Here is a 56,549-nt window from a genome sequence, read left to right on the forward strand (position 1 = left end):
AAGGTTCTCGGTGCCGCCGGGGCGATATTGAAATTTAAGGGGTTTTCCCAACTTTTCCAGGATCTCGGTGCCGACGAACTGAGCCATCACCTGCCCGCTTGCGAACTTTCGAATTGAATGGCCTCGGGCCGCCAATCCAATTGCCTCACCCATCCCGGTCTGACTGATGACGGCGGTCTTGCCAGCATCATTCAGCACATAGCAATCGACGTCGAACCCGAACTCGTCCTTGAAATTTCCTTTGTGCGTAGCTTGCAGCGTCTCATCGTGCGAATCGGCACCCTTCGCCTTAGACGCCCGCATCTTCGGCACCTCGCCGTTGAGCGCCATTGGAATCGTCCCCTCATCCCCCTTCTTCTTAGCCATCTTTGAGACCCCCTGTGGATTGTGGCTCCAACAGCCTAGCAAGACTGCTGCCAGCGGGGATGTAGGCCAACCCAGGGAGTTCTTGTAGGAAATCTCCTACAGGCCCTCCCCTCCCCCGAAGTTCCGCCGCGATGGTGCGGTGCGGGATCAAGAGTGGCTAGGCCATCCGCTTGATCGGCACGACATTCGTTCCTGTGCCGAGAACATCAAGTTGGTCCGCCCACTGACGTAGCGCCGCAGCCCGCTCAACCGCGTAGTCGTTTCGATCGTAGATTTCCGCCATGCCGGGCAGCTTGTGATTGATGGCCCGTTCGGCAACTTCGTAGCGCACCCCAAGCGAGGCGAGTCCGCTGCGCATCGTGCGGCGAAGGTCGTGCGGCTTGAAGGAGCCTCGGGGGATCCCGGCGGCGTCGAGAGCACGCCAGAGCCAGGCGCGATAGGTTTGGTACGGAATCGGTCGGTCTTCACCCCGCGCCGCGGGAAACACATACGCGGAGCTTGGAGTGTTGGCGGCGATCTTCCTAAGCAGGTCCAGCACTTGGCTGGGTAGCACAATCACGTAGCCGGATCCCGTCTTGGTGCGTTCCGCAGGAATCGACCATGAGCCCCGCTCCAAGTCGAATTCGGCCCACGCGGCTTCACATAGCTCGCCAGGGCGAACTCCTGTGATCAGGTGCAGGCGAAGCGCCCATCCCTTCACGTCATCGGGGATGGCCCGCAGGAATTTCGCCAGCACTTCCCCTTCCAGGGCGACACCCTCACGGCGCTCCTCTGCCTTTGCGATAGAGCTTCGCTTGATACCCAGCGCAGGATTGTCCGGACGTATCGCCTGCCCTCGCGCATGCTCGAAGACTGCTCGCGCAGCGGCGTGGAGCGTTCGCATGGCGCCGGTTCCCCTTGAAGACGAGGCTCGGAGCATGGCTACGACGTCGGCCACGGAGACATCGACCGCGAGCATCGCCCCTAGACGAGGAACGATCCAGTTCGTCAGGTACATCTTATAGAGCTTGCGAGTGGAAGCCGCGGCTACCGACAACACCTTCGCTTCATAGTCGGCCACCAGCTGGCGCACCGTCCAGGCGGCCATGCCGGCATGCTTCTCCCGCCGTTTTTCGGCAGCGACATCCACGCCCTTACTCACTCGAACCCGCGCTTCGCGGGCTTCCTGGCGTGCCTTCTTGAGCGAGTAGTCCGGGTAACGCCCCAAGGTCACCTCGCGCCTGCGACCACCAACGCGGTAGCGCAGCACCCAGACGGCGGCCCCGGCAGAGGACAAGGTGAAGGTCAGCCCATCTCCATCGCTCTTGGCCACTGGCTTGCCCGCTGCGAGCCAGGCACGCAGCTGCACTTCGGAAAGATTCTTTGCCTGCTTCGCCATCGGTAGCGCCTCCTGGGTAGCTACGCTTCCTAGCTACCCACCTAGCTACCCATTTTGGCCCGGATGCTATTGGACATCAATGAACAGAAGCGGACAGGAATCCCAATAAATTCCGCTATTTCCCGCCATGTCCCGGACGACATCGGACGTCCACGAGCACCAAATCAGCTACTTCATGAACTATTGATGGCGGGCCGGGAAGCCGCAGAACAGCGGCTTCCTAGGCGTCCCTCTCCTCCTCGGCGGCAGGCCGAAGGAAACGCCACAAGCACTGAAACACGGCGCCGAGCGACATCTGGCCGCCACCGCGGCTGTAGGAAATTTCCTACAGCACGCGGCGCAAATCTCAGACAGACGAATGTGACGCGCGTCGCTACGCTTCCCTCATCGAAAGGGGAACCGCATGCGACCGGAAGCACAACAGCGTCTCAAGGAACTGCGCGAACTGCACGAAGTGGAAACCTACCTCGAACGTGCACGGACGCATCTCGGGCGAGAGCCGGGAGATCCGGAGCTGGTGGCCTTCGTGCGGCTCGCCGAGGAAGTCGTCACGCAGGAGCGCAAGCGGCTCGGCATCGCCCCATCACCGAACGTCGGCAATTGACCGGCGAGCACGGAACGTCGCTCCAGAACTTCGCGAAGCCGCAGCCGGACTTCAGTAGTCGTAGCCGTCGATGAGCAGGAAATCGTCCGGATTGCGCACGCAGTCGTAGGTGACGACGTGGCGCGGGCCGGTTTCGACGACTTCGAAATCGGTCACTCGCGGTGACGGGGTGCCGTCGACGAAGACGTGCTCGTCGATGCCCAGTGCTGCCCATTTCGCCGTGGTGTAGCGGTCGCTCTCGCCGGTCAGCGCGATGTTGCCGCCGTCGGCGAGCACGATGCCGTAGCGCTGCATGGTCCGCAGCAAGACCCTCGCAGCGGCGTTGTAGCGGCCGAGATCGAAGTCCGCGCGCAGGCGCATGCGCACGCCGTACGGCACGCTCGCGTCCGGTCCGCTGGTCCTCAGCGTGCCGTGCGAAGCCGGGTGCACGTAGCGATCGTCGGCGATCCGCGCATTCGGCAGCACGAAGCGGATGGCGTGGCCGATGTCACCCTCGACCGGAATCGCCGCGGCGACCTCGTCGGCGTTGAACAGCAGAGGCGCGATCGGAAAACCGGCGGCATCGGCGCTCGTGCATTGCTCGCCGCGGCCGTTGCGCGGGTAGCGCCGCGTCAGATCCCAGCGCAGCGCGCATATCGTCTGCAGGCTGGTGCCGGCGACGTTCGCCGCATAGGCCTCGTACAAGGCATCGCCCTGCTGCACGAGCAGGTGGCAGTCGGCGTTCTCGTGATCGCAGGCGTAGCCGGGCGAGCCTTCGATCGCCCCGCCGGCGGGAACGGGAAACGCAAAGCCCGGAGCGTCGCAGTCCGGCGCGTAGTAGTCGTCCGCGTCGGGCCAGGCGACCACGGATACCGTCGGCGAGGCGGCGTCCGCCTGCAGCACGTACATCGAGAAATCGATCTGGAAGTCGTCGCCCGCACCCCAGCCGCCGAGTCCCTGCAGGGTGGAAACCATCGAGGCCGAGTTCGCCGCCAGCGGCGCACGGCTGACGTCCTGGTTCCAGACCGCGCCGGGCGGGAAACGCGGCAGCGGCGCGGCGGCCGCCAGCAGCGGCAGCGCACTCGCGAAGATCGACAGCCAGTGAGATCGACGCATACCGCCTCCTCCGCGCATCGTCGATGGTGCGCGGCGCGATTTCCCAGATGCGCGTCGCGGCCCTGCGAAAGCGCCTACCAGACCAGATCGGCCGGCACGCCGTCGTCCTCGGTGGCGTGCGGGTCGCAGAGCAGGACCAGCGCTTCCGGATCGACCGTCTGCGCCGCAAGCCCGGTCTCGCGCGTGACGAGCAGGTAGCGTCCGGCGAACTGCGCCACCGCCAGCTCGCCGCCGTTGAGGCGCGGCAGCTGGTCGGCCGTCACGTAGATGCGCCGGATCTTGTTCGCGTGAGGAAAATGGCGCGGAATTTCCGCGTCGGCGACGTTGAGGGATTTGCCGTTCAGCAGTTCGGCGAGCTTCTGCTTGCGCTCGCGCTTCTCCCGCGCGCGCTGCTCGGCTTCGCGCTGCGCGCGCTCGCGCCCCTCGCGTTCGTTCCTGTCGCGCAGCGCGTACGCCTTGGCGAGGTCGATCTCGCCGCCCTCGCGTCGCGGCGAACGCTGCTGTTGCTGCGAGCGCTGCTGTTGTGGGCGTTGCTGCGGCCGCTGCGCCTGCTGCGGCTTTTTCTGAGGTTGCGGCTTGTTCTGCGGCTTCGCGACGAAGCCCGCTTTCAACAACTGATCGCGCAAGGATTCGGACATGACTGGGACACCCACCACGAAACACACGCCATTTCGACGGACGAAGAGCTTACACGAGCCGCGAAAACGGAAAAGCCCGCCCCCTCACGCCCGCCGTCGCCCCCAATCATCCGCCTTTAGCTCTTGCTGAAAAGTGCGGCCAGGGATGGCCGCGTCGGACCGCACCGCCGTACCGACCGTCACGAACCACGCTCGCTTCGCACAAGCGGCGATCACGGACGATCGCACTAATAATGCGGCGGCGGCGGCTCATCCCGCGCATCCTGCGTCAGCGATCCGCGCATCGCGACGAGTTCGCTGCGCAGCCGATCCATCGCCAGGCGCATTTCCAGCAGCTGCTGCTCGTGCGCAGCGACCGTATCGTTGAGCACGTTCATCGTGTCGTCGACGAAGGCGAGCCGCACTTCGAGCTCGGTCAGGCGGTCTTCGAGCGTGCCGGTCATCCGGCGCGCCCCGGCAGGCGTTCGATCAGATGGCGGCCGTGGCGGGCGCCGATCGCGCCCTGCGCTTCGCGCTGCGCGAGCGCCAGATCGGCCGCGGCCATCTCGCGCACGAGCTCGGCGAAACTCGTCTTCGGCGTCCAGCCCAGGCGTTCGCGCGCGAAGCTCGAATCGCCGAGCAGCGTGTCCACTTCCGCCGGGCGGTAATACTGCGGATGAATGCGCACGATCACGTCGCCGGGCGCGATCTTCGCGTCCGGCGTGCTCACGGCCGAGACGACCGCGTGCTCGTCGGCGCCGGCGCCGCGGAATTCCAGTTCAATGCCCATCTCGCGTGCCGCGAGCGTGACGAAATCGCGCACCGAATGCTGGATGCCGGTCGCGATCACGTAGTCCGCGGGCTGGTCCTGCTGCAGGATCAGCCATTGCGCCTCGACGAAATCGCGCGCATGGCCCCAGTCGCGCCGCGCGTCGAGATTGCCGAGGTAGAGGCAATGCTGCAGGCCGGTGGCGACGCGCGCCAGGCCGCGCGTGATCTTGCGCGTGACGAAGGTCTCGCCGCGGATCGGCGACTCATGATTGAACAGGATGCCGTTGCAGCCGTAGATGCCGTACGCCTCGCGGTAGTTCACGGTGATCCAGTACGCGTACAGCTTCGCCACGCCGTAGGGCGAGCGCGGATGGAACGGCGTCGATTCGCGCTGCGGCGTCTCGCGCACCAGGCCATACAGCTCCGACGTGGACGCCTGATAGAAACGGCAGCGGTCGCCGAGGCCGAGGCTGCGCATCGCCTCGAGCAGGCGCAGCGTGCCCAGGCCGTCCGCGTTCGCGGTGTACTCCGGCTCCTCGAACGAGACGGCGACGTGGCTCTGCGCGGCGAGGTTGTAGATCTCGTCGGGCTTCACCTGCTGGACCACGCGCAGCAGGCTCAGCGAATCGGTCAGATCGCCGTAGTGAAGGTGAACGCCGGGCTGCGTCTCGTCCAGCTCGTGATAGAGGTGATCGATGCGCTCGGTGTTGAACGACGACGCGCGCCGCTTCAGGCCGTGCACCTCGTATCCCTTCGCCAGCATCAGTTCGGCGAGATAGGCGCCGTCCTGGCCGGTGATGCCGGTGATCAATGCTCGCTTTCTTTCCATCGGTCCTGTGCTTCGGCCGGCCGTCGCGAAAACGGGCATGGTAGCGGAAAAGATCGCCCCGATGCGCCGCCGGCGGCCGGTGCAGCCCGGAAGCCGGGCTAGCTCGCGCCGTCGAATCCGTTGGCGAAGATCGGATCGCCGGGCATCAGGCCGAGCGGCCCCGGATAGGCGTAGTCGGGGAACACGCTGGCGAGGTCGTCGTTGCCCAGATGATCCTGCACGATCTCGCTGAGCACGCGCCGCGAGTCGGTGGTCGTGGCGACGTCCTCGTTCTGGAACAGCTGACCGTCGCCGAGGCCGCCGAAGCTGCCGAACAGGCGCCCGCCCTGCACCCGCCCGCCGAGCACGAGCATCGGGTTGCCGCTGCCGTGATCGGTGCCGCGGTTGTCGTTCTCACGCACGCGGCGGCCGAATTCGCTCTGCACGACGACGACCATGCGCCCGGCCATCTGGCTGCCGGCGAGATCGGCGTAGAGCGCCGACAGCACCTGCGAAAGCCCGTCCACGCGCGCGGCGTACTGGTTGTTGTTGAGATTGGCCTGGTCGCCGGCGCCCTGGTTCTCGTGCGTGTCCCAGCCGCCGTAGTCCAGCGTGGCGACCTGCAGTCCGAGACCGCGCTTGGCGATGTTTGCGATCAGCTTGGCCTGGTTCGCCAGACCGGCGGCGACGCCGCTGCTCGGGTAGTTCGCCCCCGGCGACGGCGTGTAGGTGGCCAGGCTCAGCGAGTCGATCAGTTCGACGGTGGTCGCCGCGCCGGAGCCGGCGAGCTCCAGCGCGCCCGAGCCGGCGTACATCTGGTTCAGCGTCATCATCGTCGACAGCTTGTACAGCGGCTGGCCGTCGACCTGCGTGCCGCTGTTGCCGTTGGGATGGAAGCTGGACGGATCGTCCAGCGTCATCGTGTCGCGCCGGCCGAGCAGGCTGTCCGGCGGCGCGGCGCCGGCGGCCAGCGCCGGGATCCGCGCGGTGTCGGGCACCTGCCCGGCCGATTCCAGGTGACGCGCGAGCCAGCCGCTGCTCGTGCGCAAATCGCCGGGCGTGCCGAGATCGACATAGTCCTGCGCATCGAAATGGCTGCGCGAGATGTGCTCGAGCGGAAAGCCGACGCCGTGCACGACCGCGAGCCTGCGCTGCTGGTAGAGCTCGTGCAGCCCGGTAGCGGCGAAATGCAGGCCGAAGTTGCCCGACAGCGGCAATGCGGCGGTCGGGCCGCTGGTGCGGATGTGAATCGTCGGCCGCTTCGCCTCGTAGGGCGCGCGATCGGGACCGCCGATCGGCGGCACCAGGTTGAGGCCGTCCATGCCGCCGCGCAGGAACACGAAGACGAGAAAACGGTCGCCGACCCACTCCGCGCGCGCAGGCCGGCTGCGCAGCGCGAGCTGCATTCCGCCCAGCGCGGTGAGACAGAGCGTGGAGCCCTTGAGGAAGCCGCGTCGCGTGAGATTGCCCATGACGTCCTCGCTCAGCGCAGCATCGCTTGTGGACTGAACAGGATGCAGTCGACCATCCCGCGCAGCCGGTTGTACCAGTAGTTCGGGCCGGAATTGGTGCCGATGCCCTGCGTGTTGCCGGCCGGTCCGGCGCCGATGCCGACGTCGGCCGGAAACATCGTCAGGGTGTCGGTGTTGCGGCACAGGAAGTCGCGCACCTGCGTGTGCAGCGCGGTGCCGATCCAGCCGTTGGCCGAATCCGGCGCCCAGCCGAAGCAGCGCGTCAGCCAGAAGTCGGCGAGCTTGTTCGGCGTGTGCTGGGCCACGTTGCTGCCGAATTCGGCCAGCGTCGTCGCCAGCACAGGTGCCAGCGGCGTCTGTTCGTTGCCGGTGCCTTCGTCGAGGGTCCAGTCGATCGTGCGCCACGCGTGCACGAAGGCGGTGCTGCCCATCCAGTAGTCCGAGGCATCGGGGAATCCGTTCGGCGGCCGCCAGTCGAACGGACGATGTCCGGTGCGGCGGAAGCGGTCCATGAAGGTGTCGCTGGCCGGCGAGCCGTTGGCGACGTTGCGCCGTACGGTGAAATCGACGCTGACCGCGCGCAAGGCGGAAACGACCGTCTCGAACGGCCGCTTGACCTTGTTGCCGAAGTTCGCGATGTCGCTGAAGCAGCCGGGAATCGTCGGATCGCCGTCCTGGCTGCCGTACAGCAGGATCGCGCGCACCACCTGCTTGAGCTGGTCGGCCGCGTTGCGCGCGGTGAAGAACACGTGCGCGGCGTTGTCGATCACCTCCTGCGGCGGATTCTCGCCGAGGAAGCGCCGCGCGAGCTTGGTCGCGATGTGGCGGCCGGTGCCCGGATGCATCGCGATGCGATCGAGGAAAGCCGCGATCTCCGTCGCCGGCGGCGTGTTCGCCGCCTGGAACAGGCCCACCACGGTCTTCTGGCCGATGTCGTGCCAGCCGTTGATGAAGGCCGGCAGGCCGTTGTTGGTGGTGCCGTTGCCGCCGTTGCCGAAACTCCAGCCGGTCAGTGCGCGCGCGAGCTCGTAGACGTCGGCGTCGACGTAGCCGACCGGCATGCCCGCGCCGTCCTCGCCGGCCGGGATCGACGGCACCTCGTGCTGCTGCAATTCGGGCCCGAGGTAGTTCAGCGCCCCGAGCGTGTGCAGCTCGAGAATCTCGCGCGCGTAGTTCTCGTTGAAACTGGGCGCGCGATTGATGTAGTTGTCGAGGAAATACAGCATCGCCGGCGACTCGAACGTCTTCTGCAGCAAGGTGCGGAAGTTGCCCAGCGAATGCTTGCGGATGACCTCGCGATCCCAGTGTTCCCAGGTCGGAGCGGCGTAGCGGTCGTAGCCGTACAGGCTGAAATGGTCGTGCCAGAAGTCGGCGAGCTGCTCGACCAGCTGCCAGCGCGAATAGAACGCACGCACGAACACGGCGCGCTCGCCTTCGCGGATCGGCAGGTCGCGCACGTACGGTCCGCCGGACGGGTTGCCGTTGACCTCGTAGTCGGTCCAGCTCTGGTCGAAGCTCTTGCCGAGCGTGACGTAGTCCGGGTGGGCCAGGCGCGCGTCGACGTCAGCGTCGGTCACGTTGCCGTTGCCGTCGCGGCTCGGAGCGAGCTGCTCGTCGACGAAGGCGGTCAGGCGGTCGACGTCGCCGGCGCCGAGCGAATTGAAGTGCTCGATGCTGTAGAGCGAGCCCTTGCGCGGCCCGAAGCCGAGCCGGCCCAGCACGTAGGCGGCGAATGGCGGAGTCAATGCGTTCGACGACAATCCGGCGAGCGAGGGAGGCGAATGCCCTGCCCCTGCGCCGGCCAACCCTGCGAGAAAACCACGCCGCGTGGCGGACGAACCGCCCTGAGCCTGTACCGCCATGACACGCCCTGCATTCCCCTGTAGGACGCATCCTAGCGATCTGCGGTGACAGGACTGTGCTGTGCTCCGCTTTTCGTTCAGCTCGCCGGCGCGAAGACGGCGGCCTTAGGCGGCCGGCGCCTTCACGCTGCGCCCCCGGCCGATGCCGTAGTAGGCCAGCCCGGCCTCCTCGACCGCCTTCGGCTCGAAGATGTTGCGGCCGTCGAACACGACCGGCTGCTTGAGCTGGCTGCGGATGCGCTCGAAGTCCGGGCTGCGGAACGCCTTCCACTCGGTCACGATCACCAGCGCGTCGGCCCCTTCGAGCGCGGCGTACTGGCCGCACAGGACCAGGTCGTCGCGTTCGCCGTACAGGCGCGCCGTCTCGGCGCCGGCTTCCGGGTCGTAGGCGCGGACCTTGGCGCCGGCCTGCCACAGCTGCTCGAGCAGGGTCCGGCTCGGCGCTTCGCGCATGTCGTCGGTGTTCGGCTTGAACGCCAGCCCCCACAGCGCGATCGTGCGGCCGGAGAGGTCGGCGCCGAAGTGCCGCTCGACGAGGGCGAACAGCTTGCGCTTCTGCGCCGCGTTGACCGCCTCGACCGCGGCGAGCAGGCGCGGCTCGTGGCCGTGCTGCCGAGCCGTGTACTCCAGCGCCTTGACGTCCTTCGGAAAGCACGAGCCGCCGTAGCCGGCGCCGGGATAGATGAAGTGGTAGCCGATGCGCGGATCGGAGCCGATGCCGCGGCGTACGAGCTCGACGTCGGCGCCGACCTGTTCGGCGATGTTCGCGATCTCGTTCATGAAGCTGATCTTGGTCGCCAGCATCGCGTTCGCGGCGTACTTGGTCAGCTCGGCCGAGCGCACGTCCATCAGCACGATGCGCTCGTGGTTGCGGTTGAACGGCGCGTACAGCGCCTTGAGCATCTCCACCGCGCGCGCGCTGTCGGCGCCGATGATGATGCGGTCCGGGCGCAGGCAGTCCTGCACCGCGTCGCCTTCCTTGAGGAATTCCGGATTGGAGACGACGTCGAACGTGACCTCGCTGCCGCGCGCGACCAGCTCGGCGGTGATCGTCGCGCGCACCGAATCGGCCGTACCGACCGGCACCGTCGACTTGTTGACGACGACGGCATAGCGGTTGAGCGTGCGGCCGACCGTGCGCGCCACCGCCAGCACGTGCGAAAGGTCGGCGCTGCCGTCCTCGTCGGGAGGCGTACCGACCGCGATGAAGATCAGCTGCGCATGCGCGACGGCCTCGGCGGCGTCGGTGGTGAACCTCAGATGCCCGCTGGCGCGGTTGGCGCGCACGAGCGGCTCCAGGCCGGGCTCGTAGATCGGGATCTCGCCGCGCTCGAGGCGGGCGATCTTTTCCGCATCGATGTCGACGCAGACCACATCGTTGCCCACCTCGGCGAGGCAGGTGCCGGTGACCAGGCCGACGTAGCCGGTTCCGAAGATCGTCACGCGCATGCCAATTCCCTACTTTTGGAAACCACACCAAAAACAAAGGCGCGCCGGTTCGCGGCGCGCCTTCGTGGACCGCATCGCAGCGGCTTACTTCTTGTCGCCAGCCTTCGCAGCCGGCTTGGCGGCGGGCTTGGCCGCGGCGGCCGGCTTGTCCGACGGCTTTTCGATGTCGAGCAGCTCGACTTCGAAGATCAGCGTCGCGTTCGGACCGATCTGGCCCGGCGCGTTCTCGCCGTAGGCCAGGTCCGACGGCACGAACAGCTTGTACTTCGAGCCGACCGGCATCAGCTGCAGACCTTCGCTCCAGCCCTTGATCACGCCGTTCAGCGGGAACGTGGCCGGCTGGCCGCGATCGTAGGAGCTGTCGAACTTCTCGCCGTTGATCTTGGTGCCGAGGTAGTTGACCTTGACCGTGTCGGTCGCCTTCGGCTTCGGACCGGTACCTTCCTTCTCGGCGATGTACTGCAGGCCCGAGGCGGTCGTCTTCACGCCGGCCTTGCCCTTGTTCGCGGCCAGGAAGTCCACGCCTTCCTTCTTGTTCTTGTCGGCGACGACCTTCTGCTCGGCTACGCGCTTGGCCTGCATCTGCTGCATGAAGGCCTGGCGCACCTGCAGCGCCTCCTCCTGGGTCAGCGAGGTCTTCTCGCCCTTCAGCGTGGCTTCCAGCGCCTGCTCGACGACCTTGATGTCGATGTCGTCCTTGATCTGCACCAGGCCGCGGCCGATGTCCATGCCGACCATCGTGCTGACCTTGTTCTTGTCGATCGCGACCGGCGGCGTGGCCGCGGCGGCGCCCGACTTGGCCGGTGCGATGGCCGGTGCCGTCTTGGCCGGCTCGGCGGCGATCGCGCTGCCGACGGCGAAACTGGCCACCAGCGCGGCCACAAGGGACTTCTGCACGAAACGCGTCATGTTCACTCCTGGAAGAATTCGAGGTGGGGCCGGTCTGCAACACCCGGCGGCAGAGCCATGCGGCTGCCGGCCGCCAATCGGGGCCGCGTATTGTGGACGCGGCACCGGACGTTGGCAAACGGCGCGCCGGGCATGGGACCGGTCGCTTGGAGAGCGCCGTCACCACAAGGTTCCCGTGCGATCGACGCAGGCTCGACGTCCGTTCAGCCGGCCATTCCGGGCGGCCCGAAGCGTCCTGTTGACAAGGCTATTTTTAGTGTTATAGTTAACTACAACACTACTTCATCAATCGCCTCACGGGAGGCAGCCATGCCGAATCGATCGATCCAACTCCTCGTCCTTGCCACCGCCCTGTTCGGCACGGCCGCGACCGTGATGGTCGTTTCCGGCCTGACCACCGGCGCCACGACCCAGCCCGATGCCCAGACCGCGCTCGAAGCTCCGGTCCTGCTGCCCACGGTGGTCGTGCGCCCGGAAGCGGAAATCCCGACCCTGGGTGAAATCACCGTCAGCCCGAGCCGCGCCGAGCGGATCGCCGCCGGCCTCGAGGTCGCCGACGACGAAGACGCGCTCGACGCCGTCGCCGAACGCGTGCGCGCCTCCTCGCGCGCGCTGCTGCCCGGCAGCGGCTTCGGCATGCCCTACTATTCCTTCGGCAAGCCTCTGCAACGCGTGAACAAGGAATGACGGGAATGAGCATCGCCTGGAACGACTCGACGCCGATCTATCGCCAGCTGCGCGACCGCGTGGTGGCGATGATTCTGGACGGCGTGCTCAAGCAGGGCGATCCGCTGCCGTCGGTGCGCCAGGTCGCCGGCGATTTCCAGATCAATCCGATCACGGTGTCGAAGGCCTATCAGGAACTGGTGGACGAGAACCTGGTGGAGAAACGAAGGGGGCTGGGCATGTACGTGACCGATGGCGCGCGGGAAGCGCTGCTGAAATCCGAGCGCGAGCGCTTCCTGCGCGAGGAGTGGCCGGCGCTGCACGCGCGCCTGGTGCGCCTCGGCCTGGATCTCGGACAGCTCATGGAGCAGGCCAGGCAGGAGGAGTCGAAATGAACGCGCCGAACGGCATTCCCGGCAATGCGCCGGTGGTCAGGGCACGCGGCATGACCAAGCGCTTCGGCGCGACCAAGGCGCTCGACGGCGTGGACTTCGACGTCGAGGCCGGCCGCATCGTCGGGCTGATCGGCCCGAACGGCGCCGGCAAGACCACCGCGCTGAAGGCGATCCTCGGCCTCACCGATTTCGACGGCGAACTGTCCGTGCTGGGCTTCGATCCACGTCGCCAGCGCACCCAGCTGATGGAGCAGGTGTGCTTCATCGCCGACGTCGCCGTGCTGCCGCGCTGGCTGCGCGTGCGCGAGGCGGTCGAGTTCGTCGGCGGCGTGCATCCGCGCTTCTCGCGCGAGAAATGCCAGGCCTTCCTCGCACACACCAAGATCGAACCCGGCATGCGCGTGCGCGAGCTGTCCAAGGGCATGATCGTGCAGCTGCATCTGGCGCTGGTCATGGCGATCGACGCCCGCCTGCTGGTGCTCGACGAGCCGACGCTGGGGCTCGACATCCTCTATCGCAAGTCGTTCTACGAGAGCCTGCTCGGCGACTACTTCGACGAGAACAAGACGATCATCGTGACCACGCACCAGGTCGAGGAGATCGAGCACATCCTGACCGACCTGGTCTTCATCCGCGACGGCCGCATCGCGCTCGCCGCGACGATGGAGGAAGTCGGCGAGCGCTACGCCGAGGTCATGGTCAATCCGGACAGGACCGAAGCCGCCCGGGCACTGAAACCGATCAACGAGCGGCAGATCTTCGGCAAATCCATTTTCCTGTTCGACGGAGTCGAGCGTTCGCGCCTGGCCGAACTCGGCGAGCTGCACAAGCCGAGCGTCGCCGACCTGTTCGTCGCGACCATGAAAGGAACCTACGCATGAACCACCTGCCGCTGCTGATCAAGCGCGAATACTGGGAACACCGCGGCGGTTTCCTGTGGACGCCGGTCTGGATCGTGACCGCGGTCCTGGTCATCACCGCGATGGGCATCATCAGCGCCGAAGTGTTCGCCACCAAGGCTCAGGTGCACATCGGCTTCTCGCTCGACGAACTGCGCGGAAGCATCAGCGCCAACGACCTCGCGCAGGCCGGCAACGGCCTGGACCTGGCACAGCTGTCGATCGCCGGCATCGCCAGCATCGGCCTGTTCTTCGTCACGTTCTTCTATCTGCTCGGCGCGCTCTACGACGACCGCCGCGACCGCAGCGTGCTGTTCTGGAAATCGCTGCCGGTATCGGACGCGGCGACCGTCGCCTCCAAGGCGCTGGCGGCGCTGCTGCTGATGCCGGTGATCATGCTCGCGGTGGCGACTCTCGCCTACCTCGTGTTCCTGGTGCTGGTATGCGGCTGGGCGGCGCTGCACGGGGTGAATCCGCTGCCGGCGGTGATGGCCTCGCATCCGCTCGGCCTGTTCCTGCGCCTGGCCGCCACCCTGCCGGTGCAGGCGCTGTGGGCGCTGCCGGCGGTCGGCTGGCTGCTGTTCTGGTCCGCCTTCGCGCGCAGCAAGCCGTTCCTGTGGGCCGTACTGATACCGGCGGTCGCGGTCGCGGCGAATCGCTGGCTGCGCATGATCAGCGGCGTGGACCTGTTCGGCGACCTCAACGTCGGCGCGATCCTCGGTCGCCTGCTCTTCAGCATCTTTCCCGGCAGCTGGCTCGGTGCGGACGGCGTGTTCGTCGGCGCCACGCGCATCTCGCTGAGCATCAACGACGACCACGTCGTCGGCAGCTTCGATCCCAGCCGCATCTACGGCCTGCTGGCGACCTCGAACCTGTGGATCGGCGTGATCGGCGGCCTCGTCCTGCTCGCCGGCGCGGTCTGGCTGCGCGGACGCCGCATCGAAACCAGCGTCTGATTTCCGCGACCTCCGGTCGCAACGGGAGACCACCATGCTCCGCCACGTGCTCGCCGCGAGCCTGCTCGCGCTGTCCGGCTGCGCCTCGCTTTCCTCCCCTTCTTCGTCGCCGCGTCTGCGCGGCGAGGCGCTGGACCGCGAGGTCGAGCGCCTGATGATCGCCGGCCACGTACCGGGCCTGGCCCTGGCCGTGATCGAGAACGGGCGCATCGTGCACCTGCGTGCCTACGGCAAGCGCGATCTCGAACGCGACCTGCCGCTGACCGTCGACACGACGATGTACGCCGCGTCGATCACCAAGGCGCTGTTCGCCTACGCGGTGATGACCCTGGTTGACGAAGGGCGCCTGGATCTCGACCGCAGCATCGCGCAGTACCTGCCCAAGCCGCTGCCGCAGTACCCGAAATACGCCGACCTGGCCGGCGACGAGCGCTGGCGCGCAATCACGCCGCGCATGCTGCTCGGCCACACGGCCGGCTTTGCGAACTTCCGCTTCTTCACGCGGGACGGAAGCTACGATCCGAACGGCAAGCTCAAGATCGAATTCGAGCCCGGCAGCCGCTACGCCTACTCCGGGGAAGGCATCAACCTGATGCAGTTCGTGATCGACAACGGCCTGCAGATCGACACCGGCGAGCTGATCCAGTCCCGCGTGTTCGACCGCTTCGGCATGCGCGGCAGCGGCCTAGTCTGGCGCGAGGCCTTCGCGGCGAATCTCGCCATCGGCTATGACGAGGCCGGCAAGCCGCTCGGCCACAAGCAGCGCGGCAGCGTGCGCGCCGCCGGATCGATGGACACGACGCTGGAAGACTACGCCGGCTTTCTCGCCGCCCTCGCCCGCTGCGAAGGCCTGAGCGCCAAGAGCTGCGGCGAGATGAAGCGCGCGCAGATCGCGATCCATTCCGTGCAGCAGTTCCCGACGCTGTCGGAAGACACCACCACCGACAACGACTCGATCCACCTCGCCGGCGGCCTGGGCGTGGTCGCCTACGACTCGCCGCAAGGCCGCGCCTGGTTCAAGGGCGGCCACGACGACGGCACCCGCAACCTCGCCTTCTGCCTCGACGACAAGCGCGATTGCGTGCTGATCCTGAGCAACAGCTCCAACGGCGACGGCCTGTTCAAGTACCTCGCCGACACGACGCTGGGGCCGACCTGCCTGCCGTGGTTCTGGGTCGGCTACGTGCCCTACGACCATCCGCAATGGCGCCAGGCGCAGGCGCGCCGGCAGTCGCATCCGCCGTGCGCGCCGCTGCCGCGGTAATCCTGGTCAGCGCGCTACGCTGCCGCGAATGCGGTACTTGCCCGGACCATCCGCCTGCACGCTGGACTGGCGCAGGTCGAAGGAACCGTCGAGCCAGTAGCGCAGCAGATCCTTGCCGTCGCGGCGGACGACCACCGCCGCGGTGGTGCCGGTGTAGATCACGTCGCCCTCGCGCAGCTCCGCGGCGGTCAGCCGCTCGGTGATGCGGCGGCCGTCGTTGAACGCCTTCTCCAGCGCGGTACGCACCGGTGCGCCGTCGTCCGGCACGCCGGCGACCAGTTCCGCCTTCGACGTATCGAACTCCCGACGCAGCGCTGCCTCTCCGCGGATCGCCGACATCACCTGGTAGCGGTTGGCTGCCGACGGCTTGAGCTCGGTACGACGCAGGTCCAGATCGCCGTCGAGCCAGTACAGCACGGCCTTCAGGCCTTCGCGCCGCACGACGCCGCGCACCGGCTCGTCGACGTAGATCACATCGCCCGACTGCAGCGAGGAAACCGCCAGCGAACCCTCCGCGGGGCGGCCCTCGATGAGCGACTGGCGCATGCGGTCGCGGATCGCCTCGGCGTCGACGACGGGCTTCGGCGGCGCCGCGGCGGCAACCCGCTTCGGCGCCGACGGCGCGGCGGCGGGCTGCGGCTGGGACGGCCGGACGTCGGCCGGCTTGCGCACCGGCGTCGCGGCGACTGCCGGCGGCGGCACCTGCTCGGCCGGCCTGGCCGCGGCTACCGGCTTCGGCTCGGGCGCCTTCGCCGGAACCGCCGCTGCGACGGGGGCCGGGCGTGCGGGCGCCTTTTCGGGTTCGGGCTTGGCCGGCTTGGGCGGCTCGGGCTTGTCTTCGACGCGGGCGAGCACGCTTTCGTAGAAACCTTCGCGAAGCACCACGTCACCCTTGCCGAGCTTGGCGGCGATCGACTTGTGCCATTCCTTCGGCGCCGTGACGACGACGCGCTTTCCCTGCGCGGCGGCCTGCCGCACGAGTTCGGCGAGGCGCGCGTCGCCCTTGCCGCTGGAGAAGTCGGCGCCGCTGATGTCGATGCTCTGCTGGGCGGACGCGCTGGCGGCGAACAGCGCCGCCGCGAGGATCAGCTTCCTGGACATTTTGAAACTCCTGCAATTGTGGATTCTGCGCCATGGTCGGGCGCGACGGCGCGAGTCTGTGCGGGGGCGCGGGTCGCGGCATGTGCCGTTCGGCACGAGGGGGGCGGAAGCGCGCGGGTCACGCGGTATCGCTGAACTTCGCACGCCGAAGCGATCTCATCCCGCCGTCATTCGAAGCGATGTTCGGCCTTCTTCGTGAAGCGCCAACGCGAGCAGCCATCCCTGGCGCGCTCCCCAGTCGGCTCCTGCCTCCTCCTCGCAGCGCCGGAGGGCGCCGCTCGACCTCGGCGTTCGTCGCTGCAGACGCCGCCCGACGGCGTCGTCTGAACGCAGCGGCGCTCGCTGCGCGAGCGGACGCTGTTGCTAGGCTCGGCCTTCCTGGCCTCGCCAAGCAACCCGGCCTCGAGCTCCTGCCCTCGGCGTTCGTCGCTGCAGACGCCGCCCGACGGCGGCGTCTGAACGCAGCGGCGCTCGCTGCGCGAGCGGACGCTGTTGCTAGGCTCGGCCTTCCTGACCTCGCCAAGCAACCCGGCCTCGGGCTCCTGCTCTCGGCGTTCGTCGCTGCAGACGACGCCCGACGGCGTCGTCTGAACGCAGCGACTCACCCCCCGGCTGAGCCGCCGTGGATGCCGCCCTTGGTCAGCGCGGCGGGATCGAGCAGGGCCTGCAGCTGCTTGCGCGGCAGGCCGGTTTCCTCGATCGCCACATCGAGGATCGCGCGGCCTTCCTTGTAGGCCTTCTTCGCGATCGCGGCGCCCTTGTCGTAGCCGATCACCGAGTTCAGCGCGGTGACTAGGATCGGGTTCTTGTCGAGTGCTTCCTTGATCTTGTCCTGGCGCACCTTGAAGCCGGCGATCGCCTTGTCGGCGAGGGCGATGGAGACGTTGGCGAGAATCTCGATCGACTGCAGCAGGTTGTAGGCGATGACCGGCAGTTGCACGTTGAGCTGGAACAGGCCGCTCTGCCCGCCGATCGTGATCGTCAGGTCGTTGCCGATGACCTGCGCCGCGACCATCGCGACCGCCTCCGGAATCACCGGATTGACCTTGCCCGGCATGATCGAGGAACCGGGCTGCAACGCCGGCAGTTCGATCTCGCCGAGGCCGGCGAGCGGGCCGGAATTCATCAGGCGCAGGTCGTTGGCGATCTTGGTCAGCGCCACGGCGAGCGTCTTCAGCTGGCCGGACAGCTCCACCGCGGCGTCCTGCGCGCCGATGCCCTCGAAGTAGTTGTCGGCCGACTCGAACTTCACGCCGGTCATGCGGCCGAGTTCGCGCGCGACCGCCGGGCCGAGTTTCGGATCGGCGTTGATGCCGGTGCCGACGGCGGTGCCGCCCAGCGGCAGCTTGCGCGTGCGCTTGAGCGCGTCGTTGATGCGCTCGATCGATGAACGGATCTGCGCCGACCACGCACCGACTTCCTGGCCGAAGGTGATCGGCATCGCGTCCATCAGGTGCGTGCGGCCAGTCTTGGCGATCTTGTTCAGCTCGCGCGCGCGGCGGTCGAGCGTCTTCTTCAGGTGCACCAGCGCCGGCAGCAGCTTCTCGCTGGCGGTCAGGGTCGCGCTGACCTGGATCGCCGTCGGGATGACGTCGTTGGACGACTGTCCGTTGTTGACGTCGTCGTTCGGGTGCACCTTGGTGCCGGCCGCCGCGGCGACGTGCGCGATGACCTCGTTCGCGTTCATGTTCGACGACGTGCCGGAGCCCGTCTGGAACACGTCGATCGGGAAGTGCGCGTCGAACTCGCCCGCGGCGACGCGCTCGGCGGCCTTGCGGATCGCCTTCGCGGCGCCCTTCTTCAGATGGCCGAGGTCCGCGTTCGCCTGCGCCGCCGCCGACTTGATCAGGCCCAGGGCGCGGATGAACTCGCGCGGCATCGTCAGTCCGGAGATCGGGAAATTGTCGACCGCACGCTGGGTCTGCGCGCCGTACAGTGCCTTCGCCGGCACCTTCAGCTCGCCCATGCTGTCGCGCTCGATGCGGTAGTCGCTCATGCTTCACCTGTGGGGAATAGGAACGCCGATTATAGCGGCGGTCCCCGCGCCGCCGGAGCCGGCCCGCGCAGATGCTAGAATGGCCGGCCGTTCCTCGTGCATCCCTCGATGCTGCAGAACCTGCTCTACGTCTTTGCGGCCCTGCTGCTGGTGCTGCTCAACGGATTCTTCGTCGCCGCCGAATTCGCGCTGGTCAAGCTGCGCCAGACGCAGGCCGCGACGATCGCCGACGCCCACGGCTGGCGCGGCCGCATCCTGCTCAGCGTCCACGAGCATCTGGACGCCTATCTGTCCGCCTGCCAGCTCGGCATCACGCTGTCCTCGCTCGGCCTGGGCTGGATCGGTGAACCGGCGTTCGCGCACCTGCTCGAGCCGCTGTTCGTCCAGTTCGGCGTCGGTCCCGACACGACCAAGATCGCCGCGCTGGTGATCGCCTTCACGCTGATTTCCTACCTGCACATCGTGCTCGGCGAGCTGGCGCCCAAGTCGCTCGCGATCCGCCGCCCGGAAGCGACCTCGCTGTGGACCGCGGCGCCGCTGTACGCGTTCTACTGGCTGATGTATCCGGCGATCTGGCTGCTCAACGCCAGCGCGAACTGGATGCTGCGCCAGGGCGGCATCGAGCCGGTCGCGCACGACGAGGCGCACCACTATTCACGCGACGAGCTGAAGCTGATCGTCGATGCCCAGCGCGAGACCCGCTCGGGCGAGGAATACTCGATGATGAAGCACGCGCTCGACCTGCCGGAACTGGTCGTCGGCGACGTGCTGCGCACGCGCGACCAGCTGGCCAGCCTGCGCGAAGGCATGGACCGCGACGCCGTGCTGGCCGAATTCGGGCGCACGCGCTACAGCCGCTACCCGTGGTTCGACGCCGCCGGCGAACACGTGCTCGGCGTCCTGCACATGAAGGACCTGCTGCATGCGATGGCCGAGCGCGGCTCCGTCGACGACATGAAGCCGCTGCTGCGGCCGCCGATCCTGCTGCCGCTGCACACGCCGGTGCTCGACGTGCTCAAGCGCTTCCGCGCCGGCGACACCCATCTCGCCCTCGGCGTGGAGGAATCGGGCCGCGTGGCCGGCTTCTTCACGCTGGAGGACATCCTCGAGGTGCTGGTCGGCGACATCGAGGACGAGCACGCACGCGCCAGCGTCGTGTCGCGCAGCGGGCCGGAAGGCGAGCTGACGATCTCCGGCGGCACGCCGATCTACCGGCTGGAGCGCCTGCTCGACCGCGACATCGATGCGCCGGCCGACGTCAATTCCGTCGGCGGACTGATCATCCACCGGCTCGAGCGCCTGCCGGTCGAAGGCGAGACGCTTTCCTTCGACGGCTTCGACCTGACCGTGCGCACCATGCAGGGCGCACGCGCCAAGACCATCGTCGTGCATCCGCACGCCCCATCTTCCGAGGAACCCCGATGAGCTCCGCCCTGCTCGCGCTGTCGCCGCTCGACGGCCGCTACGCCGCCAAGACCGAAGCGCTGCGGCCGATCTTCAGCGAGTTCGGCCTGATGCACCGCCGCGTGCAGGTCGAGCTGCACTGGCTGCTCGCGCTGGCCGACGAACCGCTGGTGCCCGAAGTGCCGCCGCTGTCCGCCGCCGCGCGCGCCACGCTGCTCGCGATCGGCGAGCGCTTCGGCGAGGAGGACGGCGAGCGCATCAAGGCGATCGAGCGCACCACCAACCACGACGTCAAGGCAGTCGAATACTTCATCAAGGAAAAGATCGCCGGCGACGCCGAACTCGCGGCGGTGAAGGAATTCATCCACTTCGCCTGCACCAGCGAGGACATCAACAATCTGGCCTACGCGCTGATGCTGCGCGACGTGCGCGACGGCGTGCTGCTGCCGGCGCTGGACGCGGTGACCGCCAAGCTGCGCGCGATGGCGCACCAGCACGCGGCGCTGCCGATGCTGTCGCGCACGCACGGCCAGACCGCCTCGCCGACCACGCTCGGCAAGGAGCTGGCGAACGTCGTCGCGCGGCTGGAGCGCCAGCGCCGCCAGATCGCCGCGGTCGAGATCGGCGGCAAGATCAACGGCGCGGTCGGCAACTACAACGCGCACGTCGTCAGCTACCCGGCGGTCGACTGGCCGGCGTTCTCGCGGCGTTTCGTCGAAAGCCTCCATCTGGCCTGGAATCCGTACACGACGCAGATCGAGCCGCACGACGGCGTCGCCGAAATCGGCGACGCGGTGCGCCGCGCGAACACGATCCTGATCGACCTCGCGCGCGACGTCTGGGGCTATATCTCGCTCGGCTACTTCCGCCAGACCCTGAAGGCCGGCGAAGTCGGTTCCTCGACCATGCCGCACAAGGTCAACCCGATCGACTTCGAGAACGCCGAAGGCAATTTCGGCCTCGCCAATGCGCTGTTCGAGCACTTCAGCGCCAAGCTGCCGATCAGCCGCTGGCAGCGCGACCTGACCGACTCGACCGTGCTGCGCGCGCTCGGCACCGCCTTCGGCCACACGCAGATCGCACTCGATTCGCTGCTGCGCGGCCTGAACAAGCTCAACGCCGCGCCGGACCGGCTCGCCGCCGACCTCGACGCGAGCTGGGAAGTGCTCGCCGAAGCGGTGCAGACCGTCATGCGCCGCCATGGCCTGCCCGAACCGTACGAGCAGCTCAAGGCCCTCACCCGCGGCCAGGGCATCACGCAGGCTTCGCTGAGCGCCTTCGTCGCCGGGCTCGACCTTCCGGCCGACGCGAAGCAGCGCCTGCTCGCGCTGACGCCGGCCGGCTACACGGGCCTGGCCGAAGCGCTCGCACGCGCCGTGTGAGGCGGCCGATGCTTCGGCTTCGCGCGCTGCCTGCTTTCGCCTTCGCCGGCACCGTCCACGCGAAATCGCCCTCGTCCACGCCGCTACCGGCGTGCAGGCCCGGCGCGGACTGGAACGAACCCGCGCCGCCGCGGCGGATCTACGCGAACGTCTGGTACGTCGGCACCTGCGGCCTGACTTCGCTGCTGCTGACCGGCGACGACGGGCACGTCCTGCTCGACGGCGCGATCGCACAGACCTCTTCCACCGATCAAGGGAACTGACCATGCCACGACACATTCTGAACGCTGCCGTCCTGTCCGCCACCGCATTCCTGTGCGCCGGTGCGAATCGTGCCGTCGCGGACGAGGCGCCGTCGCTGTTCGTCAACACACACAGCGGCACCGTCGACTGCGAAGGACACGACGTCAACGTGACTTCCTCCAACGCGAAGCTGAGCTTCACCGGCCGCTGCAAGGGCATCTATTTCGTCGGCACGGACACCACCGCGACGATCGAATCGGCCGAACTCGTCCAGTCGTCGGGCAACGGCATGCACGTGACGGTGAAGGGCAAGGTCGCCGACGCCTACCTCATCGGCAGCCGCGGCGAGTTCGCCTTCGACGAACTCGGCACCCTGCATCTGAACGGCGACGAGCTGCGCGTCGGCGCGAAGACGATCGGCACGATGGCCGTCGTCGGCAGCCGCAACACCGTGCACTGGTCGTCCGGCAAGCCGCGCATCGACGACATGGGCAGCGGCAACGTGCTGCAACCCAAGCCCTGATCCATCCTCTCCGACGCGATCCTGCCCGCATGACGTCTCCGAAGGCCACCTCTGCTTCCATCGAAGTCCGGGCCGGACGCTCCGCGCCGCTCGGCATGCCGCCGGCGCGCTTCCTGCGCGACTACTGGCAGAAGCGGCCGCTGCTGGTGCGCGGCGCGTTCGACGGCCTGCGCAATCCGGTGGCGCCGGAGGACCTGGCCGGCCTGGCCTGCGAGGAGCTGGCGCTGTCGCGCATCGTCGTGCACGACCCGCGGCGCGATCGCTGGACCCTGCGCAACGGGCCGTTCGCCGAGCGCGACTTCGCTTCCCTGCCGAAGACGCACTGGACCCTGCTGGTGCAGGACGTCGACAAGTGGGACGCCGATGTCGCCGCGCTGCTGCCGCCGTTCTCGTTCCTGCCGAGCTGGCGCGTCGACGACGTGATGATCAGCTATGCCGAGGACGGCGGTTCGGTCGGCGCCCACGTCGACCAGTACGACGTGTTCCTGCTGCAGGGGCTGGGCCGCCGCCGCTGGCAGATCAGCGTCGATCCGTCCGCGCCGGCGGAATTGCGCGACGACGCCGAGCTGAGGTTGCTGCGCCGTTTCGAGCCGACGCACGAATGGATCCTCGAGCCCGGCGACCTGCTCTACCTGCCGCCCGGCGTGCCGCATCACGGCGTCGCGCTCGGCGCGTGCATGACCTATTCGATCGGCATGCGCGCGCCATCGCAGGCGGAACTGCTGGTCGACTTCGCCGAGACGCTGGCGGAAGGCCTGCCCGAGAATGCGCGCCTGTCCGATCCGGACCTCGCCCCCGCGCGCGGCGACGGCGAGATCGACGACGCGGCGATCGCGCGCGTGACCGCGGCGATGCCGTGGCTGTGGATCGACGCCGACTCGAAAAAGGAAAAGCGCACCGGCGGCGACGACGGCGGTTCGGGAACAGTCGATGCGTCGTTGCTCCGTACGTGGTTCGGCCGCTTCATCACGCGCTATCGCAGCGCGCAGACGGCCGCACCGAATCCGCGCGCGCTGAGCGACGCCGTCTTCGCGCGGGCGATCGGGCGCAACGCGCGCGTGCGCCGCAATCCATGGTCGCGCTGCGCATGGACGCGTACCGGGCGTGGCGCACGGCTGTTCGTCGCCGGCGAGGCACACGACTGCTCGATCGCCTTCGCCCGGCTGATCTGCGCGCGGGCGGAGTTTGCCTGCGCCGACGTGCCGGGTACCGCGGTCGACCGGGCGGCGCTGCGCGCGCTGGTCGACGCCGGCCATCTCGCCTTCCTGCGTGCCGGGCGCGGAGAACGGCCGTGATCGCCGAACCGGACTTCCGCGTCGAGCCGGCGTCCTGGCTCGGCGACGACCAGGCGGACCTGCGCCACGTGCGCGAGCAGGTCTTCATCGTCGAGCAGCAATGCCCGGAAGAAGAGGAATGGGACGCGCTCGACGAGAAGTCGCATCACGTCCTGGCGCGCGACCGCGACGGCCGCCCGATCGGCACCGGACGGCTGACGCCGGAGCGCAAGATCGGCCGCATGGCCGTGCTGGCGCCGTGGCGCGGCCGCGGCGTGGGCGATGCGATCCTGCGCGTGCTGCTGGAGCAGGCGCGCGCGCTGCGCCTTCCGGCGGTCGAGATGCACGCGCAGACGCACGCGATCCCGTTCTACGCGCGCCTGGGCTTCGCCGCCTACGGCGAGGAGTTCCTCGAATGCGGCATCGCGCACCGCCGGATGCGGCTCGAACTCGAACCGCTGCCGGCGCCCGTGCCGCGACCGCTGCCGCCCCGGCCCGAGGCGCGCGAACTCGCCGCCGGCGACCGCGTGCAGATGCTGGCCGCGCTTGCCGCGCTGCTCGGCGACGCCGAGCACGAGCTGGCGATCCTGACGCGCGACCTGGACGCCGACCTGTTCGCCACGCCCGCCTCGCTCGAGGCGCTCAAGCGCATCGCGCTGTCGGGACGGCGCGCGCGCATCCGCATCCTGGTGCAGGACCCGCGCGCAGCGCGCACCGAAGCGCTGCCGCTGATCGCCCTGGCGCAGCGGCTGCCGAGCGCGTTCGCGCTGCGCACGCCGGTCGAGGACCTCGACCGCCAGCTCGCCTCGGCCTTCGTGCTGAACGACCGCCGCGGCTACCTGTTCCGCCCCCTCGCCACCCGTTTCGACGCCGAAGGCTCGACCTACGCACCCGGCCGCCACGCGCAGCTGCTGGCGTCGTTCGAGCAGATCTGGGAACGTTCCGAGCCTGCCGTCGAGCTGCGCGCGCTGGGAATCTGAATCGATGCCCCCAATTCCTCTGCGTGCAGCGCAACAAAGTTTCGTTAAACGGTTATAATTCCGCTGTTCTGCCGACCCTCCCGGGAGCGGCTGCGACCAGCCTGTTGCAAGGCGCGCATCCGGCGCGCTTTTTTCGTCTGTAGGGTGTCAGCGTGAGCGCCAATCAGCCCAGTCTTCTCCAGCAGTTCCAGGCCACTTCCCCGATTTCCGGCGGCAACGCCGCCTTCGTCGAAGATCTCTACGAGCAATACCTCGCCGATCCGGGTGCCGTCGCACCGGAATGGCGCGATTTCTTCGCCGCCCTGAAAGGGACCGGCGACGTGCCGCATTCGGCCGCGATCGCGCGGATCGAGCAGGCGCAGAAGCTCAACGGGCACGCCCGCCCAGCCTCCGCCCCGGTCGGCGACGCGCAGTCGCACAAGCAGGCCGCGGTGCTCAAGCTGGTCACCGCCTACCGCTCGCGCGGCCATCTCGCGGCCAAGCTCGACCCGCTGGACATGGAGCACGCGTTCACCGCGGCCGACCTGCAGGCGATCGGCCTGCTGCCGCGCCCGTCGGCGCCGGACCTCGATCCCTCGTTCCACGGCCTGGAGCCGGCCGACCTGGAGACCGAGTTCAGCACCGGCTCGCTGGCCGGGCCGCAGAAGCTCAAGCTGCGCGAGCTGGTGGCCCTGCTGAAGGCGACCTACGCCGGCAGCATCGGCGCCGAGTTCATGCACATCTCCGACGTCGAGCAGCGCCAGTGGGTGCACGAGCAGCTCGAACGCGCCGGCGGCCGCTACGGCCTCAGCGTCGAGGACAAGAAGCGCGTGCTCGAGAAGCTGGTCCAGGCGGACGGCCTGGAGCGCTACCTGCACACCAAGTACGTCGGCCAGAAGCGCTTCTCGCTCGAGGGCGGCGACAGCCTGATCCCGCTGCTCGACGAGCTGATCCGCCGCGGCGGCAACGACGGAATGAAGGACATGGTGGTCGGCATGGCCCATCGCGGCCGCCTCAACGTGCTGGTCAACACGCTCGGCAAGTCGCCGCAGAAGCTGTTCGCCGAGTTCGAGGGCAAGTTCGACCATCCCGACGACCCGGCCCACTCCGGCGACGTGAAGTACCACATGGGCTTCAGCGCCAACATCAGGACGGACGGCCGCACCGTGCACGTCGCGCTCGCGTTCAATCCCTCGCACCTGGAGATCGTCAACCCGGTGGTCGCCGGCTCGGTGCGCGCGCGCCAGACGCATCGCAGCGACCTCAACCGCGAGCACGTGGTGCCGGTGCTGATCCACGGCGACGCCGCCTTCGCCGGCCAGGGCGTCAACATGGAACTGCTGAACATGTCGCAGGCGCGCGGCTTCGCCGTCGGCGGCGCGATCCACGTGGTGGTCAACAACCAGGTCGGCTTCACCACGTCCAACCCGAACGACGCGCGCTCGACGCTGTACTGCACCGACGTCGCCAAGATGGTCAATGCGCCGGTGTTCCACGTGAACGGCGACGATCCGGAAGCGGTGCTGTTCGTCTCCCGCCTGGCCTTCGACTTCCGCCAGAAGTTCAAGCGCGATGTGGTGATCGACCTGGTCTGCTATCGCCGCCACGGCCACAACGAGGCGGACGAGCCGGCCGCGACTCAGCCGCTGATGTACCAGCTGATCCGCGCCCGCCCGCCGGCGCGCGAGCTGTACGCGCAGAAGCTGACCGCCGAGGGCGTCATCGGCGAGACCGACGCTAAGGCGCTGATCGAGGGCTATCGCGCCAGGCTCGAAGCCGGCACGCCGATCGCCGAACTCGACCCCGACTACACCGACCAGTTCGCGGTCGACTGGACGCGCCACCTCGGCGCCACGCTCGACCAGCCGGTCGAGACCGGCGCGAGCCGCGCGAAACTCGACGAGCTCAATCGCAAGCTCCTGACGATTCCGTCCGGCGTCGCCCTGCACTCGCGCGTCGCCAAGATCTACGAGGACCGCAACAAGATGGCCGCCGGCGAGCAGCCGATGGACTGGGGCTTCGCCGAGAACCTGGCCTATGCGGCGCTGATCGACGATGGGTTCGACCTGCGCCTGGTCGGCCAGGACTCCGGCCGCGGCACGTTCTTCCACCGCCACGCGGTGCTGCACGACCAGAACAGCGGCGGCGACTACGTGCCGCTGGCGACGGTGCGCGACGGCGCCAGCGTGACGGTGGTCGACTCGCTGCTCAGCGAAGAAGCCGTGATGGGATTCGAATACGGCTACTCGACCTCCGAACCGCGCACGCTGGTGCTGTGGGAAGGCCAGTTCGGCGACTTCGCCAACGGCGCGCAGGTGGTCATCGACCAGTTCATCTCGTCCGGCGAGGCGAAGTGGGACCGCCTGTCCGGTCTCGTCCTGCTGCTGCCGCACGGCTACGAAGGACAGGGCCCGGAGCATTCCTCCGCGCGCCTGGAGCGCTATCTGCAGCTGTGCGCGCTGGAGAACATGCAGGTCTGCGTGCCGACCACGCCGGCGCAGATGTTCCACATGCTGCGCCGCCAGATGCTGCGCGACGTGCGCAAGCCGCTGATCGTGATGACGCCGAAGTCGCTGCTGCGCCACAAGCTGGCGGTGTCGACGCTGGACGAACTCGCCGACGGCCGCTTCCAGCTGGTGCTGCCCGACACGACCGCGAAGAACGCGAAGAAGGTGCGCCGCGTCGTGCTGTGTTCGGGCAAGGTCTACTACGACCTGGTCGAGGACGCGGCCAAGCGCAAGGTCGAGGACGTCGCCATCGTGCGCGTCGAGCAGCTGTACCCGTTCCCGCGCGCGGAAGTGGCCGCCGAACTGGCCAGGTACGCCGCGGCGAAGGAGATCATCTGGTGCCAGGAGGAGCCGATGAACCAGGGCGCCTGGTACCAGATCAAGCATCATCTGCAGGCGCTGGCGGGACCGAAGCAGTCGCTCTCCTACGCCGGTCGCGCGCGCTCGCCGGCGCCGGCCTGTGGTCATCTTTCCACTCACCTCGTCGAACAGGCCGCCCTGGTCGAGCAGGCGCTGGTCGCGCCGGCCGGCAACGACAACGTCTCGGAGTAGTCCATGTCCATCGAAGTCAAGGTTCCCGTCCTTCCCGAATCCGTCTCCGACGCGACCATCGCGACCTGGCACAAGAAGCCGGGCGACGCGGTCAAGCGCGACGAGAACCTGGTCGACCTCGAGACCGACAAGGTCGTGCTCGAAGTGCCCGCGCCGGCCGACGGCGTGCTGAAGGAAATCAAGTTCGACACCGGCGCGACGGTGACCAGCCAGCAGGTGCTGGCGATCCTCGAGGAAGGCGCCGCCGCCGCGGCTCCGGCCGCGCAGGCCGCCGAACCGGCGAAGGCCGAAGCACCGAAGGCCGCTGCGGCCCCGGCCGCCGCCCCGGCTGCCGCGAAGACGTCCGACCTCTCCCCGGCCGGCCAGCGCGTGGCGACCGAGAACCGGATCGATGCAGCGAACGTCGCCGGCACCGGCCGCGACGGCCGCGTGACCAAGGAAGACCTGATCAACTTCATGCGCAACGACGGCGCGGCCAAGCCGGCCGCCGCGGCGCCCGCGGCCGCCAGGCCTGCCGCCTCCGGCGACCGCGCCGAGGAGCGCGTGCCGATGACGCGCATGCGCGCGAAGATCGCCGAGCGCCTGATGCTGTCGAAGAACTCGATCGCGATGCTGACCTCGTTCAACGAGATCAACCTGTCCAAGGTCGCCGCGATGCGCAAGGAGCTGGGCGAATCGTTCGAGAAGGCCAACGGCATCAAGCTCGGCTTCATGAGCTTCTTCGTCAAGGCCGCGGTCGAGGCGCTCAAGCGCCACCCGATCGTCAACAGCTCGGTCGACGGCAACGACATCGTCTACCACGGCTATCAGGACGTCTCGGTCGCCGTGTCCACCGACAAGGGCCTGGTCACGCCGGTGCTGCGCGACGCGCAGAACATGAGCTTCGCCGACGTCGAGAAGGCGATCGCCGGGTTCGCCAAGAAGGCGCGCGAAGGCGGCCTGACGCTCGACGACCTCGCCGGCGGCACCTTCACGATCACCAACGGCGGCACCTTCGGCTCGCTGTTCTCCACGCCGATCGTCAACCCGCCGCAGAGCGCCATCCTCGGCATGCACACGATCAAGGAACGCGCGATCGTCGAGAACGGCCAGGTCGTCGCCGCGCCGATGATGTACGTCGCGATCAGCTACGACCACCGCATCATCGACGGCAAGGATGCGGTGCTGTTCCTGGTCGACATCAAGAACCAGCTGGAGAATCCGCAGCGCATGCTGCTCGGGATGTGAGAAAGCGAGGGCCGAGGGCCTAGGGCTGAGGGCTGGAAGAGCGGCGCGCGCTTTGCTTTTCGGCTCTCAGCCCTGGACCCTCGGCCCTCCTTAGATCACCCCTCCAATATTCGAAGGACCCTTCCCATGGACCAATTCGACGTCATCGTCATCGGCGGCGGCCCCGCCGGCTACCACGCCGCGATTCGCGCCGCGCAGCTCGGCCTGAAGACCGCCTGCGTCGACGCCTGGACCGGCGCCGACGGCAAGGCCGCGCTCGGCGGCACCTGCCTCAATGTCGGCTGCATCCCGTCGAAGGCGCTGCTCGATTCCTCCAAGCAGTTCTGGAACCTGACGCAGCACTTCGACGTGCACGGCATCACGACCAAGGACGCGGCGATCGACGTCAAGACGATGATCGGTCGCAAGGACAAGATCGTGAAGCAGTTCACCGGCGGCGTCGCGATGCTGTTCAAGGGCAACAAGATCACCTCGTTCCTCGGCACCGGCAAGCTGCTGCAGGGACGCCAGGTCGAGATCACCGCGCCGGACGGCGGCAAGCAGACGATCGCCGGCACCAATGTCGTCATCGCCACCGGCTCGGCGCCGATCGAGCTGCCGTTCGCCAAGTTCGACGGCAAGCACATCGTCGACAACGCGGGCGCGCTCGCCTTCGACGCGGTGCCCAAGCGCCTGGGCGTGATCGGCGCCGGCGTGATCGGCCTCGAACTCGGCAGCGTCTGGCGTCGCCTGGGCTCGGAAGTGACGATCATCGAGGCACTGCCGGATTTCCTCGGCGCCGCCGACGCGGACGTCGCCAAGGTCGCGCTGAAGGAACTGAACAAGCAGGGCCTGAAGATCGAGCTCGGCGCCAAGCTGTCGAAGGCCGAGATCAAGAAGAACGAGGTCCACCTCACCTACGCCGGCAAGGACGGCGAGAAGCAGCTGGTGGTCGACAAGCTGCTGGTCGCGGTCGGCCGTCGTGCCTACACCGACGGCCTGCTCGGCGACGGCACCGGCGTGAAGCTCGACGAGCGCGGCCGCGTCGTCGTCGACGAGCATTGCTGGACCGGCGCCGAGGGCGTGTGGGCGGTCGGCGACTGCGTGCGCGGCCCGATGCTCGCGCACAAGGGCTTCGAGGAAGGCATCATGGTCGCCGAGCTGATCGCCGGCAAGGCCGGCCACGTCAACCTCGACACGATCCCGTGGGTCATCTACACCGAGCCGGAAATCGCCTGGGTCGGCCAGACCGAAAAGCAGCTCAAGGACGCCGGCATCCCGTACAAGACCGGCAGCTTCCCGTTCGCGGCGATCGGCCGCGCGGTCGCGATGAACGAGCCGGCCGGCATGGTCAAGATGATCGCCCACGCCGAAACCGACCGCATTCTCGGCGTGCATCTGGTCGGCGCGAACGTGTCCGAGCTGGTCGCCGAGTGCGTCGTCGCGATGGAGTTCAAGGGCTCGTCCGAGGACCTCGCGCGCATCGTGCACGCGCATCCGACGCTCAGCGAAGCCGTGCACGAGGCGGCGCTGGCGGTGGACAAGCGCGCGATCCACAAGATGAACTGATGCGGTCGTGAGACCCGCGGAGCGACGCCCATGCGTCGCTCCGCTCGAGCGCCGGCGCACGACGGAACCTCTGCCATGCGCATCTGGAGCCTCCACCCGCAATACCTCGACGCCAAGGGCCTGGTCGCGCTGTGGCGCGAAACCCTGCTCGCGCAGGCCGTGCTGCTCGGACGCACCAGGGGCTACACGCGCCATCCGCAGCTCGATCGCTTCCGCACGGCCGGATCGCCCTCTGCCATGGTCGCCGACTATCTGCGCGTGGTCGCCGCGGAGGCGGCGCGGCGCGGCTATCACTTCGACGTCTCGCGCATCGCCGAGGCGACCTCCGACGCGCGCCTGCCGGTGACGTCCGGCCAGATGCAGTGCGAGTGGCAGCATCTGCTGGCCAAGCTCGCGCTGCGCGACCCGCCGCGTCACGCGCAGCAGAAGTCGATCCGCACGCCTTTGCCGCACCCGCTGTTTGACGTCGTCCCCGGCGATGTGGAACCTTGGGAAAAGGCGTCTCCCCTCCCCGTCTCCGCCGGCCTCCGCCGCACGGCGAAGAAATCCTCCGAGAATCCGCAATGACGATCGCTCCGTTCAAGGCCTTCCGCATCCGCAACGAAGACGGCGTGCATCGCGCCGGCATCGAGGAGATGCGCATCGACGAACTTTCCGCGAGCGAAGTCCTGGTCAAGGTCGCGTACTCGTCGGTCAACTACAAGGACGCGCTGGCCGGCAGCGGCAAGGGCAAGATCCTGCGCCAGTACCCGCTCAACGGCGGCATCGACCTGGCCGGCTACGTGGCGGCATCGACCGATCCGAAGTTCAAGGAAGGCGACCAGGTGCTGTGCACCGGCTGCGGCCTGTCGGAGGTTCGCGACGGCGGCTACGCCGAGTACGCGCGGCTGGAGTCGAAATGGACGATTCCGCTGCCGGCGGGACTGACGCTGCGCGAATCGATGGCGCTCGGCACGGCCGGCTTCACCGCCGCGCTCGCGCTGTTCCAGATGGTGCGCAACGGCCAGGTGCCGTCGATGGGGCCGATCGTCGTCACCGGCGCGACCGGCGGCGTCGGCTCGCTCGCCGTCGACATCCTGACCCGCGCCGGCTTCGAGGCGCATGCGATCACCGGCAAGGTCGAGCAGTTCGACTACCTGATCGGGCTCGGCGCGAAGCAGTGCATCGCGCGGACCGGGCTGTACTGGGGCCAGCGCCCGCTCGAGAGCGCACACTGGGCCGGCGCGATCGACAACGTCGGCGGCGACCTGCTGGCGGGACTGACGCGCGTGATCAAGCCGTACGGCAGCATCGCGATCTGCGGCAACGCCGCGGGCATCGAACTGGCGACGACGGTGATGCCGTTCATCATCCGCGGACTGAGCATCCTCGGCGTCGCCTCCGCCGGCACCGCGCGCGACATCCGCGATCGGATCTGGGCGCATCTGGCCGGCGAGTGGAAGCCGGCGCAGCTCGACGCGATCGCCCATTCTGAGATCGAACTCGCTGATCTACCGGGTGTTTTCGATAAGATGCTGAGCGGTGGATCGCTCGGCCGCAGCATCGTCCGGATCGGTTGACCGCGTCTCTGGCGACACCGCTCGCCTCTGTCTAGAATGCCGCCCTCACCCAGGGGGAACACGTTCACATGTCCAAAGTGCTGATCGTCGACGATTCGCCTTCGCAACTGGTCGGAATGAAGCGCACGGTCGAGAAGCTCGGCCACCAGGTCGTCACCGCCGAAGACGGCGCGGCGGGTGTCGAGGCGGCCAAGCGCGAATTGCCGGACCTGATCCTGATGGACGTCGTCATGCCGAACCTCAACGGCTTCCAGGCGACGCGCACGATCGCCAAGGACCCCAAGACCAGCCACATCCCGATCATCCTGGTCACCACCAAGGACCAGGACACCGATCGCGTCTGGGGCATGCGCCAGGGCGCCAAGGCCTACGTGACCAAGCCGATCGACGACGCCGAGCTGACGCGCGTGATCAAGGACTATCTGCCGGCGGCGTGAGCGCCGCCCAGGCCGGGTAGGCCCCGGTCGTTCGCCTTCCGCGATTCCCCTGATCGCCGACGGCCGACGCTCCGGGCAGATCCCGCAAGCTTCCGTTTCCGGGCACGACCGTGCGGCCGCCCCTGACCGCACCACGGCGATGCCGGCCGGGGGCTAGCCTCGCGGGTCGTACTCGAAATAGGCTTTCGCCAGCGCTTCGTACAGCTCGCGCTGCTCGGCCGTGTCGGCTTTCGGCACGCGCACGTCGAGCGTGACGATCTGGTCGCCCGGCGTCTTGCCCGGCCAGCCGCGGCCGCGCAGGCGCATCTTGCGGCCGCCGTCGGAACCTGCGGGAACGCGCAGCTCGACGTTGCCGCCGAGCGTCGGCACGGTGACCGTCGCGCCGAGCGCGGCTTCCCATGGCGCGATGGGCAGGTTGACCAGCACGTTGCGCCCATCGAGCTTGAAGCGCGGATCGTCGCGCAGGCCCACTTCGAGAATTAGGTCGCCGGCCTTGCCGCCGTGCATGCCGGGATAACCCTGCCCGGCGAGACGGATCTGCTGCCCCGGCGCGATGCCGGCGGGGATCCTCACTTCCAGCGTGCGCTCGCCGCTGCCGTCGCGCAGCGAGATGCGCTCGCGTCCGCCGTGATAAGCCGTGCCGAGGTCGACCGCGATCTGCGCGTGCAGGTCGCGCCCGGGCCGCGGCCCGGTGCGTCCGGCCGCGCTGCGGCCGCCGAACAGCGACTCGAAGAAATCGCTGAAGCTCTCCTGGTCGAAGCCGCCCTCGCCGCCGCCGAAATCGGTTTCGCGCTGCCAGTTCGGCGGCGGACCGCGGAACGGATCACCCTCGCGGTAGCCGCCCGCGCGCAGCTGATCGTAGGCCTTGCGGCGCGACGGGTCGCGCAGGGCCTCGTAGGCCTCGTTGACCGACTTGAACTTGTCCTCGGCGCCGGCTTCCTTGCTGACGTCCGGGTGGTACTTGCGCGCGAGGCGCCGATACGCCGACTTGATCTCGGCGTCGGTCGCGTCGGGTTTCACGCCGAGCGTGTCGTAGTAGTCCTTGAACTCCATCCCAATCCCGTTGCTTGTGCGATCGTGCCTGGACTTTGCGGTCGTCCCTGATCGCTGCTTCGTCGACGCGCCGAGATCCGAAAGAGCAGTGACTCCGGCGAGTCCAACCGCGGCCTTCCATGGCCGCACTTTGTAGGTGCTTTTGCGATCGTCCCTGATCGCTGCTTCGTCGACCCACCGAGATCCGAAAGGGCAGTGACTTCGGCGAATCCAACCGCGGCCATCCATGGCCGCGCTTTTCAACAATGGCAAAGCCCGCGGCACTGCTGCCGCGGGCTGGGCGTTCCTCGATGCGGTACGCCGGCTGGATGCCAGCGTACCAAAGCTGCCGCGGTTCTTCGCGCCGGCGCGTCAGGCGTTGATCGCGATGCGGCGCGGGGCCAGTTCCGGCTTCTTCGGGATGGAGATCTCGAGCACGCCGTTCTTGCCGGCCGCGCTGATGCCCTCCGCGTCCGCACTCTCGGGCAGGGTGAAGCGGCGCTCGAAGCTGCCGTAGCGACGTTCGACGCGCGTGAACTTCGCGCCGTCTTCCTTCGTTTCCGACTTGCGTTCGCCCTTCAGCGTCAGCACGTTCTTGTCCATCTGCACTTCGATGCCGGCCGGGTCGACACCGGGCAGGTCGGCCAGGATCACGAAGCGATCGGCTTCCTCGCGCACGTCGACGCGCGGCACCCAGGCGCTCGTTTCGGCGTCGCCGAAGAAGCGATCCAGCGCCTGCCTGGCCTGCAGGTTGCCGCGTACCAGCAAGGGGGAATAGTGGGTGACCAACATAGTTTCTCTCTCCGCATGTTTGTGCGGCGAGCATCGCCGCGATGCGACGAAGATGGAGCTGCGCCTTAGGCTTTCAAGAGCCTATTTGATCGGTCCTGCGGCGCCGTATGATCCCCCCTCCCTTCCCGAGGCCAACCCATGACGATCCAGCCAGGCGAACGCATCCCAGCCGGAACCCTCGACATCCTCAAGGACGGCGTGCAGCCGATCGCGACCGACGAGATCTTCGGCGGCAAGAAGGTGGTGCTGTTCTCGGTGCCCGGCGCGTTCACCCCGACCTGCTCGGCCAAGCACCTGCCCGGCTACGTCGAGCACTACGCGCAGTTCCGCAGCCGCGGCATCGAGGTGGCCTGCATCGCGGTCAACGATGCCTACGTGATGAGCGCCTGGGCCAAAGCGCAGAACGTGCCGGACGGCCTGCTGATGCTGGCCGACGGCAACGGCGCCTTCACCCGCTCGCTCGGCCTGGAAATGGACGCGACACGCTTCGGCATGGGCCTGCGCGGCAAGCGCTTCGCGCTCTACGCCGAGGACGGCGTGGTGAAGAAGCTCGCCGTCGAGGCGCCGGGAGAGTTCAAGGTATCCGGCGCGGAGGCGATGCTCGCCGCGATCGGCTGAGCGCAGCGACCGGCCGGCGCGTTCGCGGCCGGCCGGTTCGCAAGGCGTTCGATCAGCCTTCTTCGCCGCCGGGCAACGGCGCGGTTTCCGCTTCCGCGTCCTCGCCCTCGTCGCTCAGGGCCTCGACCTTGACCACGCCGACCAGCGCCTCGTCGGCCGGAAGGCGGATCAGGGTGACGCCCTGGGTGTTGCGGCCGACGCGCGCGATCTCGCTGGCGCGCGTGCGCACCAGGGTGCCCTGGTTGGAGATCAGCATCAGCTCGTGGTTCTCGCCGAGCTGCACCGCGCCGACCAGTGCGCCGTTGCGGTCCGAACACTGGATCGCGATCACGCCCTGCGTGCCGCGTCCCTTGCGCGGATAGTCGACCAGCGGCGTGCGCTTGCCGTAGCCACGCTCGGTCGCGGTGAGGATGTCGTCCTCGCCTTCGCTGACGATCAGGCTGACCACCTCCTCGCCCTCGGCCAGGCGCATGCCGCGCACGCCGGTCGCCGTGCGGCCCATCGAGCGTACCGAGCTTTCGTCGAAGCGCACCGCCTTGCCGTTCGAGGCGAACAGCAGGATGTCGCGCGCGCCGTCGGTGATCTGCACGTCGACGAGGGCGTCGCCCTCGTCCAGGCCGATCGCGATCTTGCCGCGCTGCAGCTGGAACGCGAACTCGGTCAGCGGGGTCTTCTTGACCGTGCCGTTGCGCGTGGCGAAGAACACGTAGCGGTCCTCGGCGAAGTCGCGCACCGGCTGCACCGCCTGCACCTTCTCGTCCGGCTCCAGCGGCAGCAGGTTCACGATCGGCTTGCCGCGCGCGTTCGGACCCGCGTCGGGCAGCTTGTAGACCTTGAGCCAGAACACGCGACCGACGCTGGTGAACACCAGCAGCGTGTCGTGCGTGTTGGCGATCCACAGCCGCTCGACGAAATCCTCTTCCTTCATGTTCGTCGCCGAGCGGCCCTTGCCGCCGCGGCGCTGCGCGCGGTACAGGCTGACCGGCTGGCGCTTGGCGTAGCCGGTGTGCGAGAGCGTGACGACGACGTCCTCCGGCTCGATCAGGTCGAGGATGTCGAGATCCTCCTGGCTGGCCTGGATGACGGTGCGGCGCGCGTCGCCGTACTGGTCCTTCAGCTCGACCAGCTCGTCGCGGATCACCTTCAGCAGCACGTCGGGGTTCTCGAGAATCTCGATCAGCCCGGCGATCGTGCGCAGCAGTTCCTTGTACTCGTCGGTGAGCTTCTCCTGCTCCAGTCCGGTCAGGCGCGCCAGACGCATTTCCAGGATCTGCTGCGCCTGCGTCTCCGACAGCTGGTAGCCCGTGTCGGACAGGCCGACGGCAGGGTCGAGGCCTTCCGGCCGCGACGCATCCGCACCCGCCGCGGCGAGCAGCGCGCGCACCATGCCCGGTTCCCAGCGCCGGGCCAGCATGCGCGCCTTGGCTTCGTCCGGCGACGGCGAGGTCTTGATCAGCTCGACCATCTCGTCGATGTTCGCCAGCGCGACGGTCAGGCCTTCCAGGATGTGGGCGCGGTCGCGCGCCTTGCGCAGGTCGAAGATCGTGCGCCGCGTGACGACTTCGCGGCGGTGCCGGATGAAGGCGTCGAGGATCTCGCGCAGGCCGAGCGTGCGCGGCTGGCCGTCGAGCAGCGCGACCATGTTGATGCCGAACGTGACCTGCAGCTGGGTCTGCTGGAACAGGTTGTTCAGCAGCACGTCGGCCGAGGTGTCGCGGCGCACTTCGATGACGACGCGCAGGCCGTCCTTGTCCGATTCGTCGCGTAGCTCGGAGATGCCTTCGATGCGCTTTTCCTTGACCAGCTCGGCGATCTTCTCGATCAGCCGCGCCTTGTTCACCTGGAACGGGATCTCGGTGACGATGATCGTCTCGCGGCCGTTGTCCTCGCTCTCGATCTCGCACTTGGCGCGCACCAGGATGCGGCCGCGGCCGGTCTTGTACGCCTCGACGATGCCGGCCGAGCCGTTGATGATGCCGGCGGTCGGGAAGTCGGGGCCGGGCACCAGCCGCATGAGATCGTCGAAGCCCAGCTCGGGATCGTCGATCAGCGCGATGCACGCCGACAGCACCTCGCCCAGGTTGTGCGGCGGCACGTTCGTCGCCATGCCGACCGCGATGCCGGCGGAGCCGTTCACCAGCAGGTTCGGGATGCGCGTGGGCAGCACCGTCGGTTCGAGTTCCTTCTCGTCGTAGTTCGGCTGGTAGTCGACGGTTTCCCTGTCGATGTCGGCCAGCAGCTCCGACGACAGCCGGTCGAGGCGGCACTCGGTGTAGCGCATCGCCGCGGCTTCGTCGCCGTCGACCGAACCGAAGTTGCCCTGGCCGTCGATGAGCGTGTAGCGCATCGAGAAGTCCTGCGCCATGCGCACCAGCGCGTCGTAGATCGAAGAGTCGCCGTGCGGATGGTACTTACCCATCACGTCACCGACGACGCGCGCGCACTTCACGTACGGACGGTTCCAGACCGTGTTCGATTCGTGCATCGCGTACAGCGTGCGCCGATGCACCGGCTTCAGGCCGTCGCGCACGTCGGGCAGAGCGCGCCCGACGATGACGCTCATCGCGTAGTCCAGATAGCTCTTGCGGACTTCGTCTTCGATGTTGACGCGAATGACTTCTTTGGCCAGTTCAGCCATCAGCAATCCTCTGCGGAGCGGTGAATTCCGATGATTCCGATGCCGTTCGCAGCGGCCGGACGCGGGCGTCCGGGCAGGCTCGAAGGCAACATGAAATCATAGCACAACGAGCCCGGGAATTTTGGACTTTTTCCCTGTCGGCAGAGGGACTTGGCGGGCGTTTTCAGCCCTGCCCGCGGGGCGCCGGCGCGGACTGCGCGGGCGCTCGGAAGATCCAGTACTTGGAACTGAGGAAGTTCACGAACGCGCCGGCGACGGAACCGGCCGCGACGCCGATCGCCGGCCACTGGTGCACCAGCGGCCACAGCGCCAGACAGGCCGCGTAGGTGCCGTAGTTCAGCGCGAAGCCGAATACCATCGCGATCAGGTAGCGCAGCAGCTCGCGCCGCTTGCTGCCGCTGCTGCGGCCGGAGAAGGTATAGCGGCGGTTGAACGCCCAGGTCGTGGTCGCCGCGGCGAGGAAGGACAGCACGCGGGCGCCGTAGGGGTTGAACGCGAAGCCGCGCACGAGCCACTGCACGATGCCCGCATCGACGACGAAGCCGATCGCGCCGCTGATCGCGAACAGCAGGATTTCCTTGCGCAGGGCCATGCGCGGCGAACCGGGCGGCGCGTCAGCGCGTCCGGCGGAACAGCTCGGCCATGCGCTGCGCGTCGGGGCGCTCGACGACGCCGCGCTCGGTCACGATCGCGTCGATGAGGCCGGCCGGCGTCACGTCGAAGACCGGGTTCCACGCCTGCGCGCCGGCGACGACGGTACGCTGGCCGGCGTAGCCGAGCAGCTCGTCGGGAGCGCGCAGTTCGATCTCGATGTCGGCGCCGCCGGCGGTCGCCATGTCGACGGTCGAGAACGGCGCGACGACCATGAACCGCACGCCGTGGTGCCGCGCGGAAATCGCCAGCTGGTACGTGCCGATCTTGTTCGCGGTGTCGCCGTTCGCGGCGATGCGGTCGGCGCCGACGACGACCCATTGCACGGCGCCGGACTTCATCAGATGCGCGGCGGCCGAGTCGGCGATCAGGGTCGCCGGAATGCCGTCGCGCAGCAGCTCCCACATGGTCAGGCGCGCGCCCTGCAGCCACGGCCGTGTCTCGCCCGCGTACACGCGCGAAATGCGGCCTGAGGAGACGCCGGCGCGGATCACGCCGAGCGCGGTGCCGTAGCCGGCCGTCGCCAGCGAGCCGGTGTTGCAATGGGTCAGCACGCCGGCGTCGGCGTCGAGCAGCGCCGCGCCGAGCTCGCCCATGCGCCGGTTGGCGGCCAGATCCTCGTCCTGGATCGCCTGCGCCTCGCGCGCGAGCGCCTGCGCGTCCGTGCCGGCGCCGGCCATGCGATCCAGCGCCCACATCAGGTTCACCGCGGTCGGCCGCGCCGCGCGCAGATGCGCCGATGCCGCCTCGAGGCGCTCCGGCTCGTTCTGCGCCGCCAGCACGACGCCCCAGGCGGCGGCGATGCCGATCGCCGGCGCGCCGCGCACGACCAGGTCGCGAATCGCGCTGGCGACTTCCTCCGCGCTGCGGCAGTCGACGTAGGTTTCCTCCACCGGCAGGCGGCGCTGGTCGAGCAGGCGCAGGTGGTCGCCCTGCCAGAGCACGGCGCGGATCGAATCGTGGTTCGGCGTGGCGATGTTCATGGGCGACGACGAGTGCGGGCGAGGAATGCGGCGGGCGCGCAGCGTACCAGCAGCGCGAGTCGCGCGGCCAGCCGCCGCCGCGCAACGGCGGCGCGGGCTGCGCGCCGAGGCGGAATGCCGCCGTTTTCGGGTTTCGGAAATGGTGGGCGGTGCAGGGATCGAACCTGCGACCCTTGCCGTGTGAAGGCAATGCTCTACCGCTGAGCTAACCGCCCTGGAACCGTCCGGACTCGCTGCGTGATCGCCGCTGGGACGATCCTGCCTCGGGGAACGGGGCGACGACGGCTTGCGTCATCGCCCCGCCAGACGTGGTGCCGGAGAAGGGAATCGAACCCCCGACCTACGCATTACGAATGCGCCGCTCTACCAACTGAGCTACTCCGGCGGGGGGCGCGGAGTATAGACAAGCCACGCACTCCGGTACAAGCCGTCCGGCCCGGTTCCGGCCGTCCGGCGGGGCCTTCTACCAGCAGTTTCCGTTGGGCGGCGGCTTGGGGCCGGACCAGTCCTTGGCGCCCGTGTTGGTCAGCAGCAGGTTCTCGCACTGGTCGGCGCCCTGCGCTCCCTGCGGCGCCGCGGTCAACAGGTAGGTCTGGTTTCCGTTCTCGCGCGTCACCTCGACGGCGTAGTAGCCCTTCTCCGACGTGTTGCTGCCGAGGTTCAGCTCGTCGAACGTCGCGTAGCGGTTGAAGTTCGTGTAATAGCGCTCCTGCGCCGCGGCGATGCGCATCAGGAACTCCTTGCCGTCGGCGCGGCGCGTGCGCAGCACGTAGTTGGTGTAGCTCGGATAGGCGATGGCCGCGAGAATCGCGACGATCGCCACGACGATCATCAGCTCGATGAGCGTGAATCCCCGGTTCTTCTGACTGGCCATTTTCCCCTCGCGTGCATGGGCGCGGCTGCCGCTGCGCATTGGATTGTCGTCACCAGCCGAGCAGTTCGCGCCAGGCGCCGCGATGCCACGGCGGGACGGCCTTGTCCAGCGTTTCGCGTACCTGCTCCGCCAGCAGCGGCGTGAGACCCGGGATGACCAGCCTGCCGCCGCCGCGCGCGACCATCGCATCGGCCGGCGGAGTGGACAGATTGGCCACGGCACCGACCAGGGTATTGCCGCTGCCGCTGCCGCCCCAGCTCGTGATCGGCGCTCCGGTGCCGCCGTCGACGGCCATGATCGAATAGCGGGCGCCCGGATCGCAGGGATCGTCGCTCTTCGGGATCAGGCCGTACAGCAGGGCGACGTTGCCGGTCGTGAGCGGAAGTGCGCGGCGCTGCGCGCGCTCGCCCTGCTCGGTGTCGATGTTCAGCGGGATGCGCCAGCCGTTGGCCATCACGGAGGACACGGTCGCCTCTCCGGTATCCGGATCGGTGACGGTCAGGCGCATCGGCGGGACGTCGCTCACCACCTCGGTCGGTTCCTCGAAGCCGGTGATGCTGCGCGTATTGTCCGTGCCCTGCGTCATCGTCTGCGTGACGAGCTGGCTCACCTTGATCGGATACGCCGACGATTCGGTGCCGTAGTCGCGGATGCCGTAGAACGCCTGCTCCGGAATCGCCGAGGTGCGGTCGTCGCTGCCCAGGTACTTGCCGGTGCCGACGACGATGATCGGCCGCCGCGTGCCCGGATCGCGCAACGCGGTCGGGTTGAAGACGATCGGCTGGTCACCGACGGCACTCGCGCCGCCGTTGCCGTACGTGGTGAACATCAGGTCCACCTTCCATTCGTCGATGTTCTCCGAGGAAAGATCGAAGCGCCACAGATTGCCGGCGAGATCGCCGGCGTAGACGAGATCGTCCACCTCGTCGGAAGCGAGGTCGTAGACCATCGGCGTGGACAGGCCGAAGGTCTTGAATCCGCTCGGCCGGTCCTGCGGAGCGTCGCTGGTCGGGATCTCGCGGATCAGCGTGCCCGACTCCAGGTCGATGACGAGCAGCGAGGTGCGCTTGGCGGCGGCTTCCAGGCGGTCGCCCGGTGCTGCGGCCGCGTCCGCATTGGACGGGAAGTAGCCGCTCGACACCACCGCGACCCACTTGTTCTGGTAGTGCAGGCGCGCGACGTTGGCCGAGTCGTAGGTGTAGCCGAGCGACGCGCACGAGCGCGAACCGGCGACGCAGGGCCCGTCGCCGTCGGTGCTGGCGGTGTCGCCGCTGGTGAACTCCCACATGACCACGCCACCGCTTCCCGCAGCGCTCGTCTCGCTTTCCATCGCCGGCTCGGTCACGTCCAGCACGTAGATGCCGCGTCCGCCCAGGCGCATCGAGCCGAGCAGGATCGTGCGCCAGCTGCCGTCGACGAAGACGTCGGCTTCGCGCGGACGCGAGTCGACGCCCGGGGTCAGACCGGATTCGCGAATCGTCGACTTGGCCAGGCGGCCGTTGTGGATGAGCAGGTTCGGAACGTAGGCCCAGGATTCCGCACCGGTGTCCGCGTCGAACGCGTGCAGCATGCCGTCGTTCGCGCCGACGTAGGTCATCGGCTGGCGCGAACGCTGCTGATTCTGGTAGCCGGCGTAGCTGTCGTCCTCGCTGGCTGCGGCCGCCTGCGCCTCCGGCGAATCCGCCGGGAACATGTCGTGGTAGCCCGAGCGCGGCGAGGATACGTAGGCCGGCTCGCCGTTGACGACGGCGCCCAGCACCGAACCCCGCGCACGCAGCGCCGGCGTCGTCGTGACGGTTTCATGGTCACGATTGCCGCGCAGATAGTCGACCCGGATCGAGCCGTAGCCGTCGCACTCCGTGGTACCCCCGGTGCAGGTCGCGGCGCCGGGCTTCTGGTTCAGCGCGTTCTGCTGCGCCGTGCTGAGATTGGTCCAGCGGAACGGCACGCCGGTACCGCTGCCGTCCGAGGTGATGATGATGCGATCGTTCGGGTCGCGGGCGGTGCCGGTGCCGGGCGGGTCGTCGCAGAGACCTCCGCTGAGCAGGCAGCCGGCGTCCCATTCCGCGGCCGTCGGCGCGCCGGCGTCGTCGAGCTGGGAGCGGCGGAACGTACCCGACCAGTCGCTGCTGTCGTAGCCGCCCTGGTAGCCGCTGTTGCCGCCGGTCAGGATCGGCAGCGAGATCGATTCCGGCGTCGACGCGGTGCTCTGCGCGACCACGCTGGCGATGATCTTCTGCAGTGCCTCGATCAGCTCGGCCGGATTGGAGGCGGCGAAGAACTCGCCGCGGCTGTTGATCGCCGCGTGCCACATGTCGTCGATCTTTTCGGCCGTATCCGAATACGGGCTGTTGCCCTGCAGCTTGGGCCACTGCAGCTGGCCCTTGCGCAGCTTGAGCAGGTTGTCCGCGGTCTTGCGGATCGTGCCGTCGACGCCGAAGCCGATCATGAATTGGACCAGATGCGGCCAGGTCGCCGGATCGTTGGCCGGGTTCCAGTACAGCTCCTCGTTATTCAGCCAGTTGTCGCCCGGACCCAGCGGCGTGGTTCCGGTGACGCCGGTGGTGCGGTCGGCGAGATAGGGGCGCACCTTGAGCTTGGTCTGCTCATTGTTCTGGAAACCCGGTCGCAGGTCGGTCGCCCAGTAGTGGAAGGCGATGTCGGCCATCGTCTTCTGACCGCTGCTGAGTTCGTTCCAGAAGATCTTCGACACGTCGGCGGACGTCGAATAGGTCTCGTCGTCCGGCAGATCCACTCCCGTGGTGTCGGTCTGAGTCACCGTCACGACGCTGTTGTTCCACAAGCCGTCGGTCATCTGGATGTGGAAGTTCTTGCGGCAGCTCAGCTCCTTGTCGAGGGCACGATCCCAGTAGGGATTGGTGTCCGCCGCACCGGTGTCGCGCTGGAAGAACTTGCCCACGCGATCGGCGGCCGCCTGGTTGGGCGTGTTGCCGCCCACCGGAGTGGAGAAAAGCCAGGTGTAGAAATTGTTGCGCGTCTGCGCTCCGCTGACGTTCTCGAACGGGAAGATGCCCGTCGACGTGGCGATCTGCCGCGTGTTGATGTTCTGCCAGGCCACGCGGATGTTGCGATCGAACGTGGCGAACGCGCGCGACACCGCAGTGACCGAGGCGGTGTAGCGCGTGTGATAGTACGAATACCAGTTGGCGAAATTTTGCCGTTCGTCGGCTGGAAGGACTACCCATTCCCAGTTCGACGCCGTGTACAGCGTGCCGGTATTGCTGATCTTTCCGTCCGTACCGAGAGTCAGCGTGACGGTGCTCTTGAGCCGGTAGTAGCCGGCCGACTTGCCGCAGAAACGCGATCCCGTACCGAGATTGCGCTTGGTGGAGGCGGTCGGGGAAGCCGGCCGGTTGGCGATGATGCCGTTGTCCCATGCCGCATCAAATGCAGCTTGCAGGAAGGAGGTGCCGTCGGCCTTCAGCGGCGGATCGTACTTGGCGTTGGGGTTGTAGTAGACGCCGTTCATCGCCCAGGATTTCGGGTCGGCCGCGTCGGTGATGCGCGGGTCGATGACACCCGCACACAGGTACGGACTCAGGTCCGAGCCGGGGTACGTCGCGGTACCGCTCGTATCCTGCTGATCCGTGGCGCCCCAGCCTGCACCGGTGTAAGGACGCTGGTCGGGCATGTGGTTGCGCCCCATCGAGCCCGAATCGTCGAACGTCAGCACCACGTTCGGTGCGACCTTCGAGGTCAGCTCCGGCGGCGTGGTCAGCAGGTCGACCGTGCCCTCCGCGGCATCCTGAGCGGATACGGCCTGCGGCAGGCCGGCCAGCAGGCAGGCCACGGTGGCGGCCAGGGACAGGGTGAAGGACGATCGCATCCTGGTCATGGGGTTGGCTCCTCGAAGGATTCGCGCCTGCTCAAGGCTCGATGCCGGTATTGGTCAGGTTCACGGTCGAGAACACGCTCTCGTTCGCGCTGAGGACGGCCGCCGTGCCGCCCTGGCTGCGCGAGGTGATTCGATAGAACCAGGCCGTGCCGGCGCCGCCCTTGCGTTCGTCGTCGATCGCTCCGGACTGGCTGCCGGCGCCCGGCGGCACGTTCGGCCCGAGGTCCTCGACCAGAACCACCGGCTGGGTCGCCAGCGACGCGGTCTCGCTGTCGCCGCTCAGTCCGGTCAGCGTGCCGCCATAGCTCGGCGTGCCCGGCAGGGCGGACTCCCAGGTCCTGGAGGTGCGGAACTTCTGCACGGCGAGCGGCAGCGTGCCGTCGACGCTCGGCCGGTACACGCAGGTGCCCGAGCTGCTCTCGATGCACGGCGGCAACGGCTGGGTCCCGCTGAAGGAAAGGTTCCACAGCCACGCTTCGGTTCCGCGCAATCCGCTTTCGGCACCCATCAGGCCGAGCTGGCGGTTGCGCATGCCGCCGGTCATCTTCTCCTGCAGGATCGACGTGCCGATCGCGGTCAGCGTCAGCAGCGTGATCAGCAGCAAAAAGATCAGCGCGACGAAAAGGACGGCGCCGTGCTGGCGCGCAGGCAGGCGGTTGGAGTGCGGTTTCATCGCGGTGGCCTAGAAGTTCCGGTTGCGGACGGTGGTGTAGGCGACGAACTCGCGCCGCATCTGGTTGCCCGTGCTCAGTCCCGACGGCAGCGAGGTGGGACTTGCGAATTCCTCGCCGTCGAAGTGATAGGTGCGGCTGGCCTCGTCGAGCGGGCCGATCTCGTCCACCGTGTTCACCAGCAGATGCGACTCGACGGCGCGCACCGAGCGCCACATGCAGCCGGGCTCGATGTTGAGCCCCGGCGGCGGCGGCGGGCAGTCGGTGCGATCGTTGACTTCGTCGGCGGTCAGGAACTGCGTGCTGCCGCTGATGTCCTGCACGCCGTACCGGAACGCGAGCTGGTCGACGCCGCGCACCAGTTCCTGCTCGACGCCGTTCTCGCGGCGGATCAGCACGGGAATCAGGCGCTGGTCGGCAGAACTGTTCGGACGCGCGTCGGGATTTTGGTCCGCACGGAACGCGAGGTAGTAGCTGACCGTGACGAACCCGCCCTTGAAATCGAACAGGCGCACGTCGCGGGTGCGGTTGCCCTTGCACAGGAAGCCGCCCGCGCCGGCGAGTATCCCGCCGGTCGCATCCGGACCCGCGCCGATCGTCAGCACGTTGCCGGAAACGGCGGCGATCGGCAGCACGGCCGGACTGACGCAGTCGGACACCAGGGCCAGGCCGGCCGACATGCCGCTGATCGGATCGTCGCCGGTCTGCGGCGTCACCGTGATGGTGTCGCCGTTCGCCAGGTCCGTACCGGAGGCGACGCTGCAGGCATTCACCGGAACCGTCCATCCGCTGCCGCGCTGGTAGCGGATGGTCAACACGTCGGAAGCCGGCACGCGCTGCCCGTCGGCCAGCCCCATGTCGGGAATCGTGCCGGTCGGCAGCGCCGGCGTGCAGTCCGCGGCGGAACACGCGTAGCCCTGGACGAACCAGCGCGGGCTCAGGGTGTAGGCTGCCGTCGCCGCGTCCTGGGACGGATTGCCGTCGGCGTCGATGCTGTTGATGTTGCTGTCGGGCAGCTGGAGATCGGTCGCGTAGACCATCGGTGCGCGCACCGGCACCATCGGCACGGCCGCATCCGGCGAGCTCGGGCCGGTCGTGTTGCTGCAGTACTGGGCGCCGAACATGCGCAGGTCCTGCTCCATGCGCGTCACCGCGAAGCGACCGTTCTCCTGCAGGCGCGCCAGTCCGTCCTGCAGCTTGTTGGTCCGGCTGGTACCGCTGAACAGGGTCATGATGCCGATGCTGAGCAGCAGGCCCAGGGTCAGCGCGATCATGATCTCGAGCAGCGAGAAGCCCCGGATGGAATCCGCCCGACGCTGCGGGCGCTGGAGGGTCTGACGCGTCGAGGTCATGGCTGGAACACCCAGGCGAAGGTCTGCGTGGCGGGCTGGTCGCGGGAGGACGCATCGGCGGGGCGATCCAGCCCGGCTTCGGTCCAGCGGATGATCATCGTGCACAGGCCGTTGAACGGAGCGGTGCCGGTCTGCGCGCCGGTGCCCAGCTGGGTGCCTTCGCAATTGATGGAAGCATCCGCATTGGGCAGGAACTCTCGAAGCTGCCGGTTCCAGATCTCCTTGTCGCGCGCCACTACGGCCGCGGCCGTGCAGACCGAAGCCTGGCATCCGGGCTCTCCGGTGCCGTCCGAGCCTTCGTACTCGTCGACGTATTCCACGGTGTGGCCGAGGTTGCCGCGCATGCGGTCGGCCATCGACTCGGCCAGGAACGAGGCCTGCGTGCGCAGGTAGGCGCTGTGGTTGGTGCGCACCGACACCACCATGAGCCCGGCGACGCCGAGCAGTCCGAGACTGAACACCAGTACGGCGATCAGCACCTCGAGCAGGGTGAAGCCGCGGGTCCGGTTCAAAATGCGCATCGTGCGGGTCCTCAACTGCAGCTGCCGGCCGTGGAATCGGTGGTATCGCGGCGCGATTCGATCAGGCCGGTTCCGGTGACGCGAATCCGCCGCGACTGCGTCGGGTCGGCGTCCGCGGACGGCCGGCACACGCTGAAATCGAAGCCGGTCGCATCGCGCAGCGCACCGGTCGGCGTGAACACCACCTGGTCGTCGGCGCCGCCGCCTTCGCTCGCCGAAAGAATGCGGTAGCCCTCGGCCAGGGCGTCGCGGTGCAGCAGGCACAGCGGCACCGTGCTGTCGCCGTTCGCCGCGTCATCCAGATAGCCCTCGCATGCGGCCGCGGTGGTCCCGGGCGAGGTCGGCGTGTCCTGGATGTTGCCGTCGGCATCTTCGGCGGAGACGACGACCTGCCAGCCGTTGGTCCAGCTGCCGCCATTGGCGATCACCGCGGCTGCGCGGCCGCGCTTCACCGCCTCCGAGCGCGCGGCGTTGAGGGCGCCGACCAGGCTGTTGGTGTTGTCGCTGACCGACATGCGAATGGAAAACTCGCGATAGCTCGGGAATGCCAGCGCGGCGAGGATCGCGACGATGGAGATCGTCACCAGCAGTTCGACGAGCGTGAAGCCGCGCGCGGGACGAATCCCCGAGCCGCCCTGAAGTCCGGCGAGTACGTGTGTTCGCATCGAAACAGCCCCTGCTCTTTCGGTCCGACAGCCCGGCGTCGCGGCCTCGGAAAGCGCCCGCAGTCCCGGGAGGTTAGTCGGCGCAAGGCTAGCGGCGGAGCGCGCGCGAAGTTAAGAGGCAGCCGACCGTCGCGCCCGCAAAACCGACGAGCGGCACGGCGCCTGCGCAGGCACGGCGGGCGAAGCTGCCGGACGGGTGAGCAGCCTGGCGGGAAAAGCGGCGCCGGTGGCTAGGCGACCACCCGCAGGCGCAGCTCCTTGGGCAGCGCGAACGTCACGTTCTCCGGCTCGCCGTCCAGCTCGCGCACGCTGGCGCATCCGGCCTCACGCAGATGGGTGACGACCTCGCGCACCAGGCTCTCCGGTGCCGAGGCGCCGGCGGTGACGCCGATGCGCTCGCGCCCGGTCAGCCACTCGGCGCGGATGTCGCCGGCCCCGTCGATCAGGTAGGCCGGCACGCCCTGCTTCTCGGCCAGCTCGCGCAGGCGGTTGGAGTTGGAACTGTTCGGCGAGCCGACCACCAGCACGAGGTCGCACTGCTGGCCGAGCCGGCGCACGGCGTCCTGGCGGTTCTGCGTGGCGTAGCAGATGTCGTCGTGGCGCGGCCCGACGATGGCCGGGAAACGCCGCTGCAGGGCCTCGATGACCGCGCGCGTGTCGTCGATCGACAAGGTGGTCTGCGTGGCGAAGGCGATCTGCTCCGGATTGCGCGGCCGCAGGTCCGCCACGCATTCGGGTGTTTCGACCAGATGGATCGCACCGGCGTTGGACGGATCCCACTGCCCCATCGTGCCTTCGACTTCCGGGTGACCGGCGTGACCGATCAGCACGACGTCGCGGCCGGCCTTGCCGTGGCGCGCGACTTCCATGTGCACCTTCGTCACCAGCGGACAGGTCGCGTCGAACACGCGCAGGCCGCGCTCGGCCGCCTCCCCGCGCACCGCCTGCGACACGCCGTGCGCGCTGAAGATCACCGTCGCGCCGTCGGGCACTTCGGCCAGCTCGTCGACGAAGATCGCTCCCTGGCCGCGCAGCTTGTCGACGACGAAACGGTTGTGCACGACTTCGTGGCGCACGTAGATCGGCGCACCGAACGTCTCGAGCGCGCGCTCGACGATCTCGATCGCACGATCGACGCCGGCGCAGAATCCGCGGGGGTTGGCGAGGATGACTTGCATCAGTAGGGCGTGCCGTCTTCGTTCGGGTACGTCGGCCGGGGTTCGGTAGTCGCACGAAGCGCCGTGTCCACGTCGGCGTAGTGTACCGGGCCGGTCCGGGGCGCGCGATCGCCGATCTTCGCGGAGGAGACCCGCCGGCTGCCGTGGTTCACGATCGGGGGCGCACCGGCCGCGCGAAGGCCCGCGACCGTGCCGGCGCGCAGGGATTCCCCGCCACGCCCCGGGTACACGAACGGGGCGGTCACGACGACCTCTTTCCTTCGAACAATCCGAACGCGATCAGCAGCACCGCGCCGACGCTGATCGCCGAGTCGGCGACGTTGAACGCCGGGAAGTACCAGTCGCCGTGATAGACCTGGATGAAATCGGTGACGTGGCCGAAGCGCAGGCGATCGATCAGGTTACCGATCGCGCCGCCGACGATCAGCGCCAGCGGCAGCGCCGTGCGCCACTCGCCGCGCCGCGTGCGGCCGAGCCAGACCACCAGCACCGCGCTGACGCCGATCGCCAGCGCGGTGAACAGCCAGCGCTGCCAGCCGCTTTCGTCGGCGAGAAAGCTGAAGGCAGCGCCGGTGTTGAACGCGAGCGTCCAGTTCAGGAAGCCCGGGATCACCTCGACGCGCTGCAGGTGGTCCAGCGCCCCGAGCACGACGTGCTTGGTCCACTGGTCCAGCACGATGACCAGCAGCGACAGCAGCAGCCAGGGCAGCGCGTTGCGCCGGGTCATCGTCAGAACCACCGGCGCGTCTCGCCGGGACCATCGACATTCTCGACGCAGCGTCCGCAGATGTCCGGATGCTCCGCATGCGCGCCGACGTCCGCACGGTAGTGCCAGCAGCGGATGCACTTCGCCGCGTCGCTCGGCTGCGCGGCGACCCAGACCTTGGCGCCTTCCAGTTCCACGCCCTGCACGTCGGTGCGCTCGGACGGGTCCGGCGTCACCGCCAGATCGGCCAGTGCGAGTTCGGAGGTGATGAAAAGGAAGCGCAGCTCGTCGGCGACCTCGGCGTAGCGCGCGCAGGTCGCCGCGTCGGCGTGCACGACCAGCTTGGCCTGCAGCGAGGCGCCGATCGTGCCGGTCGCGCGCATGCCTTCGAGCAGGCGCGACGCCGCGCCGCGGATGGTCAGCAGATCGGCCCACCAGCGACGCTGTTCCGGCGAACCCTGCGTCGCGGCCAGGCCGTCGTACCAGGTCTCCAACAGCACCGACTCGCCGCGCGGGCCGGGCACGAACTTCCACAGCTCCTCGGCCGTGAACGACAGTACCGGCGCGATCCAGCGCACCAGCGCCTCGAGCACACGGTACATCGCGCTCTGCGCGCTGCGCCGCCCGCGGCTGTCGGTGGGCATCGTGTAGAGCCGGTCCTTGGTGATGTCCAGGTACAGCGCGCCCATTTCGTTGGTGCAGAAGTTCTGCACGCGCTGCACGACCTCGGGGAAGTCGTGGCGCGCGTACGCGGCGGCGACCGCCTGCTGCACGTCGTAAGCCTGCTGCACGGCCCACTGGTCGAGCAGAAGCGTGTCCTCCACCGCCAGCAGGTGCCGCTGCGGATCGAAGCCGTCGAGATTGCCGAGCAGGAAGCGCGCGGTGTTGCGGATGCGGCGGTAGGCGTCGGCGACGCGCTTCAAGATCTCGTCCGACAGCGCCATCTCGTTGCGGTAGTCGGCCGAGGCGATCCACAGGCGCAGGATGTCCGCGCCGTAGTGCTTCATCACGTCCTGCGGCTCGATGCCGTTGCCGAGCGACTTGGACATCTTGCGGCCCTGCGCATCGACCGTGAAGCCGTGCGTGAGCACTTCGTCGTACGGCGCACGTCCGTGCATCGCGGTCGCCGTCAGCAGCGAGGACTGGAACCAGCCGCGGTGCTGGTCCGAGCCTTCCAGGTACATCACCTTGTCACCCGGCTTGCGCGCCAGCTGCGGCCGCTGGTCGAGCACGCACCAGTGCGTGACGCCGGAATCGAACCAGACGTCGAGGATGTCGGTGACCTTCTCGTAGCGCGCCGCCTCCTCGCCGAGCAGCTCGGCCGGATCGAGCGCGTACCAGGCGTCGACGCCGTCCTTCTCGACGCGCCGGGCGACCTCCTCCATCAATTCGACGCTGCGCGGATGCGGCTGGTGGTCGGCCTTGTCGACGAACAGCGCGATCGGCACGCCCCAGGTGCGCTGGCGCGAGATGCACCAGTCCGGACGGCCGGCGACCATGCCGGCGATGCGCTCCTCGCCCCAGGCCGGAAACCAGTCGACGTCGTCGCGGATCGACTTCAGCGCCGCCGCGCGCAGGCCGGCGCGTTCCATGCCGATGAACCACTGCGGCGTGGTGCGGAAAACGACCGGCGTCTTGTGGCGCCAGCAGTGCGGATAGCTGTGCGTCAGCTTCGCCTCGGCCAGCAGCACGCCGCGCTCGCGCAGCAGCGCGACGATCGCGTCGTTGGCCTTCCACACGAACTGCCCCTCGAAGATCGGCGTGCCCGGCAGGTAGACGCCGTTGCCGCCGACCGGATTGAGCACGTTCGCCGGATACCGGTCGACCAGGCCGTACTGCTGGCCGACGGCGAAGTCTTCCGCGCCGTGGCCGGGTGCGGTGTGCACCGCGCCGGTGCCGTCCTCGGCCGAGACGTGGTCGCCGAGGATCAGCGGGATCTCGCGGTCGTAGAACGGGTGCTTCAGGCCCCTCGCCACCGCCTCTCCCGTTTGCGGGAGAAGGGATTGCAATGCGGCGCCCTTGACGTGGCCGAGCACGTTCACCTTCTCCACGCCGTAGCGCGCCAGCGCGCGCGCGGCCAGCGCTTCGGCCAGCACCAGCAGCACCCTCGTGCCGCCACGCGACGGGCCTTCGGCGAGCACGTAGTCGAGATCGGGGCCGAGCGTCACCGCCACGCTCGCCGGCAGCGTCCACGGCGTGGTCGTCCAGATCGGCACCGCGACGACGTCGCCGTCGGCGATCGTCACGCCGAACTTCGCCGCCAGCGCCTTCGGATCGATCGCGTCGTAGGCGACGTCGATCGCCGGCGACTGCTTGTCCTGGTATTCGATCTCCGCCTCGGCCAGCGCCGAGCCGCAGTCGAAGCACCAGTGCACCGGCTTGAAGCCGCGCACGACGTGGCCGTTCGCGTGGATCTTCGCCAGGGCGCGGATCATGTCCGCCTCGTACCTGAAGTCCATCGTGCGGTACGGGTTGTCCCAGTCGCCGAGCACGCCCAGGCGCTTGAAGTCCGCGCGCTGCAGGTCGATCTGCTGCGCGGCGTACTCGCGGCACTTCGCGCGGAAGGTTTCGGCGTCGACCTTCTGGCCGACCTTGCCGATCTTCTTCTCGACCGCGACCTCGATCGGCAGGCCGTGGCAGTCCCAGCCCGGCACGTACGGCGAGCGATAGCCGGCCAGCAGCGCCGACTTCACCACGATGTCCTTGAGGATCTTGTTGACCGCGTGGCCGAGATGGATCACGCCGTTCGCATAGGGCGGCCCGTCGTGCAGGATGAAGGCGTGCTCGCGCGCGGCGGTGCGGCGCTGGATCTCGCCGTAGCGATCGGCCTTCTCCCACTCGGCCAGCATGCCGGGTTCGCGCTTGCCAAGATCGGCCTTCATCGCGAAGTCGGTCTTCGGCAGGTTGATGGTGTCTTTGTAGTCTCTGGACATGGAAAGGCCGGATCGGGAATCGGGAATCGGGAATCGGGAATCGGGAATCGGGAATCGGGAATCGGGAATCGGGAATCGGGAATCGGGAAAGACTATCTGCTGTTCGTCATTCCGGCGAACACGCAAATCCAACGACATCAAATGGGAGCGGGATCGCGGCTTTCACCGGTGCGGCGCAGCCTCTTCTCGCCGGCGAGGATCGCGCGCGCCTGCTCGGCGTCGCGGTCGATCTGCCGCACCATCGCGTCGAGGTCGTCGAACTTCAGTTCGTCGCGCAGCTTTTGTTCGAATTCGACCTCGATGCGACGGCCGTACAGGTCGCCGTCGAAGTCGAACAGATGCGCCTCCAGCAGCGGCTCGCCGCCGCCGTCGACGGTCGGGCGCACGCCGAGGCTGGCGACGGCCGGCCATGCGCGGTCGCCGATGCCGTGCACGCGCACCGCGAAGATGCCGTCGACCGGCGAGGTGCGCCGCCCGAGCCGGATGTTCGCGGTCGGATAGCCGAGCTTGCGCCCGAGCTGCTGCCCGCGCACGACATGGCCGCCGATGGCGAATCGGCGGCCGAGCAGGCTTGCGGCAGCGTCGAACTCGCCGGCAGCCAGATGCCGGCGGATGCCGCTGCTGCTGGTGCGCTCGCCGTCGACGAGCACGTCGTCCATCACTTCCACGTCGAAGCCGAGCCGCGCGCCGAGCTCGCGCAGCAGCGCGACGTCGCCGCGGCGCGCGTGACCGAAGCGGAAGTCGGCGCCGACCCACAGCTCGCGCACGCCGCAGCGGCGCAGCAGCACGTCCTCGACGAACCGTTCCGCCGGCATCGCCGCCAGCGCGGCGTCGAAGCGCAGCGACAGCAGGGCCGACACGCCGGCCGAACGCAGGTGCTCGATCTTCTCGCGCGCGCTGGCCAGCCGCGGCACCGGCGTCCCGCGCGCGAAGAACTCGCGCGGGATCGGCTCGAAGCTGATCGCGAGTGGCGTCAGCGCCCGCGCCGCCGCGCGCTCGCGCACGCGCGCGAGCAGGGCGCGATGGCCCAGATGCACGCCGTCGAACGCGCCGACGCATGCCACGCTGCCGCCGGGGGCCAGGCTCGGCCCCGCGACGTCCCGGAACAAGCTGATCATCCGCCGAGTATATCGGCCGATCCCGCGCTTGCGGCGAGCGCGCGCACTCAGATGCCGCGCAGGTCGCGCAGGCGGAAGCCGCCGGCCAACAGCACGGCGACGAAGGTCGCGCCGGCGGCGCCGATCACCACGCCGAGCCGCCACACGCGCGTCAGCGGCGACCAGCCGCTCCAGTCCGGCCAGCACCACAGCGCCGCGACGATCACCGCCACCATCGCCACGCAGGCCACCGCCAGTCGCGCCAGATGCCGCGGCCAGCCCGGCTGGCTCACGTAGACGCCGTCGCGCTTGAGCGCGAGCCAGAGCTGGGCAAGATTGAGATAACCGGCCAGTGCGCTCGCCAGCGCGAGCCCCATGTGCAGGCCCGGCACCTTGTCCAGCGCGGCGAACCAGCCGCCCTCCAGATCCTCCGGCCGATGCCACAGAGACAGCAGCAGGCCGACGAAGAGGACGTTCAGCACCATGTTGGCGACCATCGCGACGATGCCCGCGCGCACCGGCGTCCTGGTGTCCTGGCGCGAATAGAATGCCGGCGCAACGACCTTGACCAGTGCGAATGCCGGCAGTCCGAACGACAGCGCCGACAGCGACAGCGCCGCCATGTGCACGTCGTGCGCGGTGAAGCGGCCGTGCTGCAGCAAGGTGGCCAGGATCGGCTCGGCCAGCAGCACCAGCGCGAGCATCGCCGGCAGCGAGATCAGCAGCGCGGTGCGCAGTCCCCAGTCCAGCGCCTTGGCGAATCCCTCGCGATCGGTCGCCACGTGATGGCGCGACAGCGACGGCAGGATCACCGTGCCGAGCGCGACGCCGAAGATGCCGAGCGGGAACTCGAGCAGGCGGTCGGTCTGCGCCAGCCAGGTCTGCGAACCGGTAATCAGGAACGAGGCGATCAGCGTGTCCAGCAGCAGGTTGACCTGCGCCACCGAGGAGCCGAACAGCGTCGGCACCATCAGCTTGAGGATTCGCCGCACGTCCGGATGGCGCCAGCCCCAGCGCGGCAGCGCGAGCAGGTCGAGGCGCCGCAAGGCGGGCAGCTGCACCAGCAGCTGCAGGATGCCGGCGGCGAAGATCGCCCAGCCCAGCGCCATGATCGGCACGTCGAAATGCGGCGCCCACCACAGCGCGCCGGCGATCATGCACAGGTTGAGAATGATCGGCGTCAGCGCCGGCAGGGCGAACTTGTGGAAGCTGTTGAGCACGCCGCCGGCCAGCGCGGTGAGCGAGACGAAGAACAGGAACGGAAACGTCACCCGCAGCAGGTCGGTGGTCAGCGCCAGCCGGCCCGGCTCGTCGGCCGCGCCGAGCGCGAAGCCGCGCGCGAGCCAGCTCGCTCCGAGCACGCCGAGCGCGGTCAGCACCAGCAGCACGCCGCCGAGCGTGCCGGCCGTGCGCGCCACGAGTTCCTTGAGGTCGGCGTGCGGGCGCGTCTCCTTGACCTCGGTCAGCACCGGCACGAAGGCGACCGAGAACGAACCCTCGGCGAACAGCCGACGCAGGAAATTCGGGATACGGAAGGCGACCCAGAACGCGTCGGTCGCCGCGCTGGCGCCGAACGAATAGGCGATGGCCTGCTCGCGCACCAGCCCGAGGATGCGCGACAGGAACGTGCCGCCGCTGAAGCTCAGCATCGAGCGGAACAGACTGGGACGGCTCATGCGCAAAGCCGGGATCGGGGATCGGGGATCGGGGATCGGACAGGGCGAAATCTCGCCGGCACGCGGCTTTCGATGCCCGCCCCTTCGCCCGACGGCCGGATCGCGCCTAAGTGATTGACGGCATACGGCGCTACCGGCATAATTTGCAGTCTTTTTCCGAACAACCCATTTCCCGGAGTCTTCCCTTGGCCAACATCAAGTCCGCGAAGAAGCGTGCGCGCCAGTCCGAGCAGCACCGCCAGCGCAACGCCAGCGCGCGTTCGATGGTTCGCACCGCGATCAAGAACGTCGTCAAGGCGATCGAAGCGAAGGACAAGGCTCGTGCCGAAGCCGCGTACAAGATCGCCGAGCCGGTCATGGACCGCTACGCCTCGCGCGGCCTGATCCATAAGAACAAGGCCTCGCGCCACAAGAGCCGCCTGACCGCGCACATCAACGCGCTGGGATGAGTTTCCGCGGTCGTCCCTGATCGCGAAAACGCGGCGGTCGTCCAGACCGCCTCCTTCAAGAAAGCCGGCTGTGATCGCCGGCTTTTTTGTTGCCTGCAGCGCCACGGCGCGAAGCCTCACGCACCCTGCTCCGCCGCTTCGGCTGCGGCGAGCTTCTGCTCGTCGAAGAAGCGCTGGATGTCCAGGCACAGCGGCCAAGTGCCCTCGCGCGCGATCGCCGAGATCAGATACCAGGGCTGCTTCCACTTCAGCTTGCGCACGATCGCCTTGGCCGCCTTCTCACGGTCTTCCGGCGCGAGCAGGTCCATCTTGTTGAAGACCAGCCAGCGCGGCTTGTGCAGCAGCTCGCGATCGAATTCCGCCAGCTCCTTCTCGATCGCGCGGATTTCCTCGACCGGGTCGGTGGTTCCCTCGAACGGCGCGACGTCGACGACGTGCAGCAGCAGCCGCGTGCGCGCCAGATGCTTGAGGAACTGGATGCCCAGGCCCGCGCCGTCGGCGGCGCCCTCGATCAGGCCGGGGATGTCGGCGATCACGAAGCTGCGATCGGTCTCTATGCGCACCACGCCCAGATGCGGCTGCAAGGTCGTGAACGGATAATCGGCGACCTTCGGCGTGGCCGCCGAGACCGCGCGGATCAGGGTCGACTTGCCGGCGTTCGGGAAGCCGAGCAGGCCGACGTCGGCCAGCACCTTCAGCTCGAGCTTGAGTTCGCGCTCCTCGCCGGGGCTGCCCGGCGTCGCCTTGCGCGGCGAGCGGTTCACCGAACTCTTGAAGTGCATGTTGCCCAGGCCGCCGTGGCCGCCCTGCGCGACCAGCAGGCGCCGGCCGTGGTCGGCCAGGTCGCCTATCTGCTCGTCCGTCGCCGTGTTGATCACGACGGTGCCGACCGGCACGCGGATGACCAGATCCTCTCCGCTCTTGCCGGCCATCTGCCGGCCCATGCCGTTCTCGCCGCGCTGCGCGCGGAATTTGCGCTCGTGGCGGAAGTCGACCAGCGTGTTGATGCCTTCGTCGGCGACCAGCCAGACGCTGCCACCACTGCCGCCGTCGCCGCCGTCCGGACCGCCGAACGGGATGAATTTTTCGCGCCGGAAGCCGACGCAGCCGTTGCCGCCGTTGCCGGCGTGAACTTCGATGATGGCTTCGTCGACGAATTTCACTGGAGAGGAGCCGTGTTTGGGGATGAGGGGATGGAGGGATGGGGGATTCGCAACAGCTTAGGGGCTCGAGACGTTCGCGCAAGCCGTCCCATCCTGACGGCGGCCAGGGACCGTTTCGGGGAGGAAATCGGCCTTCGCCGTTGCGGATCCTGATTTCCCGTCGCGCAAGCCCGGCCCTTCAAACGAAAAGCCCCGCCAGAAGCGGGGCTTTCGCGACACTGTCGGCGGAACCGGGTCAGCCCGGGATCACGCTGACCGTCTTGCGCGCGAGCGGGCCCTTGGCCTTGAACTCGACCGTGCCGTCCACGGTGGCGTAGATCGTGTGGTCGCGGCCGAGGCCGACGCCCTTGCCCGGGTGGAAGCGCGTGCCGCGCTGGCGGACGATGATGTTGCCGGCTTCGACGGCCTGGCCGCCGAACACCTTCACGCCGAGGTACTTCGGGTTCGAATCGCGACCGTTGCGGGTTGAGC

General features: G+C 68.3%; 50 protein-coding genes and 2 tRNA genes (2 of these 52 cut by a window edge). 20 read left to right on the forward strand and 32 right to left on the reverse strand.

Annotated elements, in window-relative coordinates; translation table 11 throughout:
* Both ACFO6Q_RS18125 and ACFO6Q_RS18130 read right to left on the reverse strand, forming a co-directional pair.
* A protein-coding gene (locus ACFO6Q_RS18125) for a P63C domain-containing protein (protein WP_380022532.1) crosses the window boundary here: on the reverse strand, window positions 1-366 show its beginning. The gene continues 609 nt to the left of window position 1, outside the view; the window shows 366 of its 975 coding nt (coding positions 1-366); the start codon lies at window positions 364-366; the stop codon falls past the left edge of the window.
* 157 nt (window positions 367-523) lie between these two features.
* The gene (locus ACFO6Q_RS18130) at window positions 524-1,744 is read right to left on the reverse strand and encodes a tyrosine-type recombinase/integrase (RefSeq protein ID WP_380022533.1); all 1,221 of its coding nucleotides are present in this window, start codon (window positions 1,742-1,744) and stop codon (window positions 524-526) included.
* A 403-nt stretch (window positions 1,745-2,147) separates the two neighbouring features.
* Between ACFO6Q_RS18130 and ACFO6Q_RS18135 the strand changes: the two genes are divergently transcribed.
* Window positions 2,148-2,348 (forward strand): hypothetical protein, encoded by a 201-nt coding sequence (locus tag ACFO6Q_RS18135; RefSeq protein ID WP_380022534.1) that lies wholly within the window; start codon window positions 2,148-2,150, stop codon window positions 2,346-2,348.
* A 51-nt stretch (window positions 2,349-2,399) separates the two neighbouring features.
* Here ACFO6Q_RS18135 and ACFO6Q_RS18140 read toward each other — a convergent pair whose 3' ends face one another.
* The 8 genes from ACFO6Q_RS18140 to ACFO6Q_RS18175 form a co-directional block, all read right to left on the reverse strand.
* Window positions 2,400-3,443: a hypothetical protein gene (locus tag ACFO6Q_RS18140; RefSeq protein WP_380022535.1), complete on the reverse strand. Its 1,044-nt coding sequence runs from the start codon at window positions 3,441-3,443 to the stop codon at window positions 2,400-2,402.
* A 74-nt stretch (window positions 3,444-3,517) separates the two neighbouring features.
* Entirely contained in the window at window positions 3,518-4,081 is a 564-nt protein-coding gene (locus tag ACFO6Q_RS18145; protein WP_380022536.1) for a DUF2058 family protein, read from the reverse strand.
* A 227-nt stretch (window positions 4,082-4,308) separates the two neighbouring features.
* Window positions 4,309-4,524 carry a SlyX family protein gene (locus ACFO6Q_RS18150; RefSeq protein ID WP_380022537.1) on the reverse strand — a complete coding sequence of 72 codons (216 nt, stop codon included), beginning with the start codon at window positions 4,522-4,524 and terminating at the stop codon, window positions 4,309-4,311.
* A complete protein-coding gene (gene gmd, locus ACFO6Q_RS18155; protein ID WP_380022538.1) occupies window positions 4,521-5,660 on the reverse strand; it encodes a GDP-mannose 4,6-dehydratase in 1,140 nt (379 codons plus the stop codon). The genes ACFO6Q_RS18150 and gmd overlap by 4 nt, the downstream gene beginning before the upstream one ends.
* A gap of 98 nt (window positions 5,661-5,758) precedes the next feature.
* A complete protein-coding gene (locus tag ACFO6Q_RS18160) occupies window positions 5,759-7,111 on the reverse strand; it encodes a DUF1501 domain-containing protein (protein WP_380022539.1) in 1,353 nt (450 codons plus the stop codon).
* A gap of 11 nt (window positions 7,112-7,122) precedes the next feature.
* Complete coding sequence (locus ACFO6Q_RS18165; protein ID WP_380022540.1) at window positions 7,123-8,856, reverse strand: DUF1800 domain-containing protein; 1,734 nt, start codon at window positions 8,854-8,856, stop codon at window positions 7,123-7,125.
* A 222-nt stretch (window positions 8,857-9,078) separates the two neighbouring features.
* Window positions 9,079-10,422, reverse strand: coding sequence for a UDP-glucose dehydrogenase family protein (locus ACFO6Q_RS18170; protein ID WP_380022541.1), 1,344 nt, complete (start codon window positions 10,420-10,422; stop codon window positions 9,079-9,081).
* Window positions 10,423-10,506: 84 nt separating this feature from the next.
* Window positions 10,507-11,331, reverse strand: coding sequence for an FKBP-type peptidyl-prolyl cis-trans isomerase (locus ACFO6Q_RS18175; protein WP_380022542.1), 825 nt, complete (start codon window positions 11,329-11,331; stop codon window positions 10,507-10,509).
* Between the two features lie 309 nt (window positions 11,332-11,640).
* Here ACFO6Q_RS18175 and ACFO6Q_RS18180 point away from each other — a divergent pair, with 309 nt between their 5' ends.
* Genes ACFO6Q_RS18180 through ACFO6Q_RS18200 form a run of 5 tightly spaced genes read left to right on the forward strand, consistent with a single transcriptional unit; the run spans window position 11,641 to window position 15,511 of the window.
* Window positions 11,641-12,018, forward strand: coding sequence for a hypothetical protein (locus ACFO6Q_RS18180; RefSeq protein WP_380022543.1), 378 nt, complete (start codon window positions 11,641-11,643; stop codon window positions 12,016-12,018).
* Window positions 12,019-12,023: 5 nt separating this feature from the next.
* Complete coding sequence (locus ACFO6Q_RS18185; protein WP_380022544.1) at window positions 12,024-12,392, forward strand: GntR family transcriptional regulator; 369 nt, start codon at window positions 12,024-12,026, stop codon at window positions 12,390-12,392.
* Window positions 12,389-13,273, forward strand: coding sequence for an ABC transporter ATP-binding protein (locus ACFO6Q_RS18190; RefSeq protein WP_380022545.1), 885 nt, complete (start codon window positions 12,389-12,391; stop codon window positions 13,271-13,273). Before ACFO6Q_RS18185 ends, ACFO6Q_RS18190 begins: the two co-directional genes overlap by 4 nt.
* Window positions 13,270-14,247 carry a hypothetical protein gene (locus ACFO6Q_RS18195; protein ID WP_380022546.1) on the forward strand — a complete coding sequence of 326 codons (978 nt, stop codon included), beginning with the start codon at window positions 13,270-13,272 and terminating at the stop codon, window positions 14,245-14,247. Before ACFO6Q_RS18190 ends, ACFO6Q_RS18195 begins: the two co-directional genes overlap by 4 nt.
* 34 nt (window positions 14,248-14,281) lie before the next feature.
* Window positions 14,282-15,511 (forward strand): serine hydrolase domain-containing protein, encoded by a 1,230-nt coding sequence (locus ACFO6Q_RS18200; protein ID WP_380022547.1) that lies wholly within the window; start codon window positions 14,282-14,284, stop codon window positions 15,509-15,511.
* 6 nt (window positions 15,512-15,517) lie between these two features.
* Here the strand turns inward: ACFO6Q_RS18200 and ACFO6Q_RS18205 are convergent, their stop codons facing one another.
* Together ACFO6Q_RS18205 and ACFO6Q_RS18210 are read right to left on the reverse strand one after the other, a co-directional pair.
* Window positions 15,518-16,612 (reverse strand): hypothetical protein, encoded by a 1,095-nt coding sequence (locus ACFO6Q_RS18205; protein ID WP_380022548.1) that lies wholly within the window; start codon window positions 16,610-16,612, stop codon window positions 15,518-15,520.
* A 601-nt stretch (window positions 16,613-17,213) separates the two neighbouring features.
* Window positions 17,214-18,608: a class II fumarate hydratase gene (locus ACFO6Q_RS18210; RefSeq protein ID WP_380022549.1), complete on the reverse strand. Its 1,395-nt coding sequence runs from the start codon at window positions 18,606-18,608 to the stop codon at window positions 17,214-17,216.
* A 108-nt stretch (window positions 18,609-18,716) separates the two neighbouring features.
* Here ACFO6Q_RS18210 and ACFO6Q_RS18215 point away from each other — a divergent pair, with 108 nt between their 5' ends.
* The 12 genes from ACFO6Q_RS18215 to pilH all read left to right on the forward strand — a co-directional run bounded on the left by ACFO6Q_RS18215 (window position 18,717) and on the right by pilH (window position 32,223).
* Complete coding sequence (locus ACFO6Q_RS18215) at window positions 18,717-20,033, forward strand: hemolysin family protein (protein WP_380022550.1); 1,317 nt, start codon at window positions 18,717-18,719, stop codon at window positions 20,031-20,033.
* Window positions 20,030-21,394, forward strand: a complete 1,365-nt coding sequence (purB, locus tag ACFO6Q_RS18220; protein WP_380022551.1) for an adenylosuccinate lyase — start codon at window positions 20,030-20,032, stop codon at window positions 21,392-21,394. Before ACFO6Q_RS18215 ends, purB begins: the two co-directional genes overlap by 4 nt.
* Window positions 21,395-21,402: 8 nt before the next feature.
* Window positions 21,403-21,657: a hypothetical protein gene (locus ACFO6Q_RS18225; protein ID WP_380022552.1), complete on the forward strand. Its 255-nt coding sequence runs from the start codon at window positions 21,403-21,405 to the stop codon at window positions 21,655-21,657.
* A 2-nt stretch (window positions 21,658-21,659) separates the two neighbouring features.
* On the forward strand, window positions 21,660-22,160 hold the full coding sequence (locus tag ACFO6Q_RS18230; protein ID WP_380022553.1) for a DUF3060 domain-containing protein: 501 nt from the start codon (window positions 21,660-21,662) through the stop codon (window positions 22,158-22,160).
* Window positions 22,161-22,189: 29 nt separating this feature from the next.
* Entirely contained in the window at window positions 22,190-23,455 is a 1,266-nt protein-coding gene (locus ACFO6Q_RS18235) for a JmjC domain-containing protein (protein ID WP_380022554.1), read from the forward strand.
* Window positions 23,452-24,414 carry a GNAT family N-acetyltransferase gene (locus ACFO6Q_RS18240; RefSeq protein ID WP_380022555.1) on the forward strand — a complete coding sequence of 321 codons (963 nt, stop codon included), beginning with the start codon at window positions 23,452-23,454 and terminating at the stop codon, window positions 24,412-24,414. The genes ACFO6Q_RS18235 and ACFO6Q_RS18240 overlap by 4 nt, the downstream gene beginning before the upstream one ends.
* A 152-nt stretch (window positions 24,415-24,566) precedes the next feature.
* Window positions 24,567-27,452, forward strand: a complete 2,886-nt coding sequence (locus ACFO6Q_RS18245) for a 2-oxoglutarate dehydrogenase E1 component (protein WP_380022556.1) — start codon at window positions 24,567-24,569, stop codon at window positions 27,450-27,452.
* Between the two features lie 3 nt (window positions 27,453-27,455).
* On the forward strand, window positions 27,456-28,679 hold the full coding sequence (gene odhB / locus ACFO6Q_RS18250; protein WP_380022557.1) for a 2-oxoglutarate dehydrogenase complex dihydrolipoyllysine-residue succinyltransferase: 1,224 nt from the start codon (window positions 27,456-27,458) through the stop codon (window positions 28,677-28,679).
* 126 nt (window positions 28,680-28,805) lie between these two features.
* On the forward strand, window positions 28,806-30,227 hold the full coding sequence (gene lpdA / locus ACFO6Q_RS18255) for a dihydrolipoyl dehydrogenase (protein ID WP_380022558.1): 1,422 nt from the start codon (window positions 28,806-28,808) through the stop codon (window positions 30,225-30,227).
* Window positions 30,228-30,302: 75 nt separating this feature from the next.
* On the forward strand, window positions 30,303-30,794 hold the full coding sequence (locus ACFO6Q_RS18260; protein WP_380022559.1) for a pyrimidine dimer DNA glycosylase/endonuclease V: 492 nt from the start codon (window positions 30,303-30,305) through the stop codon (window positions 30,792-30,794).
* Between the two features lie 2 nt (window positions 30,795-30,796).
* Window positions 30,797-31,786 carry a YhdH/YhfP family quinone oxidoreductase gene (locus tag ACFO6Q_RS18265; protein WP_380022699.1) on the forward strand — a complete coding sequence of 330 codons (990 nt, stop codon included), beginning with the start codon at window positions 30,797-30,799 and terminating at the stop codon, window positions 31,784-31,786.
* A 68-nt stretch (window positions 31,787-31,854) separates the two neighbouring features.
* A complete protein-coding gene (gene pilH / locus ACFO6Q_RS18270; protein ID WP_380022560.1) occupies window positions 31,855-32,223 on the forward strand; it encodes a twitching motility response regulator PilH in 369 nt (122 codons plus the stop codon).
* A gap of 153 nt (window positions 32,224-32,376) precedes the next feature.
* Here the strand turns inward: pilH and ACFO6Q_RS18275 are convergent, their stop codons facing one another.
* Together ACFO6Q_RS18275 and ACFO6Q_RS18280 are read right to left on the reverse strand one after the other, a co-directional pair.
* Window positions 32,377-33,276, reverse strand: a complete 900-nt coding sequence (locus tag ACFO6Q_RS18275) for a DnaJ C-terminal domain-containing protein (protein ID WP_380022561.1) — start codon at window positions 33,274-33,276, stop codon at window positions 32,377-32,379.
* A 351-nt stretch (window positions 33,277-33,627) separates the two neighbouring features.
* A complete protein-coding gene (locus tag ACFO6Q_RS18280) occupies window positions 33,628-34,047 on the reverse strand; it encodes an Hsp20/alpha crystallin family protein (protein ID WP_380022562.1) in 420 nt (139 codons plus the stop codon).
* A 138-nt stretch (window positions 34,048-34,185) separates the two neighbouring features.
* Here ACFO6Q_RS18280 and ACFO6Q_RS18285 point away from each other — a divergent pair, with 138 nt between their 5' ends.
* Window positions 34,186-34,665 (forward strand): peroxiredoxin, encoded by a 480-nt coding sequence (locus tag ACFO6Q_RS18285; RefSeq protein WP_380022563.1) that lies wholly within the window; start codon window positions 34,186-34,188, stop codon window positions 34,663-34,665.
* A 52-nt stretch (window positions 34,666-34,717) separates the two neighbouring features.
* Here ACFO6Q_RS18285 and gyrA read toward each other — a convergent pair whose 3' ends face one another.
* The 16 genes from gyrA to murJ all read right to left on the reverse strand — a co-directional run bounded on the left by gyrA (window position 34,718) and on the right by murJ (window position 54,466).
* Window positions 34,718-37,303 carry a DNA gyrase subunit A gene (gene gyrA / locus ACFO6Q_RS18290; protein ID WP_380022564.1) on the reverse strand — a complete coding sequence of 862 codons (2,586 nt, stop codon included), beginning with the start codon at window positions 37,301-37,303 and terminating at the stop codon, window positions 34,718-34,720.
* 163 nt (window positions 37,304-37,466) lie between these two features.
* Window positions 37,467-37,895, reverse strand: coding sequence for a GtrA family protein (locus ACFO6Q_RS18295; RefSeq protein ID WP_380022565.1), 429 nt, complete (start codon window positions 37,893-37,895; stop codon window positions 37,467-37,469).
* Window positions 37,896-37,917: 22 nt separating this feature from the next.
* Window positions 37,918-38,937, reverse strand: a complete 1,020-nt coding sequence (gene mtnA / locus ACFO6Q_RS18300; protein WP_380022566.1) for an S-methyl-5-thioribose-1-phosphate isomerase — start codon at window positions 38,935-38,937, stop codon at window positions 37,918-37,920.
* Between the two features lie 140 nt (window positions 38,938-39,077).
* Window positions 39,078-39,152: transfer RNA gene (locus tag ACFO6Q_RS18305), tRNA-Val, on the reverse strand.
* Between the two features lie 94 nt (window positions 39,153-39,246).
* Window positions 39,247-39,322 (reverse strand) — tRNA-Thr (locus tag ACFO6Q_RS18310).
* 78 nt (window positions 39,323-39,400) lie between these two features.
* Window positions 39,401-39,811: a type IV pilin protein gene (locus ACFO6Q_RS18315; protein ID WP_380022567.1), complete on the reverse strand. Its 411-nt coding sequence runs from the start codon at window positions 39,809-39,811 to the stop codon at window positions 39,401-39,403.
* 49 nt (window positions 39,812-39,860) lie between these two features.
* Entirely contained in the window at window positions 39,861-43,667 is a 3,807-nt protein-coding gene (locus ACFO6Q_RS18320; RefSeq protein ID WP_380022568.1) for a pilus assembly protein, read from the reverse strand.
* 31 nt (window positions 43,668-43,698) lie between these two features.
* On the reverse strand, window positions 43,699-44,340 hold the full coding sequence (locus ACFO6Q_RS18325; protein WP_380022569.1) for a pilus assembly PilX family protein: 642 nt from the start codon (window positions 44,338-44,340) through the stop codon (window positions 43,699-43,701).
* A gap of 9 nt (window positions 44,341-44,349) precedes the next feature.
* A complete protein-coding gene (locus ACFO6Q_RS18330; RefSeq protein ID WP_380022570.1) occupies window positions 44,350-45,690 on the reverse strand; it encodes a PilW family protein in 1,341 nt (446 codons plus the stop codon).
* Entirely contained in the window at window positions 45,687-46,211 is a 525-nt protein-coding gene (gene pilV / locus ACFO6Q_RS18335) for a type IV pilus modification protein PilV (protein WP_380022571.1), read from the reverse strand. The genes ACFO6Q_RS18330 and pilV overlap by 4 nt, the downstream gene beginning before the upstream one ends.
* Before the next feature lie 11 nt (window positions 46,212-46,222).
* Complete coding sequence (locus tag ACFO6Q_RS18340; protein WP_380022572.1) at window positions 46,223-46,876, reverse strand: GspH/FimT family pseudopilin; 654 nt, start codon at window positions 46,874-46,876, stop codon at window positions 46,223-46,225.
* 230 nt (window positions 46,877-47,106) lie between these two features.
* Entirely contained in the window at window positions 47,107-48,054 is a 948-nt protein-coding gene (gene ispH / locus ACFO6Q_RS18345) for a 4-hydroxy-3-methylbut-2-enyl diphosphate reductase (protein WP_380022573.1), read from the reverse strand.
* A gap of 241 nt (window positions 48,055-48,295) precedes the next feature.
* Window positions 48,296-48,781, reverse strand: a complete 486-nt coding sequence (gene lspA / locus ACFO6Q_RS18350; RefSeq protein WP_380022574.1) for a signal peptidase II — start codon at window positions 48,779-48,781, stop codon at window positions 48,296-48,298.
* A 2-nt stretch (window positions 48,782-48,783) separates the two neighbouring features.
* Window positions 48,784-51,693 (reverse strand): isoleucine--tRNA ligase, encoded by a 2,910-nt coding sequence (gene ileS, locus ACFO6Q_RS18355; RefSeq protein WP_380022575.1) that lies wholly within the window; start codon window positions 51,691-51,693, stop codon window positions 48,784-48,786.
* Window positions 51,694-51,830: 137 nt separating this feature from the next.
* Complete coding sequence (locus ACFO6Q_RS18360) at window positions 51,831-52,811, reverse strand: bifunctional riboflavin kinase/FAD synthetase (RefSeq protein WP_380022576.1); 981 nt, start codon at window positions 52,809-52,811, stop codon at window positions 51,831-51,833.
* A 47-nt stretch (window positions 52,812-52,858) separates the two neighbouring features.
* Window positions 52,859-54,466: a murein biosynthesis integral membrane protein MurJ gene (murJ, locus tag ACFO6Q_RS18365; RefSeq protein ID WP_380022577.1), complete on the reverse strand. Its 1,608-nt coding sequence runs from the start codon at window positions 54,464-54,466 to the stop codon at window positions 52,859-52,861.
* Between the two features lie 185 nt (window positions 54,467-54,651).
* Between murJ and rpsT the strand changes: the two genes are divergently transcribed.
* Window positions 54,652-54,915, forward strand: coding sequence for a 30S ribosomal protein S20 (rpsT, locus tag ACFO6Q_RS18370; protein ID WP_380022578.1), 264 nt, complete (start codon window positions 54,652-54,654; stop codon window positions 54,913-54,915).
* Between the two features lie 116 nt (window positions 54,916-55,031).
* Here rpsT and cgtA read toward each other — a convergent pair whose 3' ends face one another.
* Entirely contained in the window at window positions 55,032-56,078 is a 1,047-nt protein-coding gene (cgtA, locus tag ACFO6Q_RS18375) for an Obg family GTPase CgtA (protein ID WP_380022579.1), read from the reverse strand.
* A 235-nt stretch (window positions 56,079-56,313) separates the two neighbouring features.
* A protein-coding gene (gene rpmA, locus ACFO6Q_RS18380; protein ID WP_380022580.1) for a 50S ribosomal protein L27 crosses the window boundary here: on the reverse strand, window positions 56,314-56,549 show its 3' portion. 22 nt of this gene lie beyond the right edge of the window; 236 of the gene's 258 nt are visible here — the last part of the coding sequence; its start codon lies beyond the right edge, outside the window; it ends in the stop codon at window positions 56,314-56,316.

This window comes from Dokdonella ginsengisoli (genome assembly GCF_042652785.1).
Classification (GTDB): domain Bacteria; phylum Pseudomonadota; class Gammaproteobacteria; order Xanthomonadales; family Rhodanobacteraceae; genus Dokdonella_A; species Dokdonella_A ginsengisoli.

Bases quoted from the DNA above. Each gene is read 5' to 3' on its own strand.
- ACFO6Q_RS18205 (WP_380022548.1), bottom strand. From the start codon at position 16,612: ATGTCCAGGAAGCTGATCCTCGCGGCGGCGCTGTTCGCCGCCAGCGCG.
- pilH (WP_380022560.1), top strand. From the start codon at position 31,855: ATGTCCAAAGTGCTGATCGTCGACGATTCGCCTTCGCAACTGGTCGGA.
- ACFO6Q_RS18340 (WP_380022572.1), bottom strand. From the start codon at position 46,876: ATGCGAACACACGTACTCGCCGGACTTCAGGGCGGCTCGGGGATTCGT.
- ACFO6Q_RS18170 (WP_380022541.1), bottom strand. From the start codon at position 10,422: ATGCGCGTGACGATCTTCGGAACCGGCTACGTCGGCCTGGTCACCGGC.
- ACFO6Q_RS18185 (WP_380022544.1), top strand. From the start codon at position 12,024: ATGAGCATCGCCTGGAACGACTCGACGCCGATCTATCGCCAGCTGCGC.
- ACFO6Q_RS18320 (WP_380022568.1), bottom strand. From the start codon at position 43,667: ATGACCAGGATGCGATCGTCCTTCACCCTGTCCCTGGCCGCCACCGTG.
- ACFO6Q_RS18315 (WP_380022567.1), bottom strand. From the start codon at position 39,811: ATGGCCAGTCAGAAGAACCGGGGATTCACGCTCATCGAGCTGATGATC.
- ACFO6Q_RS18135 (WP_380022534.1), top strand. From the start codon at position 2,148: ATGCGACCGGAAGCACAACAGCGTCTCAAGGAACTGCGCGAACTGCAC.
- ileS (WP_380022575.1), bottom strand. From the start codon at position 51,693: ATGTCCAGAGACTACAAAGACACCATCAACCTGCCGAAGACCGACTTC.
- ACFO6Q_RS18280 (WP_380022562.1), bottom strand. From the start codon at position 34,047: ATGTTGGTCACCCACTATTCCCCCTTGCTGGTACGCGGCAACCTGCAG.
- gyrA (WP_380022564.1), bottom strand. From the start codon at position 37,303: ATGGCTGAACTGGCCAAAGAAGTCATTCGCGTCAACATCGAAGACGAA.
- ACFO6Q_RS18140 (WP_380022535.1), bottom strand. From the start codon at position 3,443: ATGCGTCGATCTCACTGGCTGTCGATCTTCGCGAGTGCGCTGCCGCTG.
- lspA (WP_380022574.1), bottom strand. From the start codon at position 48,781: ATGACCCGGCGCAACGCGCTGCCCTGGCTGCTGCTGTCGCTGCTGGTC.
- ACFO6Q_RS18360 (WP_380022576.1), bottom strand. From the start codon at position 52,811: ATGATCAGCTTGTTCCGGGACGTCGCGGGGCCGAGCCTGGCCCCCGGC.
- ACFO6Q_RS18260 (WP_380022559.1), top strand. From the start codon at position 30,303: ATGCGCATCTGGAGCCTCCACCCGCAATACCTCGACGCCAAGGGCCTG.
- gmd (WP_380022538.1), bottom strand. From the start codon at position 5,660: ATGGAAAGAAAGCGAGCATTGATCACCGGCATCACCGGCCAGGACGGC.
- ACFO6Q_RS18190 (WP_380022545.1), top strand. From the start codon at position 12,389: ATGAACGCGCCGAACGGCATTCCCGGCAATGCGCCGGTGGTCAGGGCA.
- pilV (WP_380022571.1), bottom strand. From the start codon at position 46,211: ATGCGCATTTTGAACCGGACCCGCGGCTTCACCCTGCTCGAGGTGCTG.
- ACFO6Q_RS18330 (WP_380022570.1), bottom strand. From the start codon at position 45,690: ATGACCTCGACGCGTCAGACCCTCCAGCGCCCGCAGCGTCGGGCGGAT.
- ACFO6Q_RS18130 (WP_380022533.1), bottom strand. From the start codon at position 1,744: ATGGCGAAGCAGGCAAAGAATCTTTCCGAAGTGCAGCTGCGTGCCTGG.
- ACFO6Q_RS18235 (WP_380022554.1), top strand. From the start codon at position 22,190: ATGACGTCTCCGAAGGCCACCTCTGCTTCCATCGAAGTCCGGGCCGGA.
- mtnA (WP_380022566.1), bottom strand. From the start codon at position 38,937: ATGAACATCGCCACGCCGAACCACGATTCGATCCGCGCCGTGCTCTGG.
- ACFO6Q_RS18175 (WP_380022542.1), bottom strand. From the start codon at position 11,331: ATGACGCGTTTCGTGCAGAAGTCCCTTGTGGCCGCGCTGGTGGCCAGT.
- ACFO6Q_RS18210 (WP_380022549.1), bottom strand. From the start codon at position 18,608: ATGAGCGACTACCGCATCGAGCGCGACAGCATGGGCGAGCTGAAGGTG.
- ACFO6Q_RS18285 (WP_380022563.1), top strand. From the start codon at position 34,186: ATGACGATCCAGCCAGGCGAACGCATCCCAGCCGGAACCCTCGACATC.
- ACFO6Q_RS18230 (WP_380022553.1), top strand. From the start codon at position 21,660: ATGCCACGACACATTCTGAACGCTGCCGTCCTGTCCGCCACCGCATTC.
- ACFO6Q_RS18225 (WP_380022552.1), top strand. From the start codon at position 21,403: ATGCTTCGGCTTCGCGCGCTGCCTGCTTTCGCCTTCGCCGGCACCGTC.
- murJ (WP_380022577.1), bottom strand. From the start codon at position 54,466: ATGAGCCGTCCCAGTCTGTTCCGCTCGATGCTGAGCTTCAGCGGCGGC.
- ACFO6Q_RS18160 (WP_380022539.1), bottom strand. From the start codon at position 7,111: ATGGGCAATCTCACGCGACGCGGCTTCCTCAAGGGCTCCACGCTCTGT.
- odhB (WP_380022557.1), top strand. From the start codon at position 27,456: ATGTCCATCGAAGTCAAGGTTCCCGTCCTTCCCGAATCCGTCTCCGAC.
- ACFO6Q_RS18215 (WP_380022550.1), top strand. From the start codon at position 18,717: ATGCTGCAGAACCTGCTCTACGTCTTTGCGGCCCTGCTGCTGGTGCTG.
- ACFO6Q_RS18295 (WP_380022565.1), bottom strand. From the start codon at position 37,895: ATGGCCCTGCGCAAGGAAATCCTGCTGTTCGCGATCAGCGGCGCGATC.
- purB (WP_380022551.1), top strand. From the start codon at position 20,030: ATGAGCTCCGCCCTGCTCGCGCTGTCGCCGCTCGACGGCCGCTACGCC.
- lpdA (WP_380022558.1), top strand. From the start codon at position 28,806: ATGGACCAATTCGACGTCATCGTCATCGGCGGCGGCCCCGCCGGCTAC.
- ACFO6Q_RS18325 (WP_380022569.1), bottom strand. From the start codon at position 44,340: ATGAAACCGCACTCCAACCGCCTGCCTGCGCGCCAGCACGGCGCCGTC.
- ACFO6Q_RS18180 (WP_380022543.1), top strand. From the start codon at position 11,641: ATGCCGAATCGATCGATCCAACTCCTCGTCCTTGCCACCGCCCTGTTC.
- ACFO6Q_RS18275 (WP_380022561.1), bottom strand. From the start codon at position 33,276: ATGGAGTTCAAGGACTACTACGACACGCTCGGCGTGAAACCCGACGCG.
- ispH (WP_380022573.1), bottom strand. From the start codon at position 48,054: ATGCAAGTCATCCTCGCCAACCCCCGCGGATTCTGCGCCGGCGTCGAT.
- ACFO6Q_RS18200 (WP_380022547.1), top strand. From the start codon at position 14,282: ATGCTCCGCCACGTGCTCGCCGCGAGCCTGCTCGCGCTGTCCGGCTGC.
- ACFO6Q_RS18150 (WP_380022537.1), bottom strand. From the start codon at position 4,524: ATGACCGGCACGCTCGAAGACCGCCTGACCGAGCTCGAAGTGCGGCTC.
- ACFO6Q_RS18145 (WP_380022536.1), bottom strand. From the start codon at position 4,081: ATGTCCGAATCCTTGCGCGATCAGTTGTTGAAAGCGGGCTTCGTCGCG.
- ACFO6Q_RS18195 (WP_380022546.1), top strand. From the start codon at position 13,270: ATGAACCACCTGCCGCTGCTGATCAAGCGCGAATACTGGGAACACCGC.